This window comes from Thauera sp. 2A1, assembly GCF_009469595.2.
GTDB lineage: Bacteria > Pseudomonadota > Gammaproteobacteria > Burkholderiales > Rhodocyclaceae > Thauera.
Window position 1 is genome coordinate 1 of sequence record NZ_SSXV01000032.1, and the last position, 48,629, is coordinate 48,629.

At 67.6% G+C, this 48,629-nt stretch carries 48 protein-coding genes and 1 tRNA gene; 25 read left to right on the forward strand and 24 right to left on the reverse strand.

The window, feature by feature from the left end; all coding sequences use genetic code 11:
• Positions 1–142: 142 nt before the first annotated feature.
• From GH664_RS20620 to GH664_RS20665, 10 genes are all read right to left on the reverse strand, one after another.
• Positions 143–589 (reverse strand): CBS domain-containing protein, encoded by a 447-nt coding sequence (locus GH664_RS20620; protein ID WP_153170000.1) that lies wholly within the window; start codon positions 587–589, stop codon positions 143–145.
• Between the two features lie 110 nt (positions 590–699).
• Positions 700–1,527 carry a pantoate--beta-alanine ligase gene (panC, locus tag GH664_RS20625; protein WP_153170001.1) on the reverse strand — a complete coding sequence of 276 codons (828 nt, stop codon included), beginning with the start codon at positions 1,525–1,527 and terminating at the stop codon, positions 700–702.
• A 37-nt stretch (positions 1,528–1,564) separates the two neighbouring features.
• A complete protein-coding gene (gene panB / locus GH664_RS20630; RefSeq protein ID WP_153170002.1) occupies positions 1,565–2,380 on the reverse strand; it encodes a 3-methyl-2-oxobutanoate hydroxymethyltransferase in 816 nt (271 codons plus the stop codon).
• Positions 2,381–2,474: 94 nt separating this feature from the next.
• Complete coding sequence (locus tag GH664_RS20635) at positions 2,475–3,116, reverse strand: deoxynucleoside kinase (RefSeq protein WP_153170003.1); 642 nt, start codon at positions 3,114–3,116, stop codon at positions 2,475–2,477.
• Between the two features lie 16 nt (positions 3,117–3,132).
• On the reverse strand, positions 3,133–3,516 hold the full coding sequence (locus GH664_RS20640) for a DMT family protein (RefSeq protein WP_153170004.1): 384 nt from the start codon (positions 3,514–3,516) through the stop codon (positions 3,133–3,135).
• Between the two features lie 55 nt (positions 3,517–3,571).
• Positions 3,572–4,066 carry a 2-amino-4-hydroxy-6-hydroxymethyldihydropteridine diphosphokinase gene (gene folK / locus GH664_RS20645; RefSeq protein ID WP_153170005.1) on the reverse strand — a complete coding sequence of 165 codons (495 nt, stop codon included), beginning with the start codon at positions 4,064–4,066 and terminating at the stop codon, positions 3,572–3,574.
• Positions 4,063–5,424: a polynucleotide adenylyltransferase PcnB gene (gene pcnB / locus GH664_RS20650; RefSeq protein ID WP_153170006.1), complete on the reverse strand. Its 1,362-nt coding sequence runs from the start codon at positions 5,422–5,424 to the stop codon at positions 4,063–4,065. Before pcnB ends, folK begins: the two co-directional genes overlap by 4 nt.
• A gap of 70 nt (positions 5,425–5,494) precedes the next feature.
• Positions 5,495–6,160 (reverse strand): HAD family phosphatase, encoded by a 666-nt coding sequence (locus GH664_RS20655; protein WP_153170007.1) that lies wholly within the window; start codon positions 6,158–6,160, stop codon positions 5,495–5,497.
• Between the two features lie 109 nt (positions 6,161–6,269).
• Positions 6,270–6,974 carry a DnaA regulatory inactivator Hda gene (hda, locus tag GH664_RS20660; RefSeq protein WP_153170008.1) on the reverse strand — a complete coding sequence of 235 codons (705 nt, stop codon included), beginning with the start codon at positions 6,972–6,974 and terminating at the stop codon, positions 6,270–6,272.
• Positions 6,971–8,074, reverse strand: a complete 1,104-nt coding sequence (locus GH664_RS20665) for an AI-2E family transporter (protein ID WP_153170009.1) — start codon at positions 8,072–8,074, stop codon at positions 6,971–6,973. Before GH664_RS20665 ends, hda begins: the two co-directional genes overlap by 4 nt.
• Positions 8,075–8,228: 154 nt before the next feature.
• Between GH664_RS20665 and purM the strand changes: the two genes are divergently transcribed.
• The 5 genes from purM to GH664_RS20690 all read left to right on the forward strand — a co-directional run bounded on the left by purM (position 8,229) and on the right by GH664_RS20690 (position 16,246).
• Positions 8,229–9,272: a phosphoribosylformylglycinamidine cyclo-ligase gene (purM, locus tag GH664_RS20670; RefSeq protein WP_368857363.1), complete on the forward strand. Its 1,044-nt coding sequence runs from the start codon at positions 8,229–8,231 to the stop codon at positions 9,270–9,272.
• 54 nt (positions 9,273–9,326) lie between these two features.
• Positions 9,327–11,249: an ATP-binding protein gene (locus GH664_RS20675; RefSeq protein ID WP_153170011.1), complete on the forward strand. Its 1,923-nt coding sequence runs from the start codon at positions 9,327–9,329 to the stop codon at positions 11,247–11,249.
• Positions 11,250–11,339: 90 nt separating this feature from the next.
• On the forward strand, positions 11,340–11,840 hold the full coding sequence (locus GH664_RS20680; protein ID WP_153170012.1) for a DUF1810 domain-containing protein: 501 nt from the start codon (positions 11,340–11,342) through the stop codon (positions 11,838–11,840).
• Between the two features lie 147 nt (positions 11,841–11,987).
• A complete protein-coding gene (locus GH664_RS20685; protein WP_153170013.1) occupies positions 11,988–13,160 on the forward strand; it encodes an efflux RND transporter periplasmic adaptor subunit in 1,173 nt (390 codons plus the stop codon).
• Between the two features lie 11 nt (positions 13,161–13,171).
• On the forward strand, positions 13,172–16,246 hold the full coding sequence (locus GH664_RS20690) for an efflux RND transporter permease subunit (RefSeq protein ID WP_153170014.1): 3,075 nt from the start codon (positions 13,172–13,174) through the stop codon (positions 16,244–16,246).
• 133 nt (positions 16,247–16,379) lie between these two features.
• Here the strand turns inward: GH664_RS20690 and GH664_RS20695 are convergent, their stop codons facing one another.
• From GH664_RS20695 to miaA, 3 genes are all read right to left on the reverse strand, one after another.
• A complete protein-coding gene (locus GH664_RS20695; protein ID WP_153170015.1) occupies positions 16,380–16,604 on the reverse strand; it encodes a YdcH family protein in 225 nt (74 codons plus the stop codon).
• A 101-nt stretch (positions 16,605–16,705) separates the two neighbouring features.
• Entirely contained in the window at positions 16,706–17,251 is a 546-nt protein-coding gene (locus GH664_RS20700) for a DUF1415 domain-containing protein (RefSeq protein ID WP_153170016.1), read from the reverse strand.
• A gap of 26 nt (positions 17,252–17,277) precedes the next feature.
• The gene (gene miaA, locus GH664_RS20705; RefSeq protein WP_153170044.1) at positions 17,278–18,225 is read right to left on the reverse strand and encodes a tRNA (adenosine(37)-N6)-dimethylallyltransferase MiaA; all 948 of its coding nucleotides are present in this window, start codon (positions 18,223–18,225) and stop codon (positions 17,278–17,280) included.
• 219 nt (positions 18,226–18,444) lie between these two features.
• Here miaA and GH664_RS20710 point away from each other — a divergent pair, with 219 nt between their 5' ends.
• Together GH664_RS20710 and GH664_RS20715 are read left to right on the forward strand one after the other, a co-directional pair.
• Entirely contained in the window at positions 18,445–19,353 is a 909-nt protein-coding gene (locus tag GH664_RS20710) for a DNA ligase (protein ID WP_153170017.1), read from the forward strand.
• Positions 19,354–20,225: 872 nt separating this feature from the next.
• On the forward strand, positions 20,226–20,897 hold the full coding sequence (locus tag GH664_RS20715) for a DUF4124 domain-containing protein (RefSeq protein ID WP_153170018.1): 672 nt from the start codon (positions 20,226–20,228) through the stop codon (positions 20,895–20,897).
• A gap of 100 nt (positions 20,898–20,997) precedes the next feature.
• On the opposite strand, the gene mutL is transcribed toward GH664_RS20715, so the two are convergent.
• Complete coding sequence (gene mutL, locus GH664_RS20720) at positions 20,998–22,896, reverse strand: DNA mismatch repair endonuclease MutL (RefSeq protein WP_153170019.1); 1,899 nt, start codon at positions 22,894–22,896, stop codon at positions 20,998–21,000.
• A gap of 110 nt (positions 22,897–23,006) precedes the next feature.
• On the opposite strand from mutL, the gene GH664_RS20725 reads away from it, so the two are divergent.
• The 7 genes from GH664_RS20725 to GH664_RS20755 are packed head-to-tail and all read left to right on the forward strand — an operon-like array spanning position 23,007 to position 30,193.
• Positions 23,007–23,756 carry a hypothetical protein gene (locus GH664_RS20725; protein WP_228111647.1) on the forward strand — a complete coding sequence of 250 codons (750 nt, stop codon included), beginning with the start codon at positions 23,007–23,009 and terminating at the stop codon, positions 23,754–23,756.
• Between the two features lie 33 nt (positions 23,757–23,789).
• Positions 23,790–24,434 carry a phosphoribosylglycinamide formyltransferase gene (gene purN / locus GH664_RS20730; RefSeq protein WP_153170020.1) on the forward strand — a complete coding sequence of 215 codons (645 nt, stop codon included), beginning with the start codon at positions 23,790–23,792 and terminating at the stop codon, positions 24,432–24,434.
• 13 nt (positions 24,435–24,447) lie between these two features.
• Positions 24,448–25,635, forward strand: coding sequence for a DUF3108 domain-containing protein (locus GH664_RS20735; RefSeq protein WP_153170021.1), 1,188 nt, complete (start codon positions 24,448–24,450; stop codon positions 25,633–25,635).
• 9 nt (positions 25,636–25,644) lie between these two features.
• Positions 25,645–27,000, forward strand: coding sequence for an RsmB/NOP family class I SAM-dependent RNA methyltransferase (locus GH664_RS20740; RefSeq protein ID WP_153170022.1), 1,356 nt, complete (start codon positions 25,645–25,647; stop codon positions 26,998–27,000).
• Positions 26,993–27,568, forward strand: coding sequence for a phospholipase D family protein (locus GH664_RS20745; RefSeq protein ID WP_153170023.1), 576 nt, complete (start codon positions 26,993–26,995; stop codon positions 27,566–27,568). Before GH664_RS20740 ends, GH664_RS20745 begins: the two co-directional genes overlap by 8 nt.
• A gap of 2 nt (positions 27,569–27,570) precedes the next feature.
• Positions 27,571–28,971, forward strand: a complete 1,401-nt coding sequence (locus GH664_RS20750) for a mechanosensitive ion channel family protein (RefSeq protein WP_153170024.1) — start codon at positions 27,571–27,573, stop codon at positions 28,969–28,971.
• 52 nt (positions 28,972–29,023) lie between these two features.
• A complete protein-coding gene (locus GH664_RS20755; protein WP_153170025.1) occupies positions 29,024–30,193 on the forward strand; it encodes a fatty acid desaturase in 1,170 nt (389 codons plus the stop codon).
• 37 nt (positions 30,194–30,230) lie between these two features.
• On the opposite strand, the gene queD is transcribed toward GH664_RS20755, so the two are convergent.
• Positions 30,231–30,674, reverse strand: a complete 444-nt coding sequence (queD, locus tag GH664_RS20760; protein WP_153170026.1) for a 6-carboxytetrahydropterin synthase QueD — start codon at positions 30,672–30,674, stop codon at positions 30,231–30,233.
• Positions 30,675–30,760: 86 nt separating this feature from the next.
• Here queD and GH664_RS20765 point away from each other — a divergent pair, with 86 nt between their 5' ends.
• The gene (locus GH664_RS20765) at positions 30,761–31,651 is read left to right on the forward strand and encodes a radical SAM protein (RefSeq protein ID WP_153170027.1); all 891 of its coding nucleotides are present in this window, start codon (positions 30,761–30,763) and stop codon (positions 31,649–31,651) included.
• Between the two features lie 21 nt (positions 31,652–31,672).
• Here GH664_RS20765 and GH664_RS20770 read toward each other — a convergent pair whose 3' ends face one another.
• Entirely contained in the window at positions 31,673–31,969 is a 297-nt protein-coding gene (locus tag GH664_RS20770) for a DNA-binding transcriptional regulator (RefSeq protein ID WP_153170028.1), read from the reverse strand.
• A gap of 354 nt (positions 31,970–32,323) precedes the next feature.
• Between GH664_RS20770 and GH664_RS20775 the strand changes: the two genes are divergently transcribed.
• The 6 genes from GH664_RS20775 to aroQ all read left to right on the forward strand — a co-directional run bounded on the left by GH664_RS20775 (position 32,324) and on the right by aroQ (position 37,228).
• On the forward strand, positions 32,324–32,494 hold the full coding sequence (locus tag GH664_RS20775) for a hypothetical protein (RefSeq protein WP_153170029.1): 171 nt from the start codon (positions 32,324–32,326) through the stop codon (positions 32,492–32,494).
• A gap of 78 nt (positions 32,495–32,572) precedes the next feature.
• Positions 32,573–32,666, forward strand: a tRNA-Ser gene (locus tag GH664_RS20780).
• Between the two features lie 348 nt (positions 32,667–33,014).
• The gene (locus tag GH664_RS20785; protein WP_228111648.1) at positions 33,015–34,064 is read left to right on the forward strand and encodes an asparaginase; all 1,050 of its coding nucleotides are present in this window, start codon (positions 33,015–33,017) and stop codon (positions 34,062–34,064) included.
• 203 nt (positions 34,065–34,267) lie between these two features.
• Positions 34,268–35,596, forward strand: a complete 1,329-nt coding sequence (locus tag GH664_RS20790; RefSeq protein ID WP_153170031.1) for an NAD(P)/FAD-dependent oxidoreductase — start codon at positions 34,268–34,270, stop codon at positions 35,594–35,596.
• Between the two features lie 61 nt (positions 35,597–35,657).
• On the forward strand, positions 35,658–36,626 hold the full coding sequence (locus tag GH664_RS20795; RefSeq protein WP_228111649.1) for an AEC family transporter: 969 nt from the start codon (positions 35,658–35,660) through the stop codon (positions 36,624–36,626).
• Positions 36,627–36,790: 164 nt separating this feature from the next.
• A complete protein-coding gene (gene aroQ, locus GH664_RS20800; RefSeq protein WP_153170032.1) occupies positions 36,791–37,228 on the forward strand; it encodes a type II 3-dehydroquinate dehydratase in 438 nt (145 codons plus the stop codon).
• On the opposite strand, the gene GH664_RS20805 is transcribed toward aroQ, so the two are convergent.
• From GH664_RS20805 to GH664_RS20835, 7 genes are all read right to left on the reverse strand, one after another.
• On the reverse strand, positions 37,206–38,174 hold the full coding sequence (locus tag GH664_RS20805) for an alpha-ketoacid dehydrogenase subunit beta (protein WP_153170033.1): 969 nt from the start codon (positions 38,172–38,174) through the stop codon (positions 37,206–37,208). The two genes, aroQ and GH664_RS20805, sit on opposite strands and share 23 nt — an antisense overlap.
• A 19-nt stretch (positions 38,175–38,193) precedes the next feature.
• On the reverse strand, positions 38,194–39,201 hold the full coding sequence (locus GH664_RS20810; protein ID WP_153170034.1) for a thiamine pyrophosphate-dependent dehydrogenase E1 component subunit alpha: 1,008 nt from the start codon (positions 39,199–39,201) through the stop codon (positions 38,194–38,196).
• A gap of 181 nt (positions 39,202–39,382) precedes the next feature.
• On the reverse strand, positions 39,383–40,747 hold the full coding sequence (locus GH664_RS20815; protein ID WP_153170035.1) for a GAF domain-containing protein: 1,365 nt from the start codon (positions 40,745–40,747) through the stop codon (positions 39,383–39,385).
• On the reverse strand, positions 40,744–41,241 hold the full coding sequence (locus GH664_RS20820; protein WP_153170036.1) for a hypothetical protein: 498 nt from the start codon (positions 41,239–41,241) through the stop codon (positions 40,744–40,746). Before GH664_RS20820 ends, GH664_RS20815 begins: the two co-directional genes overlap by 4 nt.
• Positions 41,242–41,362: 121 nt before the next feature.
• Positions 41,363–41,875 carry a cytochrome C gene (locus GH664_RS20825; protein WP_153170037.1) on the reverse strand — a complete coding sequence of 171 codons (513 nt, stop codon included), beginning with the start codon at positions 41,873–41,875 and terminating at the stop codon, positions 41,363–41,365.
• Positions 41,876–42,121: 246 nt separating this feature from the next.
• The gene (locus GH664_RS20830; RefSeq protein ID WP_153170038.1) at positions 42,122–42,835 is read right to left on the reverse strand and encodes a fumarylacetoacetate hydrolase family protein; all 714 of its coding nucleotides are present in this window, start codon (positions 42,833–42,835) and stop codon (positions 42,122–42,124) included.
• Positions 42,836–42,851: 16 nt separating this feature from the next.
• Positions 42,852–43,661, reverse strand: a complete 810-nt coding sequence (locus GH664_RS20835; protein WP_153170039.1) for an outer membrane protein assembly factor BamD — start codon at positions 43,659–43,661, stop codon at positions 42,852–42,854.
• On the opposite strand from GH664_RS20835, the gene rluD reads away from it, so the two are divergent.
• Entirely contained in the window at positions 43,648–44,646 is a 999-nt protein-coding gene (gene rluD, locus GH664_RS20840; RefSeq protein ID WP_153170040.1) for a 23S rRNA pseudouridine(1911/1915/1917) synthase RluD, read from the forward strand. The two genes, GH664_RS20835 and rluD, sit on opposite strands and share 14 nt — an antisense overlap.
• Before the next feature lie 8 nt (positions 44,647–44,654).
• Positions 44,655–45,377 (forward strand): peptidoglycan editing factor PgeF, encoded by a 723-nt coding sequence (gene pgeF, locus GH664_RS20845; RefSeq protein ID WP_228111650.1) that lies wholly within the window; start codon positions 44,655–44,657, stop codon positions 45,375–45,377.
• A gap of 43 nt (positions 45,378–45,420) precedes the next feature.
• On the opposite strand, the gene GH664_RS20850 is transcribed toward pgeF, so the two are convergent.
• On the reverse strand, positions 45,421–45,636 hold the full coding sequence (locus GH664_RS20850) for a hypothetical protein (protein WP_153170042.1): 216 nt from the start codon (positions 45,634–45,636) through the stop codon (positions 45,421–45,423).
• Between the two features lie 106 nt (positions 45,637–45,742).
• On the opposite strand from GH664_RS20850, the gene GH664_RS20855 reads away from it, so the two are divergent.
• Both GH664_RS20855 and phbB read left to right on the forward strand, forming a co-directional pair.
• Positions 45,743–47,491, forward strand: coding sequence for an alpha/beta hydrolase (locus GH664_RS20855; RefSeq protein WP_228111651.1), 1,749 nt, complete (start codon positions 45,743–45,745; stop codon positions 47,489–47,491).
• A gap of 135 nt (positions 47,492–47,626) precedes the next feature.
• Positions 47,627–48,367 carry an acetoacetyl-CoA reductase gene (gene phbB / locus GH664_RS20860; RefSeq protein ID WP_153170043.1) on the forward strand — a complete coding sequence of 247 codons (741 nt, stop codon included), beginning with the start codon at positions 47,627–47,629 and terminating at the stop codon, positions 48,365–48,367.
• Positions 48,368–48,629 lie beyond the last annotated feature (262 nt).

Below are 48,629 nucleotides of genomic sequence, written 5' to 3' on the forward strand. Positions count from 1 at the left end.
TTTGGGTCTGGTGTCGCTGCTCGATACGACGCGACGGCTCCAGTGTCTTTCATGAACCGCCGTATGCGGAACCGCACGTACGGTGGTGTGAGAGGGCGACGGGGGTGACCCCGTCCCCTACTCGATAGCGCTGGCGGAGAGCTCAGTTCGTCGCCAGATCGCCCGAAATGTAGCTCGAAAGCTGGCGGATCGTCGCCTCCTGCTGGGTCACGATCGATTTCACCATGTCGCCGATCGTCACGATGCCGGCGATGTGGCCGTGATCGACCACCGGCAGGTGGCGGAAGCGGTTTTCGGTCATCGTGCGCATCACTTCGTCGACCGTGCTCGACGGCGACACGGTGCACGGGTTGGGCGTCATCAACTCGCCGATCCTCACATCCTTGGAGACCAGACCTTTCAGGACCACCTTGCGAGCGTAGTCGCGCTCGGTGAAGATCCCGAGCAAGCGATCGTTTTCGGTCACGATGACCGAGCCGATGTCGAACTCCGCCATCAGGGAAAGCGCAGTGAACACCGTGTCATCGGGATGCACCGAGACGGCTTTGCCGCCCTTCTGATCGAGAATCTGTTTGACCGTGGTCGTCATTGCTTCCAGTCCCTCCGCTTTTGCCTTGTTGTCGGTGACGTTGCACGCTGTTGCGCAACGTTTACAGCATAGATGGGAACGGCGATCGACGCCACGCTGGCGCCGCCGCGTCAGATCTCGAGGTTGTCGATCAGTCGCGTCCTGCCCAGTTTCGCCGCAGCCAGGACCACCAGCGCATCGTCCAGGTGCAGCGCCGGCTGCAGGTCGGCGCGGCGGCGCACGGCGATGTAGTCGGGCACCCAGCCGCGGGCGGCGAGCTCGGCCATCGCCTCGGTCTCGAGCTTGAGCAGATCGTGGTCGCCCGCGCGCACCGCGTCGCGCACGCGTGCCAGCACGCGATGCAGGTTCGGCGCCTCGGCGCGCTCCTCGGCACTGAGGTAGCCGTTGCGGGAAGACAGCGCGAGGCCGTCGGCAGCGCGCACCGTGTCGCCAGCAACGATCTCGACCGGCAGGGCGAGCTCGCGCACCATGTTGCTGAGGACCATCAGTTGCTGGTAATCCTTCTTGCCAAACAGTGCCACGTCCGGCTGCACGATGTTGAGCAGCTTGAGCACCACCGTCGCCACGCCGCCGAAGTGGCCGGGCCGGAACTCGCCTTCCAGGATGGAGACATGGGCAGCCGCCGGCTGCACGACGTAGCGCTGCGGCTGCGGATACATCACGGTTTCGTCCGGCGCGAACACATGGCCGACGCCGGCGGCCTCAAGCATCTCGCAATCGGCCCGAAGCGTGCGCGGATAGCGGTCGAAGTCCTCGCCCGCACCGAATTGCAGGCGGTTCACGAAGATGCTGGCGATCACCGTGTCGGCGTGCTCGCGCGCCTGCTTCATCAGGGTGATGTGGCCCTCGTGCAGGTTGCCCATGGTGGGCACGAAGGCGACCTTGCCCGCAGATGCGCGTGCCGCGCGCAGGCTCTCGATGGTGTGGTGGATCTGCATGGTCGTCAGGAGGTGGCGGATGCGAAAGCTCGTCCGCTCAGTAACAGTGTTCAGGGGCGGGGAAGCTGCCGTCCTTGACCGCGGCAACGTAGCGCGCGACGGCTTCCTCGATGCTGGCGGCGCCGTTCATGAAGTTGCGTACGAAGCGTGCGGTCTTGCCGGGGAACACGCCCAGCATGTCGTGCAGCACCAGCACTTGGCCGTCGCAATCGGGGCCGGCGCCGATGCCGATGGTGGCCATCGATTTCAGGCTGGCGGTGACGTCCTTCGCCACCGCGGCGGGCACCATCTCCATCACCATCATCGCCGCGCCGGCCTGCTCCAGCGCCAGCGCGTCGGCCTTCAGCCGTGCCGCGCCTTCCTCGCTGCGGCCCTGCACGCGGTAGCCGCCGAGCTGATGCACCGACTGTGGCGTGAGACCGATGTGGGCGCACACCGGCACGCCGCGCTCGACCAGGAAGTGGATCGTCTCCGCCATGAATTCGCCGCCTTCCAGCTTGACCATCTGCGCGCCGGCCGCCATCAGCCGCGCGGCGCTGCGCATGGCCTGCTCGCGGTTCTCGTGGTAGCTGCCGAAAGGCATGTCGGTGAGCACGAAGGCGCGGCTGTCGGCGCGGACGACGCACTCGGTGTGGTAGGCCATGTGCTCGAGCGTGACCGGCAGGGTGGACTTCTGCCCCTGCAGCACGTTGCCCAGCGAGTCGCCGATCAATGCGACGTCCACCCCGGCGCGACCGCACAGCGCGGCGAAACTGGCGTCATAGGCGGTGAGCATGGCAATCTTGCGGCCTTCGGCGCGCATCTTGCCCAGCTCGAAAAGCGTGACCGGTTTCTGATCCTGCAGGTAGCTCATGGCGTTCTCCTGTTTGGAGGGGCGGAGTTTTCACCAAAGTGCTGCAACGCACAAGGGGGCGTGGCCCGTCGGCACGCGCCGCGGCGGCAGGAATTCAGCCGGCGTAGCCGAAGAATTCGCGATAGCCGCGCATGTTGCGCAGGCGCTCGACGAGCAGCTCGAAATCCTCGTCCTTGTCCACCGGATTGAGCACGCCGGCGTCGACGATGAAGAGCGGCGCGGCGTCGTACTGGTAGAAGAAGCGCGCGTAGCGGTCGGCGACGCGCTCCAGGTAGCTCTCGGTGATGCGCCGCTCGGCGTCGTTGCCGCGGCGGCGGATGCGCTCCATCAGCGTGTCGGGCTTGGCCTGCAGGTAGATCACCAGGTCGGGCCGGGGCGGCGTGGCAGGGCGCAGGCTGTCGAAGATGCGCTTGAAGAGCGCGAACTCGTCGTCGCTGAGGTTCAGCCCGGCAAAGAGCTTGTCCTTGTCGAGGATGAAGTCCGACACCACGCGGCGATCGCCGCTCAGGTCGCCGAGCTGGGCGGCGACCTGGTCGATGCGCTGGAAGAAGAAGGACAGCTCGGTGGCCATCGCCCAGCGTTCGGGGTGCTGGTAGAAACGCGACAGGAAGGGATTGCTCTCGGCCTGCTCGAAGAGGCTTTCCGCCGGCAGGCGCTCGGCGAGGCGCCGGGCGAGCGAGGTCTTGCCCGCCCCGATCGGGCCCTCGACGACGATGTAGCGCGCTTTCTCGAGCATGGCGGCGGCCCTTGCCTCAGTTGCGGAAGATGAAATAGACCGCGCCAAGCATACACAAGCCCGCCCAGAGATAGTCAAGCTTGAGCGGCTGCTTCATGTACAGCACCGCGAAGGGCACGAAGACGAGCAGGGTGATCACCTCCTGCATGATCTTGAGCTGGCCCAGGCTCAGCGCCGTGGCGCCGATGCGGTTGGCGGGAACCTGCAGCAGGTATTCGAACAGCGCGATCGACCAGCTCACCAGCGCGGCCATGTACCACGCCTTGCCATGCATGTTGCGAAGGTGGCCGTACCAGGCGAAGGTCATGAACACGTTCGATCCGACGAGCAGCAGCGCGGCCTGCATCCAGGCGGGCGCGGCGAGCAGCGGGGCGGCGGCGGATTGCAGCCAGGCGGGCATGGGCGTTCTCCGTGGAGGCGTGGCTTGCTGCGTTGCTGTCTGCTGCCGGGGCGCGTCAGAGCCGGACGATGGCCTGGCCGCGGATGCCGGCGAGCAGGGCGAGCACCCTGCCGCGGCCGGGGATTTCGGCATCGGGCGCGATTTCGGCCAGCGGCTGCAGCACGAAGGCGCGCTCATGCATGCGCGGATGCGGCACCACCAGGCCCGGCTCGTCGATGACCGCATCGCCGTGCAGCAGGACGTCGAGATCCATGGTGCGCGGCGCAAGCTGCGCAGGCCGCGTGCGCCCGCCTTCATGCTCGATCGCCAGCAGCGCGTCCAGCAGCGCGCGCGGCGCCAGGGCAGTGTCCACCGCGATCACCGCGTTGATGTAGTCCGGGTGGTCGTCGGCCACGCCTACCGGCGCAGTGTGGTAGAGCGAGGAGCACGCTGCGACCTGCGTGGCCGGCAGCGCGGCGATGCGCTCGAGCGCCAACTGGAAGGCCTGCGCCGGCTCGCCAAGGTTCGCACCGAAGGCGATGTAGGCGCGGATTCGCGCCGGGCCGCTCACGCCGCCTCCGCTCCGGTGTCGCCGTCTGGCGTCGCGCCGTTCGGCTTGCGCTTGCGGCGCCGGCGCTTCTTCGCCGGTGCGAGCTCCGCCGGCGCCTGGTGGATCAGGGCCTCGCGCTGGTCATGGCCGGCGTGGGCGAAGCGCTCCCACCAGTCGGGGATCTCCAGCGGAATCTCGCCCGCCTGCGCGCGCAGGCGCAGGAAGTCCCAGCCGGCGCGGAAGCGCGGCTGCTCAATGAGGCGGTAGGGGGTCTTGCCGGTGCGCTTGTCGAAGCGCGGCTGCAGCGCCCAGATGTCCTTGATGTCGCCGGCGATGCGCCGCGTGATGGCGAGCTTGCCGGCCTGCAGGTCGAGCACTTCGTCCATCGCCTCGAACAGCGCCGGCTGGCTGTGTTCTCCGGCAGCCTTCTTCCGTTCCCACGTTGTCAGCACTTCCTGCCACAGCAGCGTGGCGAACAGGAAACCCGGCGACACCGACTTGTCCTGACGCACGCGCTCGTCGGTGTTCTCCAGCGCCAGCGTGACGAAGCGCTTGCCCACCGGTTGCTCGAGGATGACGTCGAGCAGCGGCAGCAGGCCGTGATGCAGGCCTTCCTCGCGCAGTTGCTGCAGGCACTTCAGCGAGTGGCCGGAGAACAGCAGCTTCATCATCTCGTCGAACAGTCGCGCCGCGGGGACGTTTTCCAGCAGCGCTGCCATGTCGCGGATGGGATGGCGCGCGGCCGGATCGATCTCCAGCCCGAGCTTGGCCGCCAGGCGCACCGCACGCAGCATGCGTACCGGATCTTCGCGGTAGCGCGTGCGCGGGTCGCCGATCATGCGCAGCGTCTTCTGCTGGACGTCGGCGACGCCATGGTGGTAGTCGACGATGGTCTCGGTGGTCGGGTCGTAGTAAAGGGCGTTGACGGTGAAGTCGCGCCGCGTGGCGTCTTCCGCCTGGCTGCCGTAGACGTTGTCGCGCAGCACGCGGCCGTGCTCGTCGGTGTCGGTGCTGTTAGCGTCCTGGCTGGCGCGGAAGGTGGAGACCTCGATCGTCTCCGGGCCGCTCATCACATGCACGATCTTGAAGCGGCGGCCGATGATGCGCGAGCGCCGGAACAGCGCACGGACTTCCTCGGGGGTGGCGCTGGTGGCGACGTCGTAGTCCTTGGGCGGATGGCCGATCAGCAGGTCGCGCACCGCGCCGCCCACGACATAAGCCTTGTAGCCTCTCTCCTGCAGCCCCGCGCACACCTTGCGCGCCGCGGGCGACAGTTGCTCGCGGCGGATGTGGTGGCGCTCGACAGGGATGAGGGCGGGTTCGTTGCGGACGGGTTGCGCAGGGCGATTGAAGACCTTGCGCAGCAGCTTGCGGATCATCGGAGGAGGAGAGGTTCTTGCATGAGCGGCGAATGATAACCGATCGACCGCCGCCGACGCGGTCGGGATGTCAGCGCAGCGAGATCACCGGCCAGCCCGCGGCCTGCGCATGGGCGCGCAGCGTGTCGTCGGGGTCGACCGCGACCGGGCTGGTCACGCGCGTCATCAGCGGCAGGTCGTTGTGCGAATCGCTGTAGAACCAAGAGCGCTCGAAGCTGCCCCAGTGCAGGCCGAGCGATTCCAGCCAGTTGTCCACGCGCTCGATCTTGCCGGCCTTGAACGCCGGCATGCCGCGCGGCTTGCCGGTGAAGGCGCCGCCTTCCTGCGCCGGGATGGTCGCGACGAGGTGGGGGATGCCGAGTTCGCCCAGCACGATGGGGCCAGTGACGAAGCTGTTGGTGGCGGTGACGACCGCCACCAGCGCACCGCCGTCGAGATGCTGGCGCACGAGGGCGCGGGCCTTGTCGGTGATCATCGGGCGGATCGTGGTTTCGACGAACTCGCGGTGCCAGGCGTCGAGCTGGGCGCGCGGGTGGCGCGCCAAGGGCGCAAGCTGGAAGTCGAGGAACTCGAAGATGTCGAGCGTGCCGGCCTTGTACTGTTCGTAGAACTGGACGTTCTTCGCTTCCTGCACTTCGCGGTCGAGCACGCCCTTTCGGATCAGGAATTGCGCCCACTCGAAATCGGAGTCGCCGGCGAGGAGGGTGTTGTCGAGGTCGAACAGAACGAGATTCACGTCAGGGATTTCCGTACAGGATCATCAGGATGGGTAGGAGGCTGGACACCAGGGGGCTGGACACCAGGGGGCTGGACACCAAGGGGCCGGGCACCAAGGGGCCGGGCACTCAGATCGCCAGCCCCTGCTGCATCATTTCGCGCAGCAGCGGGACGGTGATGGGGCGCTTGCGTTCCAGCGAGGCGGCGTCGAGTGCGTCGAGCACGGCGAGCAGGCTGCTCAGCTCGCGGCGGCCGTGGCGCAGCAGGAAGTCGACCACCTCGTCGGCCAGGCGCAGTCCGCGCCGATCGGCGAGCGCAAGCAGGATGGCGGCGCGCGAAGCGTCGTCGAGCGGCTGCACCTCGTAGATCAGGCTCTGGCCGATGCGCGTGCGCAGGTCCTCGCGCAGCTTCAGGCCCAGCGGCGCGCAGGGGCCGGCGAGCAGCAGCGACTGGCCGTTGCCGCGGGCGCGGTTGAAGGCATTGAACAGGGCGATCTGCGCCTCGGTGCCGGGCCGCTCACCGAGGTGGCCGATATCGTCGATCGCGACCAGCGCGCCGGGCGTATCGGGCAGCGCGTCGTCGATGTCCGCGGCGTTGAGGAGATGCGTCGGCCGGCCATCCTCGCGCGCGAGCGCGACGGTGGCGCGCAGCAGGTGGCTGCGGCCGCTGCCGGGCGCACCCCACAGGTACAGGTGGCGCGACGGCAGTTGCGTTGCTGTCGCCTGGCCGGCCAGCAACGCGAGCGTGGCGACCAGCTCCGCATTGGCGCCGGACACGAAGTTGTCCAGCGTCGGCGGTGCGTCGGGGCGGATGTCGAGGACGAGCTGCTTCATTGCTCATCCGGCGTCCGCGCGATCGCGGCGGCACGCTCGCCCAGGTACACCGGGCTCGCAAACCAGGCGTTTCGTACCGCGCGCAACCCCACGAGCAGCGCGGCGCTGACCGGCAGCGCCACCAGCACGCCGACGAAGCCGAACAACTGGCCGAAGGCCATCAGCGCAAAGATCACCGCCAGCGGGTGCAGGCCGATGCGCTCGCCCACCAGGTAGGGCGTCAGCAGGAAGCTCTCCACCACTTGCCCCAGGGCGTAGACGAGGGCCACGCCCGCCAGCGGCGGCCAGCCGCCGCCCTGCAGCAGCGCGGCGACGATGGCCAGGATCAGCCCGCCGCCGAAGCCCACGTAGGGGATGAACACCAGCAGGCCGGTCAGCACGCCCACCGGCAGGGCGAAGTTCAGGCCCGCCAGCCACAGGCCTGCGCTGTAGAACACTGCCAGCAGCAGCATCACCGACAACTGGCCGCGAAGGAATTCGGACATCACGCGGTCGATGTCGTTGATCATCTGCAAGGTGCGGTCCAGCCACGGCCGGGGCACGATGCGCTCGAGTTCGGCGAGGATGCGCGGCCACTCCTGCAGCAGGTAGAACATCACCAGCGGGATCAGGAACGCGTTGGCGACCAGGCCCAGCAGCGCCAGCCCGCCGGTCTTCAGGTGGCCGAGCACGATGGGCACGATGTCCTGCGCGCTGGTCCAGTTGTCGGCGATCAACTGGCGGAACTGCGCAGCATCGAGCTGCAGGTCCAGGCCGAGCCGGGCCTGCAGGATGGGCGACACCTGGGCGTTGAACATTTCCACCAGGTCGGGCAGGCGGCGCACCAGCATCACCCCTTCGCGATACACCATGGGCAGCAGGATCAGCGCCAGCGCCACCAGCAGCAGACCGAGGCCGATGATGACCAGCAGCACCGCCAGCGCGCGCGGCACGCGCCGCGCCACCATCCAGTTCACCGCCGGATCGCAGATGTAGGCGAACACCGATGCGATCACGAAGGGGGTGAGGATGGGTCCGAGCGCCCACAGCAGCGCGACCAGCGCCAGGCCGGCACCGGCCCAGACGAGCGTTTGCAGACGGTCGGCGCGGGGGGAGGTCATTTCTAGTAAAATCGCGGGCTTGAAGCGGGCGCAGACGGCCCGCAAGACCCGTAAATGTAGCCACTTGGCGTTGCGGCCTCAAGTTCGGACCGCCGCCGGGGGCCTACGCCCTGCATTCCGCCTGCCCAGAGGAACGATCTTGAGCGCATCCCACATCTCCAACAAAGCCTCCCTGTCCTACCGTGACGCCGGTGTGGACATCGACGCCGGCGACGCGCTGGTCGACCGCATCAAGCCCTTCGCCAAACGCACGATGCGTCCCGAGGTGCTCGGCGGGATCGGCGGTTTCGGGGCGCTGTTCGAACTGTCGAAGAAGTTCAAGGAACCGGTGCTGGTGTCGGGCACCGACGGCGTGGGCACCAAGCTCAAGCTCGCCTTCCAGTTGGACAAGCACGACACCGTCGGCCAGGACCTGGTGGCGATGAGTGTCAACGACATCCTGGTGCAGGGCGCCGAGCCGCTGTTCTTCCTCGACTACTTCGCCTGCGGCAAGCTCGACGTGGACACCGCCGCCGACGTGGTGAAAGGCATCGCGCAAGGCTGCGAACTGGCGGGCTGCGCGCTGATCGGCGGCGAGACCGCCGAGATGCCCGGCATGTACCCGGCGGGCGAATACGACCTCGCCGGCTTTGCCGTCGGCGCGGTGGAGAAGGCCGACATCATCGACGGCAGCCGGATCGTGCCGGGCGACGTGGTGCTGGGCCTGGCGTCCAGTGGCGCGCACTCCAACGGCTACTCGCTGATCCGCAAGATCATCGACGTCGCCAGACCCGACCTCGACGCTGACTTCCACGGCCGCAAGCTGCGCGACGTGGTGATGGAACCCACCCGCATCTACGTCAAGTCGCTGCTGGCGCTGATGCAGGCGATGCCGGGCGTGGTGAAGGGCATGGCCCACATCACCGGCGGCGGCATCACCGAGAACGTGCCGCGCATCCTGCGCGACGAACTCACCGCCCGCATCGACGCGTCGAGCTGGACACTGCCGCCGCTGTTCCGGTGGTTGCAGAAGGAAGGCAACGTCGACATGCAGGAGATGTACCGCGTGTTCAACTGCGGCATCGGCATGGCGGTGGTGGTGTCGGCCGAGGATGCCGACCTCGCTGCAGCCAAGCTCGAGGCCGCGGGCGAGACGGTTCATCGCATCGGCCGCATCGACGCACGCAAGGACGGCGAGGCGCAAACCATCGTCGGCTGATCGGGCCCGGCTGGCGAGACCAGCCGGCAGCATTTGCAGCATGGGGGAGGGCGGATGGCGATCAATGCGATACCCGTCGACCAGCGCGTGATCGATATCGATTCGCGGCGCTTCGCGTCGATCGAGAAGGCCATCGTCGAGCTCATCACCAACTGCGACGACAGCTACGGCCGGCTGGAGCGGGCCGGCGTGCCGGTCTGCGGCCGCATCGGCGTGCAGTACGAGCGCCACCGCCGTGGCGCGCTGCTCACGGTGGCTGATCAGGCCGAGGGCATGGCCTTCGACCAGGCCTGCCGCGTCCTCAGCTACGGCGGCGCTCACAGCGCGCTTGCGCAGGGCCTGGACGGCGGGCGCGGCTATTTCGGGCGCGGCCTCAAGCAGGCGATCTTCGGCCTGGGCTGCGGCTGGATCGAGACCATTCACGCCGGGCGGCTGTCGCGCATCGAACTGTTCCGCGGTGAGGATGGTGGCTACCTCTACGATGACGGCGGCCACGACCGCGAGGCGACCGCCAGCGATCGCGAGCGGCTGGGCATCGCGGCCGACGGCACGCGCGTGGCGATCGTCGTCGAAAGCCCGCAGGCCAGCATCTCGCAGTTCGGCGCGCTGGTGCAGGCGCTGGCCAACAACTTCTACCTGCGCGATCTGCTGGCGCGCAGACAGGTCGAGGTGGCGCACCTGAAGGATGGCGCGGAGGTCGAACTAAGCGGCCCGGTGCGCTTCGAGGAGCCGCCTTCGGTCTTGCTGCTGGGCCCCGAGCTCAACGGACAGTTCCAGCACGAACGGCAGACCCACGCCTTCACCCTCACCCTCAAGCGCGCGCTGGACGCGGATCTCACGCCGCGCGGTGACGAGCGCACCAACGGCCTGGTGGTGCTGTCGGGCACGGCGGTGCTGGATTGCCAGTTGTTCGACTACGAGAACCAGGTCGGCACCGAATACCTGTTCGGCACGGTGAGGTGTCCGGCGCTGGTCGAGAAACTCGCGCAGGGCGTCGCCGTCATCAGCGACGAGCGCGCCGGGCTGAACCCGAAGGAGCCTCTCGTCGCTGCCTTCTATCGCGCGGTCAGCAAGATGATCGCGCCCTGCGTGATGGCCGAGCAGGAAAAGCTCAGGCACCTTGAGCGCGCCACCACCTCGGGGCGCACCGCGCACCTGATCGAGCACCTGCTGCAGCGCATGAACCTGGCCGCGATCCACGACTTCGGCATCGTGCATCCAGCCGCAGCCCGGGCGGCCGAGCGGCGGGACGGCAACACAGACAGCGTCGATGCGGAGGACGATCGCGCTGCGTTGCGCTTCTCGACGCCTTTTTACTACCGCAGCCCGAACCACCCCTTCCACGTGCGGCTGCTGGTCGACCCGCAGCAGCTTGGCGCCGACGCGGTGCTGAGCATCGAGGCGACGACGAGCGAAGGGCTCAGCCTCGGTCCGCTGCCGAAGGAGCTGCCCGTTCGCGATCTGGGCGAAGATCCATGCGTCGAGTGGACGGCGACGGGCGCTGCGCCGGGCGACCGAGGCGAGATCGTCGTGCGCGTCGGCGGCTATCTGGCGTGGTGCCAGATCGTCATCGCCGAACACGCCGCCCATCATGCGCATCACGCGCATCACGCCCGATCCCGTGCGAGCCGGCACCACCCGCGCCGCGACCATGGCGAGGCGATGTTCACCGGCTACGAGTTCCGCTACCTCGGCAAGGAGCAGGACAGGGCGGTGTATAGCGCCGCGGAGCGGAAGATCATCATCAACACCGCGGCGCCCACCGTTCAGTTGTATGTCGACGGTCGCGGCAACTTCCGCGATTCGGCGCGGCTGCTGCTCGCCGAGCTGTTCCTCGACGTGATCGCCGACGAGCTGGCGCGCCACCGCATCGGCCGCAGCGGGCATGATGGCGACGTCGAGGCTTTTCTCGCCGCCAAGCGCGAGATCGTCTGCCGCTACGGCAGCGAGATCCACCTGTCGTTGATGGGTGGCTGAAGCGGGGGGCGCGACATGCATGCCGGGGCGGTCGTGACCCTGCAGCGGCCTCGATGCGAGGCCCGCCGCTGCCGTTGACGGAGAACCACAATGACCACTTCTTCGCACCCCGACGTCAACGAGGATCGCTTCGATCTTCGTCGCTTCGTCGAGGCACAGCAGGGTATTCATGAGCAGGCGCTGATGGAGATCCGGGCCGGGCGCAAGAGTTCGCACTGGATGTGGTTCGTCTTTCCGCAGTTCGCAGGGCTGGGCCTCAGTCCGACGGCCATGCACTACGCCATCCGCAGCCTCGCCGAGGCGCAGGCCTACCTGCGCCACCCGCTGCTGGGTCCGCGCCTGGTGGAGTGCGCGCAGGCAGTGCTGGAGGTGCAGGGGCGCTCGGCGGACGACATCTTCGGCTATCCGGATGTGCTCAAGCTGAAGTCGTCGATGACGCTGTTCGCGGTGCTGCCGCAGTCGGACCCCGTCTTCGCCGAGGTGCTGGCGCGCCATTACGGCGGCAGCCGGGACGACAGAACGCTGCAACTGCTCGGGCGCGCGACGGATGCCGCCGCGGGCGCTGAGCCGCCGTCCGCGCCAACGCAGTGACCAGACCTGCCGCGGAACCGGACAGCCGGCGCGTTTGTCCTTAAACTGCGTCATCCGCCGCGCCGGGCGGCCCCGGGGCTGACTCGAGGCCGCCGCGCCCCCTCCCGTGCCTGCACGAGCCACGCCGCTCACGTCCTTCGCGCCTTCATGTCATCCAGCCGTCATCTCGTCATCGTCTTCAGCCTGGCCGGCCTCGTCGGCCTCGGCGCCCTCGCCTGGTATGCGAATCACCGTCCCACCGGTGCGGCCGCGCCATCGGCAGCGACTCCCAGCGCGCCCGCCGCTGGCGGCACACCGGCTGCGGGCGGGCAGGCGGCGCCGGGTGGGCCGGTACAGGTTGAGGTGCGGGCGGTGGAGCAGCGGGCGATGGCCGACGATGTCACCGCGGTCGGTTCGCTGGTGTCGAACGAGTCCGTCGTGCTGCGGCCCGAGGTGGCGGGGCGGATCTCGGCGATCCGTTTCCGCGACGGAGCTGCGGTGCGGAAGGGCGACGTGCTGGTGGAACTCGACGCCGCGGTGCAGCGCGCCGAGCTGCAGCAGGCGCAGGCCAGCCTGAGGCTGGCGGACGCCAACATCCGCCGCACGGAGGATCTGTTCGCGCGCAAGTTCGTCAGCCAGAGCAGCCTGGACACGGCGCGCTCGCAGCTGGAAGTTGCGCGCGCGACCACCGCGCTGGCGCAGGCACGGCTGGAGCGCACGCAGATCCGCGCTCCCTTCGCCGGCGTTGTCGGCATCCGTGACGTGAGCCCCGGCCACTTCGTGAAGGACGGTGACGCGCTGGTCAATCTCGAGGACATCGCCACGCTGAAGGTCGATTTCCGCTTGCCCGAGCTTTACCTCGGGCGCATCCGCGCTGGCCAGACGCTGGAGGTGAGCAGCGACGTGCTGCCCGGCGAGCGCTTCCCCGCCACGGTGGATGCGATCAACCCGCTGGTGGATGCGCAGGGCCGCGCCGTCGTGCTGCGCGCCCGCCTGCAGAACGCGCAGGGACGGTTGCGCCCCGGCATGTTCGTGCGCGTGCGGCTGATCCTCGACCAGCGTGCAGATGCGTTGCTGGTGCCGGAAGAGGCGCTCGTGCCGGCACCCGGCAATGTGCAGTTCGTCTATCGGGTGGTGGACGGCAAGGCGCAGCGCACCGAGGTGAAGACCGGCATGCGCAGGGACGCGATGGTGGAGATCGTCGCCGGCTTGTTGCCCGACGCCCTGGTGGTGACCGCCGGCCAGCTCAAGCTGCGCGATGGCGTGCCGGTGCAGATCGTGCAGCGGGACGCGCGAGCCGGAGGGGCGTCGCCGGCAGCGCAGGCGACGGTCACGCGCTGAGGGAACAGGCCATGGTGCTGTCCGAGATCTGCATCAAGCGTCCGGTGTTTGCCACGGTGCTGTCGCTGCTGGTGCTGCTGGTCGGGCTGATGGCGTTCTCGCGCCTGACGGTGCGGGAGTATCCGAACATCGATGAGCCGGTGGTGACGGTGGACACCACCTATACCGGTGCCAGCGCGGAGATCATCGAGTCCCAGGTCACCAAGCCGCTGGAGGACTCGCTCGCCGGCATCGAGGGCGTGGACGTGCTGTCGTCGATCAGCCGCCAGGAGCGCAGCCAGATCACCGTGCGTTTCCGCATCGAGCGCAGTGCCGACAGCGCCGCCGCCGACGTGCGCGACCGTGTGTCGCGCGTGCGCAAGCGCCTGCCCAATGACATCGACGAGCCGGTGATCGCCAAGGTGGAGGCCGACGCCAACCCCATCATCTGGGTGGCGTTCTTCTCCGACCGGCACAGCCCGCTGGAGATCAGCGACTTCGCCAACCGCATCGTCAAGCCGCGCATGCAGACACTGCCGGGGGCGGCCGATGCGCGCCTGTTCGGCGAGCGCCGCTACTCGATGCGGATCTGGCTGGACCGCGACCGCCTCGCCGCCTTCAAGCTCACCGCGCAGGACGTGGAGGACGCGATCCGCCGCCAGAACGTGGAACTGCCCGCCGGCCGCATCGAAAGCGAGAAGCGCGAGTTCGCGGTGGTGGCGCGCACCGACCTGGCCGAGCCGGCGGCGTTCGAGGCGATCGTCGTGCGCAAGCCTGCCACGCCCGACGGCTATCCGGTCCGCATCCGCGACATCGGGCGGGTGGAGGTGGCAGCGCGCGACGAGCGCACCGCCGCACGCTTCATGGGCAAGCCGGCGGTGTCGATCGGGCTCATCAAGCAGTCGACCGCCAATCCGCTCGACGTCAAGCGCGCGCTCGACGACATGATGCCGCGCCTGCAGGCCGAGCTGCCCGAAGGCATGACGATGGCGATCGCCAACGACACCACGGTGTTCATCGACCGCTCGATCTCCGCGGTGTTCTCCACGATCTGGGAGGCGGTGATCCTGGTCGCGGTGGTGTGCCTGTTCTTCCTGCGCAACTGGCGCGCGATGCTGATCCCGCTGGTGACGATCCCGGTGTCGCTGGTGGGCGCGTTCACGCTGATGTTCGCCTTCGGCTTCTCCATCAACACGCTGACGCTGCTGGCGCTGGTGCTGGCGATCGGCCTGGTGGTGGACGACGCGATCGTGGTGCTGGAGAACATCTACCGCCACGTCGAGGAAGGCATGCCGCCGCTCGCCGCGGCGTTCAAGGGCGCGAAGGAGATCGGCTTCGCGGTGGTGGCGATGACGATCACGCTCGCCGCGGTGTATGCGCCGGTCGCCTTCATGACCGGGCGCACCGGCAAGCTGTTTACCGAGTTCGCACTGACGCTGGCGGGCGCGGTGATCGTGTCGGGCTTCGTCGCGCTGACGCTGTCGCCGATGATGTGCTCGAAGCTGCTGCGCCACGAGCCCAGGCATGGCCCGATCTACAACGGTATCGAGCGTTTCCTCACCTGGATGACCGAAGGTTACCGGGCCGTGCTGCAGCGTGCCTTGAATGCGCGCTGGCTGGTGATGCTGGCTTTCGTGGCGGTGGCGGGCAGTGCAGGCGTGCTGCTGGGCCAGCTCAAATCGGAGCTGGCGCCGCTGGAGGACCGCGGTCGGGTGATCGGCATCTTCAGCGGGCCGGAAGGGGCGACGATCGACTATCTCGGGCGCTACGCGAAGGAGATCGAGGACATCTACGCCGCCTTGCCCGAAGTTGATCGCTACCTGGTGATCGCAGGCAACCCGACGGTGTCGCAGGGCATCTCCTTCGTCGGCTTCAAGGACTGGAAGCAACGCAGCCGCAAGGCGAGCGAGATCGCCGCCGAGTTGCAGCCCAGGCTGCGCGCCATCCCGGGCGTGAACGCCTTCCCGGTGCAGCCGGCCTCCTTCGGCCAGAGCCCGCGCTCGCGGCCGGTGAGCTTCGTCATCACCACGTCGGAGTCTTACGACGAGCTCGCGCGTCTCACCGAGCGCATGCTGGACGAGATGCGCCGCAATCCGGGCTTCCTGTCGCCGGACACCGACCTCAAGCTGACCTTGCCCGAACTCGCGGTGGATGTGGATCGCGACCGTGCCGCCGACCTCGGCGTGCCGGTGGACGTGATCGGTCGCACGCTGGAGACCATGCTCGGCGGCCGCCAGGTGACGCGCTACAAGCAGGAGGCCGAGCAGTACGATGTGGTCGTGCAGGTGGCGGCCGACAGCCGAGTCGGCCCGCGCGACATCCGCGACATCTTCGTGCGTTCGAAGAGCGGGCAGATGGTGCCGCTCGCCAGCCTGGTGAAAGTGCATGAGTCGGTCGCGCCACGCGAGCTGAACCACTTCGGCCAGCGCCGCGCGGTGACGATCTCGGCCAACCTGGCGCCGGGCTATGCCATGGGCGAGGCACTGAAATGGATGGAGGACACCTCGGCGCGCATCCTGCCGCCCGGCTACGGGACCGATTACGACGGCCAGTCGCGCGAGTTCAGGACGAGCTCGTCCAGCCTGGCGCTGGCCTTCGTGCTCGCGCTCGCCTTCATCTACCTGGTGCTGGCGGCGCAGTTCGAGAGCTTCCGCGACCCCTTCATCATCATGCTGACCGTGCCGCTGAGCATGGCCGGCGCGCTGCTTGCGCTGTGGCTGACCGGTGGCACGCTCAACGTGTATAGCCAGATCGGCCTCGTGACGCTGGTGGGTCTGATCACCAAGCACGGCATCCTGATCGTGGAGTTCGCCAATCAGTTGCGCGATGGCGGCGGCGCCTTGCGCGATGCAGTGGTCGAAGCGGCCGTGCTGCGGCTGCGCCCCATCCTGATGACGACGGGCGCCATGGTGCTGGGCTCGGTCCCGCTCGCGCTGGCGACCGGTGCCGGTGCCGAGAGTCGGCAGCAGATCGGCTGGGTCATCGTCGGCGGCCTGCTGCTGGGTACGTTCTTTACGTTGTTCGTGGTGCCGACGGTGTATACGCTGCTCGCACGCCGTGAGCGTGAGGCCATCGACGACGCCGAGCCGTCTGCGGCGTCGGCCTGAGCCGGCGGTGGTTCACGCCGCGCCCGCAACAAGCGCAGCACCCTCAACAAAAGCGAAACCCCGCGCTCGGACAGGATCCGGGGGCGGGGCTGGGCTCGTTGCGGCGCCGAGGCCGCACTGCATGCGAAGCTGCTTACGTCGCGACTACCTGCGACTTCTTCAGGATCGCGTACATCTGATCCTTCAGCAGCAGCTTCTCTTTCTTCATCACTTCCACTTCTTCGTGCGTGGCATGCTCGATATGCGATTCGATGTTCTTGATCTGCTGGTCGAGCGCGTTGTGGCGGTCGAACAACTGCAGGAAGTGACGGTCGTTGGTCTTGAGCTGGGTGATCAGGTCGCGGTACTCAGGGAACATAGGCACACTCCGGCGAGGCGGTTAAGGAAGAAACCAGAACCTGAACTTTCGCCACCACTCTACTCCTCGGCTGGATGAGGCGCCAGCCGCCACGGCGAGCATCAGCCGAACAGGTAAGGGAACAAGCGCCTGCGCTCCTCTGCCGTCAGCGCCTCCATGCGCCGGACATTGCGCTCGGGGATGCCATCCACATCGGGGTAGTGCGCGATGACCTTCTCCAGGCTCTCCTCGCGGATGATGTGCAGCAGCGGCCAGGGTGAGCGGTTGGTGAGGTTTCCTGCGTCGTCGGGTTCGGTGTCGGCGAACTGGTAGTGCGGATGGAAACTCGCCACCTGCAGTTCGCCTTCCCAGCCGAACTGCTCCAGCCACAGATCCACCGCGTCGAGGAAGTCGTTGTAGTCGGCGAAGTCTTCGAGCATGTCGGGGATCACCAGCAGGGTGGTTTCCAGCTCGGCGGCCGGCGTGTCGGCGAGGTGCTCGAGTTCGCGCTGCAAGTCGTCGAGCAGCCCTTCAGCGGTCTGCGCATGGCTGACGACGATGCGCACGCGGTTCTCGTTGCGCGGCTTGGCGGCGAACGGGCAGAGATTGAGGCCGATGACGACGTCGTCGAGCCAGGTGCGCACGTCGTCGATGATCTGCTGGTCCATGAGCGGGGTCTTCCTTGCTTGTGAAATCAGTGGTCGAGCAGGCGCTGCGCTGCGTCGCGCACCGCCCCTGGCAGGTCGGTCCGCAGGCAATCGAGTTCCACCAGTCCAGGCCAGGTTTCGCGGAACTGGCGCTGCCACGTCAGCTGGCGCTTGGCGAGCTGGCGGGTGGCGGCGATGCCCTTGAAGCGCAGCGTGTCGCTGTCGATGTGGCCGTCGAGGAATTCCCAGGCCTGCCGGTAGCCCACGCAGCGCATCGACGGCATGCCCGGCTCGAGCCGGTATTTCGCACGGAGCGTGCGCAACTCGTCGGCGAGGCCAGCGGCGAGCATGGCGTCGAAGCGCTGCGCGATGCGCTCGTGCAGCACGCTGCGATCGGACGGCGCCAGCGCGATCGGCAGCAGCCGGCACGGCAGCGTGTCGTCTTCCTTCCTGGCGTAGCCTTCGGCGAGCGGCCGGCCGGTGACGCGCACGATCTCCAGGGCGCGCTGGATGCGCTGCGCGTCGGTCGGTTCCAGGCGCGCGGCCGCGGCCGGGTCGAGCGCGCCCAGTTCGGCATGCAGCGCCGGCCAGCCGCGCGCGGCAGCGTCTTCGTCGATGGCGCGGCGCAGGTCGGCGTCGGCTGCGGGCAGATCGGACAAGCCGTCGCGCAAGGCCTTGAAATACAGCATGGTGCCGCCCGCCAGCAACGGGATACGGCCGCGCGCATTGATCTCGCCCATCAGCCGGATGGCGTCGGTGCGGAAGCGCGCGGCGGAATAGGCTTCTTCCGGCGAGACGATGTCGATCAGGTGATGCGGGCAGCTTGCCAGCTCCTCCGCGCTGGGCTTCGCCGTGCCGATGTCCATGTCGCGATACACCAGCGCCGAATCGACGCTGACGATCTCCACCGGCAGCTCGCGCGCCAGGGCCAGCGCACACGCGGTCTTGCCGCTCGCCGTGGGGCCGAGCAGCAGCAGGGCGGGCGGCAAGCCGATATCGTCGTCGCAGGAAGCGGGCGCGGAAGCGGGCACGGAAGCGGGCGGTGCGTGGCAGAGGGGCTGGCGAGGTCGGCATTATCCGCCGGCGCAGCGCCGGTGCGCAAAGGCCGGCGCGCGGCCGCTTGCCCGCGGGCGTCCACTCCTGTCGTGCGACAATTTCCCGGAATATGCAAAAAAAATTTATGCTGTTCGTCTTCCAGACCGAGGCTGATGAACATGTTCCATCGCATCCCCGTGCTTGCGCTGCGCCTGCTCGCTGCCGCGCTGCTTTCGGCGCTACCCTTCGGCGCCAGTTCGACCACGTCCGTCGGCGGCACGCCCGCCCCGCACGATGTGGCAGCGGACGCCGCGCCGGCGCTCATGCTGGCGCAGCGCTGGGACGACGCGCTTGATCCTGCCCGGTACTGGGTCAGCGAGAAGCTTGACGGCGTGCGAGCGCACTGGGACGGCAGGCGGCTGCGATTCCGTAGCGGGTTGCCGATTCCAGCCCCGTCCTGGTTCGTCGCGGCCTTGCCTGCGCGGCCCCTCGACGGCGAGCTGTGGCTGGGCCGCGGGCAATTCGAGGCTCTGTCCGGCATCGTGCGCCGCGACGCACCCGATGATGCGCAGTGGCGCAAGGTGCGCTACATGATCTTCGACCTGCCGGGGGATGCCGGTACCTTCACCGAGCGCGTGCAGCGCATTGATGCCCTCATTGCCGAGGAGCGGAAGCACGCGCCCTGGCTGCAGGCCGTAGCGCAGTTTCGCGTACACGATCGCACCGAATTGGCCCGGCGCATGGCCGCAACCGTCGCAGCGGGCGGTGAGGGTCTGATGCTGCACCGCGCCGACGCGGCCTGGTCGCCCGGTCGTAGCGAAGCGCTGCGCAAGCTCACACCCTGGCTCGATGCCGAGGCGCGCGTCGTTGCGCATGTGCCCGGCAAGGGAAGGCTTGCCGGCAGCGTTGGCGCGCTGCTGGTTGAATCGCTCGATGGCCGGCGCTTTCGCATCGGTTCCGGGCTCAGCGATGCGGCACGGCGCAACCCGCCACAGATCGGTGCCATGGTCACCTACCGCTATCGTGAACTGACGGGGCAGGGGCTGCCGCGCTTTCCGCGCTTCCTTCGCGAGCGCGTGCTGCCTTGAAGTGCAAGCCTCATGCCACGCTGTGACGTCCTGCACAAAATTGAGGCGCTGACCGGCCCGCCTTTCGGATCATCCACTTGCCACTGTTTTCCACAGCTTTTCCCGGTGGGTGTTCACGTCGGTTGGGGAAAACGCGAAACCATCCACATCCCGGCGGCAAGGTATGACGGCGTGACGGGCGAGCGGCCTGGCTTGTGATGCCGCAAAGGGTGAGCTGCACGCCGCACATCCCCAGCGGCTGCGCAAAAAACGGGCAGTCGTTGTGAATACGTTACGCATCAGCACCTTGCGGAGCCTGCTCAAGCGCTACTCCCAAGCTTATCCACAGGGTCCGTGGATAAATGCAGGCAATGGCGCGAGCAGTTTGGGAGATGTTGATTCTATGGAGGAAGTCCCTTGAGGCAGTGGACTTTTCCGGTCAGAGGAGTAATCTGAAATCGAAGCCTGACGGATGCTTGGTCGGGCCTCCCAGCAACAACCCAACTGGAGGCTGAATGGTTGAAAGTCCGCCGCAGTTCGAAGAGATGACCGCGTAGTACCCGAACGGCAAACTGCCGATTGCCTTGGCCTGAAGTGCCAGGGTCAAAGATTCGCGAAGCCCATGTCCAGCCAACATGGGCTTCTTGCTTTGGTGCTTGCGTCATCGCGAGCGCATGGGTGCGGACCGCGCCCGCCAATCGCCGGCCGCGCTGCCCGATTTGGAGGCAGCGCCCGATTCGCCTTTCGAGTGAATGACTTGCGGCACTTGTGCACAGCTTATCCCGGGCTTCATTCACGGCGCCTGGGGAAAACGAGCCGCCCGCGGCACGACGGGTGCGGGGCGGGATGCGGCGGTATGATCATCGGGTCCGAACGCACGCGTGGAGCGTGACATGCAGTGGATGAGGCGCCTTCCGCTATCGAGACGGGCACTGCCAGCGCTGGTGGCCTGTGGGCTGGCCTGTTGCGCGCCCGCGTGGACGTTGGCCGGCGACGCGATCTATCGCTGGGTGGACCGCGACGGGCGCGTGAATTACGGCGGCCAGCCGCCGCCTGGCGTCAAGGCGGAAATGCTGGAGCGTGGTGGCGTCACGGTGGTGCCGGCGGTGCCTGCTCGCCCTGCCGAGGCGGCCGACACCACGCGTCGCATCGAGCGGCTGGAGTCGGCGCTGGAGCAGGAAAAGCGTTTGCGCCGGGAGGCCGAGGAGCGAGTGGAGGACGAGCGCGAGGCGCAGGAGCAGGCGCTCCGTGCGCGCGAGAAGGCGCGGGCGGAGTGCGAGGTGCGGTTTCGCGAGCCCTGCGACGACGAAGGGAACCCCCGTAGTACCGGGTACATCGTTGTTCCGCCGCGCACCTTCCACCCTCATCGTCCGCCGCGCGATGGGCATTCTCCACGCCACAATGGCGACGGCTACCGTGCGGCCGAGCGCCCGCCACGCCCGGGGCAGACCGCGCCGGCTTTGGGCGGGATGCCCAAGCCGGTGCTGCCGATCAATCCGGATCGATCTTTGCAGGCACCGCGCCAGCTCGAGCGCCGACTGCCCGCACGCCAGGCGGATGATTGACCCGGCCGCAAGCTCGGCCCATGTGGTGAAAACGCCGGGAAATCACGGCCGGGTCCGCTCTCATGCGGGGTGGAGCCGGCGCAGGCGGGCGGGACCTAACCTACTGTCCGCGCATGAAGAAGCGGTCAAGGTCGGCCATGGTGAGTTGGGTCCAGGTCGGGCGGCCGTGGTTGCACTGGTCGGCGCGCTCGGTGGCTTCCATGTCGCGCAGCAGCGCGTTCATCTCGGGAATGGTCAACTGGCGGTTGGCGCGCACTGCGCCGTGGCAGGCCATCGTCGCCAGCAGCTCGTTGCGGCGGGTGGTGACGACCTCCGAGGCGGGGAATTCGCGCAGCTCCTCCAGCAGCTTGCGCATCAGTTCGGCGACGGGGGCGTTGGCGAGCAGCGCCGGCACGCTGCGCACCGCCAGTTCCTGCGGGCCTGCGGCCGACACTTCGAAGCCCATGCCGGCCAGCACGTCGGCGCAGTCCTCGGCGGCGGCCATGTCCCTGGCGCTGACCGAAAACACGGCCGGAATCAGCAGCCGCTGCACCGAGGGCCGGCCGTCGAGCACGGTCTTCAGCTTCTCGTACAGGATGCGTTCGTGCGCGGCATGCATGTCCACCAGGATCAGGCCGGCGGCGTTCTGCGCCAGGATGTAGATGCCGTGCAGTTGCGCCAGCGCATAGCCCAGCGGCGGCGCGATGTCGCCGGCTGGCAGCGAGGTCGCCGACAGGGGGGCGGCGGAGCCAGCCATCGGCGTCACGCCGGTGGCCGCGCTGCGTGCGCCGGCGGCAAAGTCGAAGTACGAACGGCTGGCCGACTCCATGGCGAGGCGGCCTTGTTGTGGTGCGGGTGCGGGCCAGGGCCTCGAATTGCCGGCTGGCTGGAATGTCGCGGGGGCGAAATCGGCCGCTGCGCCGCCCGTTGCCGCCCCGCCGAGGCTGGGGGCCGGCGAGGCGCTGGCGAATGCGGCGCCTGCGATGCCGCCCGTGGCCGATGCGAAATGGGACGATGCGGAATGGTCGCCAGCCTGTGCCGCACCCGATTCGGCCAGCACCCGCTTCAGCGCGTGATACACGAACTGATGCACCGCGCGGGATTCCCGAAAGCGAACCTCGATCTTGGCGGGATGCACGTTGACATCGACGCCTGCCGGGTCGAGCTCCAGGAACAGCACATAGGCTGGATGGCGACTTCCATGCAGGATGTCGGCGTAGGCCTCACGCACCGCGTGGGCGAGCAGCTTGTCGCGCACGAAGCGACCGTTGACGAAGAAATACTGAGCGTCGCGGCTGGCGCGCGAATACGCCGGCAGCGAGGCGAAACCGGTGAGGCGCAGGATGCCGCCCTCGGCCTGCACTTCGCGCGCATGCAGCAGGAAGTCGTCGCCCATCAGCGCGCCGATGCGCGCGAAAGGCGCCCCCGGTGGCAGGCGATGAACCACGCGACCGTTGTGCGACAACTGCATGCAGACGTCGGGGCGTGCGAGCGCGACACGACGGAACACCTCGTCGCAATGGGCGTACTCGGTGCCTTCGGACTTCAGGAACTTGCGCCGCGCCGGGGTGTTGTAATAGAGATCGGCGACGTCGACCACCGTGCCCTGGTTCAGCGCTGCGGGTTCTGTCTGGCGGTCGTTGCCGTCGATGCGCCAGGCGTGCGCCTCGCCTTCTCCGCGGCTGGTGATGGTGGTGCGCGCCACCGCCGCGATCGCCGCCAGCGCCTCGCCGCGAAAGCCCATCGTGCCCACCCGCTCGAGGTCGTCGAGGCTGGCGATCTTGCTGGTGGCGTGACGCTCCAGCGCCAGCGCGAGATCCTCGCGGCCGATGCCGCAGCCGTCGTCGGCCACGCGGATTCGGCGCACGCCGCCCTGCTCGAGCTGCACCTCGATGGCGCGCGCGCCGGCATCGACGGCGTTTTCCAGCACCTCCTTCAGCACCGAGGCCGGCCGCTCGACCACCTCGCCGGCGGCAATCTGGTTGATGAGCAGGTCTGACAGGCGTTGGATGACGGTCATCGAGGCGGCGTTCCGGTTACAGGCGGTCGATTATACGGGCGCCGCCCGGGCAGACCGCCCGCCTCGCCTCCGGTATCATGGTTGTGAGACCGCGCAGAGGACGCCAGCCGATGGCACGTTCAGCAGGCAGGGGATGCGTTCCGGGCGCCCGCCGCGTCGTGCTGTGGATGCTGGCCGGCGCGATGCTCGCCTGTTCCTCGCCTGGCTCGGCGCCAAAGGCGGGCAAGCTGTCGAGCTATGCGCCACAGCATCTGCTCAAGAGCGATTTCAATCGTGTCGCGGAAGCGCACCAGCAGCAGATCTTCGCCAGCCTGAGACGGCTGGCGGTGAAGCTGTACAAGCGCAATCCGCGCGAATGGCGCAAGTCGGGCGCGGACAGCATCGATGCCGCGGTGGCGCGCATCTTCGATGCGCCGCATCACTGGCGCTTCGCGTCGCTGGGCAACCGGCGCGACCTCGATGCCCTGCGCGTGGCGCTGCACCCGGAGTTTCGCGGCGACCGTGTGCAGGCTTTCGTCGTCGGGCTGGGCAGCATGGTGCAGACGGCCTTCGGTGATCGGGACGAATTCTTCATGCTGGATGCTCTCGACGCGCAGCGCCTCTACAATGCGGCCCGCAATGTCGAGATCGCGGCGTGGAAGCTCGCGGCGGCGCGTGACGAGCGGGGCGAGTTGCTGCTGCTGTCCAATCAGCCGGGCGACGCCGTTCATCCGGGGGCCAACCTGAGCTTCGAGCGCGAGTTCGGGCGCGTCATCGGTTCGCTGGACACTCTCACCGACATCGTCGAGGAGCAGACGGAACGCACCGTCACCCGCGTGGTCCAGAACCTGGCGACAGCCGTATTCCTGCCGATACCCTGATCCGGTCGGCAAACCTTTTCCAACCCGTATTCAATGAAGTCCATCGTCATCCTCATTTCCGGTCGTGGCAGCAACATGGAAGCCATCGTGCGCGCGGCGATCCCTGGAGTGCGCGTCGCCGCGGTCGTCAGCAACCGGCCCGACGCGTCCGGCCTGGCCTTCGCCGCCGAGCACGGCATTGCCTGCGCGGTGGTCGACCACCAGCGATTCGCGGACCGTGCCGCGTTCGATGCGGCTCTGGCCGAAACCATCGACGCCTACCAGCCTGACCTCGTCGTGCTCGCCGGTTTCATGCGTGTGCTCACCGACGACTTCGTGCGTCGCTATGCCGGCCGCCTGATCAACATCCACCCGTCGCTGCTGCCCGCTTTCCCGGGGCTGCACACGCATCGGCGGGCGCTGGAGGCGGGCGTGCGGGTGCACGGCGCCACGGTGCATTTCGTGACGCCGACGCTGGATTGCGGCCCCATCGTCGTGCAGGCGGTCGTGCCGGTTCATCCGCAGGATGACGAAAGGACGCTGGCCGCGCGCGTGCTGGCGCAGGAGCACCGCATCTACCCGCAGGTGGTGCGCTGGTTCGCCGAAGGCCGCCTGAGCGTGGACGCGAATGGCCGGGTCAGGCTGCGCGACGAGCGGCCGGACGAATCCGCGTGGACGGTTCCGGCCCTCGAATGCTGAGCGACGACGAGCGATGATGCGACGCACTGCAATTGCCGCGCTGGGGATCTCCGTGCTGCTGCACGGCGTGGCGCTGGTTGGCGGCGACTTCGCCTTCGCCCCGCGCGTCGAGCCCGAGCTGCCGCCGGTGATGCAGGCGCGCCTGATCGAGCCGCCGCCCGTCGTGAGGCCACCTGCGCCAGCCCCTGAAGTGCGCCCGCAGGAGGCGCTGCGCGCGCCGCCTGCGCCGCGACCCAGGCCGATCGCAAAACCGCGTCCGCCCGCCGCACCTGCGCCGGTGGCCATGGTGGCACCGTCGGACACGAAGACCGACGCCACGCCCGATGCGCCCGCACTGCCGCCGATGACCGCCACGGCCGAGGAGGCGGTCGCGCCGGCTGCGCCGATGCAGGTTGCGGAGAAGGGCGTGCAGGCCGACGCTGTCGACAGCGAAGGCTGGCCGGATCGCGGCAGCATCGTGTTCCGCGTCTTCATGGGTGACAAGGGCTTCGAAGTTGGCCAGGCGCAGCACCACTGGTCGCACGACGAACACCACTACCGCATGGAAACCCTGCTGCAGACCACTGGTCTGATCGGCCTGATGCGCAGCCTGCACTATGTGCAGCGCAGCGAGGGCGAGCTTGGCCCGCAGGGCCTCAAGCCCTTGCGTTTCAGCGTGGAGCAGGGCGGCAAGAAGCCGGAAAGCGCCGAGTTCGACTGGGCCGCGGGCCGTGTCAGCATCCGCCGCGACGGGCGCGAGCGGCGCTCGGCCGAAGTCCGCCCGGGCGACCAGGACGTGCTGAGCCTGTGGCACCAGATCGGCATCGTCGGCGCGGCGGGCCTGCCGAAGACCATCATGGTGGTCAGCAACAAGGCCGCCAAGCCGGCCCAACTCGAGGTGGTGGGTGCCGAGAACGCGAAATTGCCGATCGGCCGGCTCGACACCCTGCGCCTGCGCGCCAGGGCCACCGATGGCAGCCTCACGATCGACATCTGGCTGGCGAAGAACTACGGCATGTTGCCGGTGCGCATCCGGCTGGTCGATGACGAGGGTGAATCGCTCGACCAGCAGGCGATCCAGTTGCGGCTGGCACCGCCGGCTGACGAAGCGGCGGTCGCGGGCCACGCGGTGGCCGCCGCGGCGGGTGAGCCCGAGATGATCGAACTCAAGGAAGAACCCCAGCAGCCTCCCGGGCTGCAGCAAGACCTTTACCGGAACTGATTCAACGATATGGAAAGACACAACAAGGGCGAGCGCCCCGCGACGAAACCGCACGGCGGCGCGGCCAAATCCGACAAGGCAGCCGCCAGCAAGGCCGAAGGCGCGGTGTCGCGCGTGCTCTTCATCCAGGCGACGCAGGCGCTGGGCGCGGTGCTGAGCTTCGAGCATCCGGCCGATGCGGTGCTGTCGCGGCATTTTCGCGACAATCGAGAACTCGGCCACCGCGACCGCGCCTTCATCGCCGAGACCGTCTACGGCGTGCTGCGCCGCCTGCGCTGGCTGCGCCGCCTGGCCGGCGACCGCGCGACGCCGCGCGAGCTGCTGCTGGCCTGGTGCGCGCGCGGCGAAGGCTGGCCGATGCGAGCCTTCGAAGGCCTGGCCTCGGCGACCGAACGCGACTGGCTGGCCGGCATCAAGGCGGCCGAGCTGGAGGAGGGCGCGCTGGCCGAGCGCGCCGACCTGCCCGACTGGCTGGTCGAGCGCCTGCTGGCCACGCATGACGAGGTCACGCTGCTGGCGCTGGCGCACAGTCTGAACCGGCCGGCGCCGCTCGATCTGCGGGTGAATGTGCTGAAGGCCGACCGTGACGCGGTGCTGGCGCGCTTGCGCGAGGACGGCATCGGCGCGGAGGCGGGCGCGCTGTCGCCGCAGGCCATCCGCCTGGCCGGCAAACCGGCCTTGCAGAAGCACCCGCTGTTCCTGGACGGCAGCTTCGAGGTGCAGGACGCGGGCAGCCAGTTGCTCGGCCTGCTGGTGCAACCGAAGCGCGGTGAACTGGTCGTCGATTTCTGCGCCGGCGCTGGCGGCAAGACCCTGCAACTGGGGGCGATGATGCGCTCCACCGGGCGCCTGTACGCCTTTGACGTGTCGGACAAGCGCCTCGCCAAGCTCAAGCCACGCATGGCGCGTGCCGGGCTGAGCAACGTGCATCCGGTGCTGATCGCGCACGAGAACGACGCCAAGGTGAAGCGCCTCGCCGGCAAGGCCGACCGCGTGCTGGTGGATGCGCCGTGCAGCGGGCTTGGCACGCTGCGTCGCAATCCGGACCTGAAGTGGCGCCAGAGCGCGGCGGCGGTCGACGAGATGGTGGCCAAGCAGGGCGCAATCCTCGCCGCTGCGGCCCGGCTGGTGCGTCCCGGCGGCCGCCTGGTGTATGCGACCTGCAGCCTGCTGGCGGAAGAGAACGACGGCGTGGTCGATGCCTTCATCGCCGCACATCCCGAATTCCGGCCGCTGTCTGCGCAGGCCGTGCTCGAGAAGCAGGGCGTGCCACTGCAGACGGGCGAGCGCCTGCGCTTGTCGCCCGCCACGCACGACACCGACGGCTTCTTCGCCGCGGTGCTGGAGCGCGTCGGCGATGCCTGATCGACGAAGATTCGCGGCGGGCGCAGCGTGCCTGCTTGCGCTCGCTGCGGCGACATCTGCGCTCGCCGGCCAGCGCTTCGAGGCGCGTGGTGAAGTGGAAGTGGCGTTCACGCCGCAAAACGATGCGGAAGGGCTCCTCATCGACGTGATCCGCGACGCGCGGCACAGTCTCCTCGTCCAGGCCTACGCCTTCACCAGCCGCAACATCGCCGACGCCATGGTGGCGGCGAAGCGGCGCGGCGTGCGGGTCGAGGTGCTGGCCGACGCAGCGATGAACCGCCGCGCCAGGGGCAACGCGCTGCCGCGGCTGCTCGAGGCCGGCATCCCGGTGGCGCTGGAAACCGACTACAACGCGGCGCACAACAAGGTGCTGATCGCCGATGCCGACGGCCCCGGCTGCACCGTGGTCACCGGTTCTTACAACTTCACCTGGTCGGCGCAGAACCGCAACGCCGAGAATCTGCTCGTGCTGCGCCGGCACTGCGCGCTGGCCGACGCCTACCGTGACAACTGGCAGCGTCATCGCGCAGCCGCCACCCCGATCAACCAGCTACCCTGGAGCCCATGACGATGGCAGGACCCGTGCAGCCGATCCCCGCAACCGCCGAAGCCGTGACGACCGAATTCGCCTCGCTGTTGAGAAACATCTGGGACGATCTCCACGACCCCTTCGTGCTGTGGCAGGTGGGCGCGCTGCTGGCCTGTCTGCTGGGCGGCTGGCTGATACAGCGCCTGGTGCGGCAACGGACCGGCGGCGCTGTCCTCGAGGACATGAACGCCGCGCTGCGTTTCGGCCGCAGTGGCCTGCGCCGGGTGGTGTTCCCGCTGTCGGCCCTGATCCTCGTGCTCGTCACGCGCGCGGTGCTGGCGCAGTACCACAAGGTGCACCTGCTCGATCTCGCCGTGCCCCTGCTGTCGTCGATGGCCGTGATCCGTATCGTCGTGTATACGGTGCGCCAGGCAGTGGGCGGTGCCTCGAGTTGGCTCGGCGGATTCGAGAAGAGCTTCGCGGCGCTGGCCTGGTCGGTGGTTGCGCTGCACATCCTGGGCTGGCTGCCCCGTGTGATCGATGCGCTGGAGACGGTGTCCTTCTCCATGGGCACGCAGAAGCTGACGCTGTGGATGCTGGTGCAGGGGTTGGCGATGGTGCTGCTGACGGTGCTCGTCGCCCTTTGGGTGGCCGGCTTGCTGGAGCGCCGCATCGTCACGGCGAGCGGGCTGGATGCCAACATGCGCACCGTGCTCACCCGCATCACCAAGGCCTTGCTGATCGTCGTCGCGGTGCTGGTGGCGCTGCCGATGGTGGGCATCGACCTGACCACCCTGTCGGTGTTCGGCGGCGCGCTGGGGGTGGGCCTCGGTTTCGGCCTGCAGAAGATCGCCGCCAACTACGTGTCGGGCTTCATCATCCTGCTCGACCGTTCCATCCGCATCGGCAACCTGATCACCGTCGGCAACGATCGCGGCGTGGTGCGCGAGATCACCACCCGCTACACGGTGGTGAAGGCCGGCAACGGCATCGAATCCATCATCCCGAACGAGACGCTGGTCGGGTCGGTGGTGCAGAACGAGACCTTCAGCGACACCAAGGTCTCGTTGCCGATCTCCATTCAGGTCGGTTACGAGGTCGACGTGGAACGTGCGCTGGCGATCCTGGTCGAAGTTGCTGGTGCGCATCCGCGCGTGCTTCCCGAACCATCGCCCAAGGGCTTTCTCGCCGGCTTCGGCGAGAGCGGGATCGACCTGCGCTTGCTGTGCTGGATCGCAGACCCCGAGGAGGGCACGCTGGGCATCACCTCCGCGATCAACCTGGAGTTGTGGCGGCGCTTCAAGCGCGAGGGCATCAGCATTCCCTTCCCGCAGCGGGAAGTGCGTGTCGTGGGCGCCGTGGTGATGAACCGCGGGGACGATCAGGATGCGCCCACAAGCGGAGCCCCGACCGGGCTCGCGCAAGCCGGCACGGCGGCGTAGGCGTCGCGTCACCAGGGCTTCAAGATCATGAATCAAAAGGATATTTAAAAGAATGTACAGCGGCTTGTTCGATCTTCCATGGTGGAGCTACGTTGTCGTTGCCCTGGCTCTCACGCATGTCACCATTGCCTCGGTGACCATCTTCCTGCACCGTCATCAGGCGCATCGGGCGCTCGACCTGCACCCCTTCGCCAGCCACTTCTTCCGCCTCTGGCTGTGGCTGACCACCGGCATGGTCACCAAGGAGTGGGCGGCCATCCATCGCAAGCACCACGCCAAGTGCGAGACCGAAGAGGATCCGCACAGCCCGCAGACGCGTGGTCTGCGCAAGGTGCTGTGGCAGGGGGCGGAGCTCTACCGTGCCGAGGCGAAGAACGCCGACACGTTGCAGCGCTACGGCCACGGCACGCCGGACGACTGGCTCGAACGTAACGTCTACCGCCATTCGGTGCTCGGCGTGTCGGTCATGATGGTCATCGACCTCGTCGCCTTCGGGCCGATCGGGCTGACGATCTGGGCGGTGCAGATGGTGTGGATCCCGTTCTGGGCGGCGGGCGTCGTCAATGGCATCGGACACTTCTGGGGTTACCGCAACTTCGACTGCACCGACGCGTCGCGCAACCTCGTACCGTGGGGCGTCCTGATCGGCGGCGAGGAACTGCACAACAACCACCACAGCTTCGCCACCTCGGCCAAGCTGTCGGCGAAGTGGTACGAATTCGACATCGGCTGGATGTACATCCGCCTGCTCGAGACGCTGGGGCTGGCCAGGGCCAAGAAAGTGATCCCCACGCCGAAGTTCGGCGAGCCCAGGCTCGCGCCGGATTTCGACATGCTGCAAGCCATCGTCACCCACCGCTACGACGTCATGACGCGCTACATGAGCTCGCTGAAGCGGGTGTGCACGGTAGAGGTCGAGCGCCTGAAGGCGAGCCACGCCGGCCGCTTCGACGTCACCGCGCTCAAGCGCTGGGTGCTGTCGGGCGAGGAGCGCCACCTGAAGGATGGCGAGAAGGAACAGTTGCGCGGCCTGGTCGCCAGCAGCCAGGCCTTGCTCACCGTGGTGACGATGCGGGAAGAGCTCAACGCCCTGTGGGCGCGTTCGAACGCGACGCGCGAACAACTGCTGGCGCAGTTGCACGACTGGGTGGCGCGTGCCGAGCAGAGTGGCATCGACCAGCTCCGCGAGTTCTCGCTGCGTCTGCGCCGCTACGCAGTTTGATCTGCGGGGAGCGGACCTGGACGCGTTTCGAGGCCCGTCAGGCGCGCACGGCGTCCGCCCAGCAGTTGGGTGTTTCGTACAGCCGCACGCGCTCGAGGCGCAGATGGTTGCCGTAGACGTCGCGGTAGGCCGGATCGAGGATGCGGAAGGCTTCGGCGGCGAGGTTCTCCGCAGTGGGCACCACATCGAGCACCACCGTCTTGTGGCCCGGCACGCTGGCGAGGAAATCAGCCACCAGCGTGTCGCCTCGATAGACCAGGAAAGCGTGGTCCCATTGGCCGACCACGAGGTCGTTGGCAACGCGCTTCACGTCGGCGAAGTCCATCACCATGCCATTGACCGGCAGACCGTCGGCCTTGATGATCTCGCCCGACAGCGTCACTTCGACCGCATAGCGGTGGCCGTGCAGATGACGGCACTGGCTGGCGTGATCGGGGATGCGGTGTCCGGCATCGAATTCGAGACGGCGGGTGATGCGCATGATGAACCTCGGTTCCAGGGGCGCGAATTATACCACCCCCGCATCCGCAGGCCGTTTGGCCGAAGTTGCAAGTGATTGAGCAAACGATGAATTCTGATTCTTCCACGGCTGCGAAGCCGCTTTCGGTGATTAATCACGACCGCGACCTCGCCGGTCTCACCTACGTCTATCCGGTGTTGTCCCGGCGTGCGGGCGGCGTGTCGGTGGGCATCAACCTCAATCCCAACAACGCCTGCAACTGGCACTGCGCCTACTGCCAGGTGCCTGGCCTGGTGCGCGGCAAGGCGCCGGTGATCGACCTGCAGGTGCTGGAGCAGGAACTGCGCTGCTTTCTGCACGAACTCGTCCATGGTGACTGGCTGCTGCGGCATGCGCCGGAAGGTGCGCGCGTGATCCGCGACATCGCGTTCTCGGGCAACGGCGAGCCGACGAGCGCGGAGGAGTTTCGCGAGGCAGTGGACCTGGTGCTGCGCCTGCGCGAGGAATTTGGCCTCGGCGGCCCTCGCAGCGAAGGAGGGCCGGGGGGCGTGCCGGTGCGCCTGATCACCAACGGCAGCCTGATGGGTCAGGCGCGTGTGCAGGAAGGCGTGCGGCGGCTGGGCGAGGCGGGGGGTGAGGTGTGGTTCAAGGTCGATGGCGGCAGCACTGCCGCCATCGAGCGCATCAACGGCGTCAACCTGACGCCCGAAGTCGTTGCCCGCAATCTGGCGCGCTGCGCTCAGCTTTGTGATACCTGGGTGCAGACCTGCATGTTCCGCTGGGATGGAATGGCGCCATCCGATGCGGATGTGGACGCCTACCTCGCCGTGCTGCGCGCGGCTGGGCTAGATCGCCTGCAGGGTGTGCTGCTGTACGGCATCGCGCGCCCGTCCATGCAACCGGAAGCCGCGCGGCTGTCACCACTTGAGCCCGACGAACTCGAGGACATCGGGGCGCGCATGAGAAAGCAGGGGCTGACGGTCCGCGTCAGCCCCTGATGGCTTCATGACCCGCCAGGCTCAGCGCTCCTTGCGCTTGGCGCGGGCTTCCTTCTTGAGCGACTTGTACAGATCGGGGTTGGTCGCCTTCAGGTATTCCGCCACGTCCACGTCGTCCTTCCTGACCTTCTCGATATCGATCTGCTCGATGTGGACCAGGCGAAGCAGGGCCTGTACCGGCCGGGGAATGTTGCGGCCGCTCTCATAGCGGGAGCCGCCGCTCTGCGTCACGCCGATCTTGGACCAGAACTGGGACTGGTTCATCCCGAGCTTGCGGCGGATTTCGCGTACGTCGATCTTGTCTGTGCTTTTGGTCATGATTTCGCCCCGTTGATGTGGACTGGACTGGCAAATGCCGTGTGTGCCGGCTTGATGCCCTGATGCCGTAACTTGATACTACTAAAGTTATATCGCATGCGAAGTATAGACCAGCTTTCCGCATAAATTCAATGTGCATTTCCATGAAATGCGGGTTAACCGTAAGTGATATTCACCTGAACCGTGAAATGTGACCGGCGTCGTGTCGGCTTGCTGCCGCGCCGTGTCACTTGCCTGTCGTGTTCGAGCTCAGTTCGCGCCCCGCCGCACTTGCCTGCGCCTGCCGATCCTCGCAACGGGCGGGCTCCGCCCGGGCAGGCCTCGTCGCCTGCACTGCGCGAGTTGGATATGTCGATGGTGCCGATAGTTCAGCATCGAGCCGCGGTGCCGGTATCGCTTTCGCGAGGCGCGGCATGGGGCCTGGCCGCAATGTCCGCACCCAAGGCGGCCGCCATCACCGAACGCGACATCGGAACCCGCATCGACAAGAAGCAGATGGAATGCGCCGCGCTTGCGCCACGGTAGAGGCGAGGGCCGTGGCCATCGAGCTGACATAGCGTTTGACCCGCGCGCGGCGACTCGCTATCATCGCGCCTTCTTTTAGGAGACGTGGCCGAGAGGTCGAAGGCACTCCCCTGCTAAGGGAGCATGCGGGCTAAAACTCGCATCGAGGGTTCGAATCCCTCCGTCTCCGCCAAGCTTCAAAATCAGTGCTTCGTTGATTGTCTGCGACGACGGTCATGCACCTGATCCCAGCAAAGCCCACCTGGAACCACCGTCTGGCGGTTCCAGGTGGGCTTTTGTTTGGGCGTTTGCTTCGGGTAGTCGAATTGCTCCCTTGATGCCGACGAAATCCTCCGGCGCTGCAGCGGAGCTTGCCGCAAGGGCCACTTGCCGCGGACGAGGGGTGACAGCCCCGGCGCCGGCCCGATGGCCGACTCACCTCGCGAGGCGTCTTCCCATACAATCGGGCCGGCTTCATCTTGTCGAGTCACGAGGGCATGCCTTCGTGCTTCGCTGCATGTCTGACCGGGCATATGTTTCCATGACTCCCACCACGACGAACTCCACGCCGCCTGCCGGCAGCCCGGCTTCTTCGCTGCCGGCTGCAGCGCGGCCGCGCATCGCGCTGCTCGGCACCGGGGGCACGATTGCGGCTTCCGCTCCCGATGCCGCCCAGCTCAATGATTACCGCGTCACGGAAGGGGTTGAGGCGATTCTCGACGCGGTGCCGCAGATCCGCGAACTGGCCGAGGTGCGCTGCGAGCAGTTGATGAACGTGGAAAGCCACGAGATCGACACCGCCGGGCTGCTGGCGATCGCGCGACGCACCCAGGCCCTGCTCGAGGATCCGGCGATCGACGGCGTGGTGATCACGCATGGCACCGACACGCTGGAGGAAACCGCCTATTTCCTCAACCTGGTGCTCGACAGCGCCAAGCCGGTGGTGGTGGTCGGGGCGATGCGGCCCGCGAGCGCGCTGAGCGCCGACGGTCCGCTGAACCTGTTGAACGCGTTCCGCCTTGCGACCTGCCCGGAGGCGGCAGGCAAGGGCGTGCTGGTGACGCTCAACGACCGTATCGGTGCGGCGCGCCATGTCACCAAGTCGCACACCATCGCGACCGATGCCTTCGTCTCGGCGGAGCAGGGCAGCCTTGGCGAGATCACTGGCGGCGTCGTGCACTTCTTCAATGCGCCCACGCGGCGGCATACCTTGCACAGCGAGTTCTCGCTCGCGGACATCACCGAACTCCCGCAGGTCGACATCATTTTCGATTACCTCGGCGCCGGCACGCATCCATATCGCGCAGCCATCGACAGCGGGGCGCGTGGCATCGTGCTTGCGGCGACCGGCAATGGCAGCCTGTCGCCATCGGCGCGACTGGGCGCCGAGGCGGCGCAGCGCCAGGGCGTGACCTTCGTGCGGGCGAGCCGGGTGGGGCAGGGCGTGGTGACCGATTCAGCGGACGATGCGGTGCTCGGCACCATCGCCGCGAATTCTCTCAACCCGCAGAAGGCGCGCATCCTGCTGATGCTGGCCTTGTGCGTGACGCGCGATAGCGAGGCCATCCGGGAGTGCTTCCGGCGCTATTGATTGCATCGGCGGGCGCGTGGCGCACACTGACGGCTGGCGTGGCGGCGGAGTCGATGCGGGGCGTGCGATGATCCTTCGCCTTGCTGGGCGCCCGTTATGCTGCAAGCTGTTGTTTTTGCGCGACGCGTGCCCTGTCTCGGCGCTTGAGTTTGCTGATATTCTCGAGATTTTATGCCCGACCGGCGCCCCCACCGAGGTCAAGAATGAACGCGCGAGTCCAAGATCAACTGCACAGAATCGTCATCGTCGGCGGCGGCGCCGGGGGGCTCGAACTCGCCACCCGGCTTGGCGACACGCTCGGACGCAAGGGCAAGGCCGATATCACCCTGATCGACCGTACGCGCACGCACATCTGGAAGCCCAAGCTGCACGAGATCGCCGCCGGCAGCATGGACATCGGCGAGCACGAAGTCGGCTACCTGGCGCAGGCGCACTGGCACCATTTCCACTTTCGCATCGGCGAGATGACGGGGCTCGATCGCACACGGCGCGAGGTCCATGTTGCGCCCTTCATGGACGACGACGGCAACGAGGTCACGCCGGCGCGATCGTTTCCTTACGACACGCTGATCATCTCGGTCGGCAGCCTCAGCAACGATTTCGGCACGCCCGGTGTGCGCGAGCATGCGCTCAAGCTCGAGACGCCGGCCGATGCACGCCGCTTCCATGTCCGCATGGTCAATGCCTGCGTGCGCGCCCATGCGCAGAAAACTCCGCTGCGGCCGGAGCAACTGCATGTGGCGATCATCGGCGCGGGTGCGACCGGCGTCGAACTCGCTGCCGAGCTGCATCACACCACGCGCGAGGTCGTCGCCTACGGCCTCGACCGATTGGATGCGGACAAGGACATCAAGCTGTCGGTCATCGAGGCGGCGCCGCGCGTGCTGCCGGCGCTGCCCGAGCGGCTTTCCAGGTCCACCGAGCATCTCTTGCGGGAACTGGGCGTCGATGTGCATACCAACGCGAAGGTGGCCGAGGTCTTGCCGGACGGCGTGCGCCTGGCGGACGGCCGCGTGCTGCCTGCCGAACTCGTCGTGTGGGCGGCAGGCGTCAAGGCGCCCGAATTCCTGACCCGGCTCGACGGACTCGAAACCAACCGCATCAACCAGCTCGCGGTGCGTCAGACGCTGCAGACCACGCTCGACGACAACATCTTCGCGTTGGGCGATTGCGCCGCCTGCCCGTGGCCGGAGAACAAGGGCTTCGTGCCGCCGCGGGCGCAGGCCGCGCACCAGCAGGCCTCGCACCTGCTCAAGCAGATTCGCCGCCGCCTCGACGGCAAGCCGCTGCAGGACTACCGCTACAAGGACTTCGGTTCGCTGGTGTCGCTGGGCAAGTTCAGCACCGTGGGCAACATGATGGGCGGGCTGGCCAAGGGCGACCTGTTCATCGAGGGCAAGTTCGCGATGCTGATGTACGCGTCGCTCTACAAGATGCACGAGCTTGCGCTGCACGGCTGGGCCAAGGTGACGCTCGACACGCTGGCGCGCATGATTACCCGGCGTACCGAGCCCCACGTCAAGCTCCACTGAAGTAGCAAACGCCGCACCGCTGCTGCCGGAGCAGGGTGCGCCCAGTCGCCACGGAGACGACGTGCTCGCGAACCTGCTCGACATCCTGGCCATCACCGGGCCGATCTACGTCCTCATCGCCATCGGCTACGGTGCCGTGCGCCTGCGCATGCTGGCGGCGGCCGAACTGCGTGCACTCGGTGTGTTCGTGATCAGCTTCGCGCTGCCGGCGCTGCTGTTCAAGGCGCTGTCGCAGCGTGCGCTGGGCGAGCTGATCGACCCGCATGCGCTGCTGGTGTATGTGCTCGCGTCCCTGCTGGTGGCAGCACTCGGCATTGCCATCACCGCTTTCGCGCAGCGTCGCGGGCTGCAGGCCGGCGCGATGAGCGCAATGGGCATGGCGGTGTCGAACAGCGCCTTCATCGGCCTGCCCATCGCCCAGCCCCTGTTCGGTGCGGCGGCGAGCGCCCATCTGGCGATCTACCTGGTGGTGGAGAGCATGATCATGCTGCCGCTGCTGATGACGATCGCGGAAATCGGCGGCAGCGGCCAGGCGCGCGCCGGCAAGGTGCTGCGCAACGTCCTCGGCAGCCTGGCGCGCAATCCGATGATCCTGGGCATCGTCGCGGGCGTGCTGTGTTCCCTGTTCGGCCTGCACATTCCGCTGCCGCTGATGCGCGCGGTGGATATGCTGGCCTCGGCTTCGGCGCCGGTGGCGCTGTTCTACATCGGCGGCACGCTGGCCGGGCTGAGCGTGCGCGGCATGGGCGCCGACATCGGCCTCATCATGGGCGGGAAGCTCGGCCTGCATGCGCTGGCGGTGTTCCTGTTGCTGATGCTGGTGCCGGGCGTCGATCCCGGGATACGTGCCGCCCTGATCCTGAACGCCTGCATGCCAATGGCGAGCATCTACCCCATCGTGGCGCAGAAATACGGCCAGCAGGATGTCGCCGCCGCGGCCCTGGTGGCAACCACGGTGATGTCCTTCCTGACGATCAGCGCGGCCGTGTGGCTGATGAAGGCGACCGGCTTGATCGGTGCGGCAGGGTAGCGCTGCGACGGCGTGCGTCGGTCGCGTCCGGCGCTTGCTTCAAGCTGTGCGCAGCGCGCACGCGAGCGGCATGCGCAGCGTTGCCGGTCGGCCGGGCTGCATTAAAGTGTCGCCGCCAGACCGCGAGATGCGCGGTCCGCCATCCACACAGGAGCATACGTCGCATGAGCAAAGTCCTCGTCATCAACGGCCCCAATCTCAACCTGCTCGGCACGCGCGAGCCGCACATCTATGGCTCGACCACGCTGGCCGACGTCGAGAACGGGTTGCGCGCGCAGGCGCAGCAGCTCGGGCTGGAACTGGAGTGTTTCCAGAGCAACCACGAAGGGGCGATCGTCGACCGCATCCATCAGGCGCGGCTCGAGGGCGTGAAGTTCGTGCTGATCAACCCCGGTGCCTATACGCACACCAGCGTGGCGATCCGCGATGCCATCGGCGGCGTGGCAATTCCCTTCGTGGAGGTGCACATCTCCAACGTGCACAAGCGCGAGGCCTTCCGCCACCACTCCTACCTGTCGGACGTCGCCGAGGCGGTCATGGCTGGCTTCGGAACCCTGGGCTACAACCTGGCGCTGCAGTTCATCGCCTCGAAGCTGCGCTGAGCTGATGCGCAGCCTCGACGACCGCGTCGACGCTCGGCACGAAGGCCTGCTCCAGCGCATAGCTCGCCGGCGGTGGCGCATCCGGGCCGGTCACGCGCCGCAATGGCGCCTTCAGGCTGTCGAAGGCGTGCTCGGCGACCAGCGCGGCGATCTCCGCGCCCACCCCGCAGGTGCGCGAGGCTTCGTGCACGACCACCACGCGTCCGGTGCGTCGGGCGGCGGCCAGCACCGTCGCCTCGTCCAGCGGCTTGATCGTGCGCAGGTCGATCACTTCGGCTGAGATGCCCTCGGCCGCGAGTGCGTCGGCGGCCTGCAGGCACACCGGCACCGTCTTGGCGTAGGAGATGAGGGTCACGTCCTGCCCGGGGCGGGCAATGGCCGCCTGCCCGAGCGGCACCAGCGTCTCGCCGTCGGGCACCTCGCCGGGCTGGTACAGCAGGCCAATGTCGACGAAGAACAGCACCGGGTTGTCGTCGCGGATCGCTGCTTTCAGCAGGCCCTTGAAGTCCGACGCATTGGAAGGCATCACCACCTTCAGCCCGGGCGCATGGGCGAACCAGGCCTCGATGTTGTGGTTGTGCTGGCTGCCGACCGCCCAGCCGGCGCCGGTCATGGCGATCGCCACCAGCGGGAATTCGAACTGCCCGCCCGACAGGTAGCGCAGCTTGCCGGCGCTGTTCACCAGCTCGTCCATCGCGTAGCACAGGAAGGGGGCGAACAGCAGGTCGATGACTGGGCGCAGGCCGGTCGCGGCGGCGCCGACGGCGGTGCCGGCAATGATGCCTTCGGCCAGCGGTGTATTGCGCACACGGGCGCTGCCGAATTCGGCAAGCAGCTCGGTGCGCTTGGTGGCGACGCCTTCGCCGAACATCAGCACGCGGGCGTCGCGGCGCATTTCCTCGGCGAGTGCCTGCGCCATCGCGTCGTAGACAGTGATCGTGGTCATGGTGGCGTCCTCGGGGCGGTCAGGCGTAGATGTCGGTGAGCAGCTCGGTGGCGTCGGGCCAGGGCGAGGCCTCGGCGAAGGCCATCGCGGCGTCGATGCGTGCGGCAACGCGGGTGCCGATGCCGTCCAGGTCGCCGGCAGTGAATCCTCCGCCCGCCAGCAGGCGGGTCTTCATGCGCTCGATCGGATCGCGCGCCTGCCACGCGGCGAGCTCGGCCGCATTCACGTAGGCCTGGTCGTCGGGTTCGAAGTGGCCGCGCAGGCGATAGGTCGACAGTTCGAGCAGGAAGGGCTTGCCGGTGTCGCGGATGGAGTCGGTCGCAGCGCGGGCGGCCGCACTCACCGCCTCGACATCGTTGCCATCGACGGTGGCGCTGGCGATGCCGTAGGGCGCCGCCCAGGCGGCGACGCTTTCGCCGACCATGGTCTCGCGCCGGTGCACGAAGGCCTGCCATTGGTTGTTCTCGCACACATAGAGGATGGGCAGCTTCCACACGGCGGCGAGATTCAGCGATTCGTGGAAGATGCCTTCGCCGGCGGCGCCGTCGCCGAAGAAGCAGGCGACGATGCCGGGCCGGCCGAGCATGGTCTGCGATAGCGCGACGCCGGTGGCGAGCGACAGCTCGCCGCCCACGATGGTGGAGGTGAGCACCACGCCGAGTTCGCGCACCGAGATGTGCAGCGAGCCACTCTTGCCCTTGCAGTAGCCGTCGCGGCGGCCCAGCACCTCGGCCATCATGCGTCCCGGGTCGGCGCCGCGGGCGAGCAGGTGGCCGGCGCTGCGGTGGTTGGTGAGGATCAGGTCGTCTGCGGTGAGCGCCGAGACGACGCCGACCGCGGCTGCTTCCTGGCCGACGGCGGTGCAGGTGCCGGGGGTGCCGCTTTGGGCGGAGTGCGTCGACAGGCGCAGTTCGTAGGCGCGGATCAGCAGCATGGCCTCGAGCAGGGCTTCCGGCTGATCGAGGCGCGGGATGACGGGGGATGACGGGGTGCTGCGGGCTGCTGCGGTGGGTGACACGGTGTTCATGAATTCGCCTCCTGTTTGCAGGGTCGGAGCGCCGCGGCGGTTGGCCGGTGCAGGTCCGACGGCTGCAATCTAGCCCTCTCGCGGGAATGCGAAAGAGGGGGCGCACCGGAATAGGGAATTCTTAGGAAGTGGCGAGTGAAGATTTAGCATGCGCTCCACGAGGAGGCGCGTGCGCGGGGTTTCAGACGCCGTGGGGTGTGTGCAGCAACGCCAGCGGCCGCTCGATGCGCAACTCGAAGCAGCCGCGGCCGGTCTTGTCGATGCGGATCGGCGCCTGATGCTCGACCAGCCGGCGGCCGAGCAGGATCAGCCGCGCTTCCAGGTTGTCGCTGATGTCCGGCAGTCGGATGCGCGGATCCAGCCTCAGTTCGCGATTGCTGAAGGCGGTGCGCCCGCTGGCGGCGAAGTCGTTGAGCAGTGCCCACAGGATGGCGCCGGCGACGCCCTTGATGAGGTAGCGGCCGTCGAGAAAGATGCTGTCGTTCTCGGCATAGTGGCGTACCTCGAGCACTGGCCCGGCCTCGGGCGCGGGGCCGGGTTTGGCCGCCGGCGAAGCAGATGCGCTGCGTTCGGCTGCGTCCACGGGTGCGTGCTGCAGCAACTGGATCGCCGCGCCGAGGCCGCCGGCGAGCGACACCAGCGCGTCCTCGTCGTCGTAGCCGAAGCGCAGATCCTGCGGGCTCTCGACGTACAGGATGCCGAGCACGCGCTGCCCGGCACGGATGGGCACGGCGAGCTGGCTGCGCGAGCCGGGCAGGCCCGGCAGCGGGATCTCGGTCTCCAGTTGCGGCGCCAGCCCGCTGCGCTGCAGGTTGTCGCGAATGGCGAGCGTGTAGCTGTATTCCGCGGCGAAATGGCCGATGCGGATCGGCGTCCCCTCGCGTGCGGCGACGCCGATCACGCCGTCGCCCAGCGCGATTTCCGAGCCGACGCCCGACTGCGTGTAGCCGCGGCTGGCGACCGTGTACAGGCGGGCATTGGGCGCATCGAGCATCAGCACCATCGCGTGGTGGACGTCGAAATGGATCTCGAGGCAGGTGAGCGTCTGCGCGAGCAGGCTGTCGAGGTCGGTGCACAAGCACAACTGCTCGGCGCTCGCCCGCAGCGCGGCGAGCAGGTGGGCACGCGGTGGCGGTGGCGGCAGCGTTTCGCCGGGCACGCGCTCGATGTCGAGCACGCGGTAGATGTCGGCACCCAGCAGCCTGAACACGCCGGCCATGCCGGTGTGCGAGGCGATGCCGGCGAGCTTGGCCTTCATCTTCTCGAACAGCGGGCCCTCCTGCTCGGTGCGCAGGTATTGCAGGCTCAGCCTGTAGTGCGCGCCGGTTTCCGGGTCGATCACGGCGACGCGCGCATGAGGGTTCGCGAGGATGTTGCGGCGGGTCGTGTTGAAGAACTGATAGGACAGCGCGACATGGCCGGCATCCACGTACTGCACCTGCGACAGGTAGGCCATGTTCGGCGTGCCGTCCGGGCTGCAGGTGGCGATGGTGCCCGGGATGGCACCGTCGAGGCAGGCGCGGATCGCATCCAGCTTGATCTTCATGCACCGCTCCGCAGCGCGTTGCCGGCATCAGGCCCCGGCGTCTGCAGGAAGCCGGCGCTCGGCGTGAAGTTGATGGCGGTGAGGTCGTCGGCGCGGCAGGCGAGCACACTCCGGATCACCTGCGTGGGATAGCCCAGCGGCGCGAGGCCCCCGGCGAAGGCGTCCACGTAGCGCTCGGCAAGCGCCTCGTCGCCGGGCTCCAGCGGCACGACGCGGGCATCGCCGCCCTTGAACTGCAGGGTGCGGTGATCCGCCGGCAGGCTGAAGACCACGGCGATCGCACCGTTGCGCCGCACGTCGTCGATGAGGCCGGCGGAGGCGGTGGCCGAGAGCAGGATGGTGATGCTGCGTTTGTCAGCGGCGACGCGGCAGCCGGTGGCCCGCGCCATGCTGGGCAGGCCGGCGCCGCGGCAGGCTGCCGCGCTGATCGATACGCCGCCGCAAATGAAGCGGGCCTGGTCTTCGTCGAGGAGGGGGGAAAGTGCCTGGGTCATGGTTTCCCAAGCATAGACAACAAGCCCAGGCGGCGGAATGCCTGCTGCGGGATGCGGTCCGCCCCTTGGGCCCGACGGCGTGCATGCGCCTGCCCGCGATCAGCGCGTCGTCGTCGGCATCCTATTTCGGCGGCTGCGGGAACAACACTGCAAGACCAGGCGCCGGCTCGCCCGGCGGCAGGTAGGCGGGCGCCGGCTCGCCGGCGACGCCGAGCGAGCGCACGAAGCGATGGATCGCACGCAGATCGTCCTCGGCCATGTCGCGCAATGCGAACCAGGGCATGGGCGGACGTGCCTCCGTGCTGCGCGCATGGCGCACCCACTCGTCCTCGCTCATCTGCGCCAGCCTGATGCGCAGGTTCGCCGCGAAGGTCGTGCCCCAGGGGCCATGCCAGCCGAGCCGGTCGCCGACCAGCCAGTCACGTTCGGCGACGCGTCCGCCGGTCTGCGCATAGTGCGGCGTGTGGCAATCGTTGCAGCCCGCAACGCGCACGATGTAGCGGCCGCGCTCGATCATCGTTGCATCGCGGCCCGTGCGCTCCTGCGCCGCGCCCCCATCCGTGCCGGCAGCGCTTCCAGCCAGCGAGGCGAGCAGGGTGGCGACGAGCGCAGCGACTGTCTTTCTGACCATCATGACGGTTCTCCTGTCGTTTTCGTTTCGCGAGGCGGGAGGGGGCCTGCCGCGAGTGATGGCCAGTGTGGTCGTGCGCGTGCCGGCGTGAAGCTAAATGCTGCTTCAACGAATGCTAAGAATTTGCTAGTCGCCCGCCGCAAAGCACACGGCCCCTGCCTCGCTGGGAGGCAGGGGCCGTCGGAGGCGCCGCTGTCAGCGGCTGCAGGCCGCAGGGTCGGGCAGGCGCTGCGTGTCGAAACCGAAAGACTACTCGGCGGCGCCGATGGTCAGCGTGATGTCGCCGACGCGGTCGATGTGACCGCTGAGGTGGTCGCCCGTCTTCACTGCGCCGACGCCCTCGGGCGTGCCGGTGTAGATCAGGTCGCCGGGCTGCAGGTGGTAGAACTGCGACAGGTCGGCGATGATCTCACGGATGTTCCAGATCAGTTGCGACAGGTCGCCCGCTTGCCGCGTCACGCCATTGACCGCGAGCGTGATGGCGCCGCGGTCGAGCACGCCGAGTTCGCCGGCGGGCACGATGGGGCTGCAGATTGCCGCGTTCTCGAAGTTCTTGCTCAGATCCCACGGACGGCCGGCATCACGCGCGATCGCCTGCAGGTCGCGGCGCGTCATGTCGAGACCTGCGGCGTAGCCATGAATCAGCTTTTCCGCATCGGCTTCGGAGACGCGGAATCCCGGCGCCCCGAGCGCGACGACCAGTTCCATCTCGTAGTGGAAATCGGCGGTGCCCGGCGGGTAGGGAATCGTCGCACCGCTTTCGACGAGCGACGACGGTGTCTTGGTGAAGTAGAAAGGGCGCGAGGTGGCCTTGACGACCCCCTTCATGCCCATCTCGATGGCGTGCGCCTGGTAGTTGCGACCCACGCAGAAGATGCGATTCACCGGATAGCGCGCAGTGCTGCCGATCACCGGAAGCGAGACGACGGCAGGCGGGTTCCACAGATACGTCGCTTGGGTCATGAGTCTGCCCTCGCGCTTACCAGAGTTGCCACCAGGGCCGTGTATCGGCCGGACCACCGGAGAAATACACGCTGTTGGGGAAATTCTTGCGCATCACCCGGTCGGAATCGTCTCGCAGCTCGGTCATGCCGAGCGCGTCGTAGCTCCTCACCAGCAGGAACAGCGCCTCCTCGTTAGCCGGTGCCTGCGGAAAGCTCGTCAGCGCGCTCTTGGCGCGATTCACTGCGGCGACATAAGCGCCACGGCGATAGTAGTAGCGGGCCACGTGCACCTCGTGCGCGGCGAGCGAGTTGACGAGGTACTGCATGCGCTTGCGCGAGTCTTCCGCGTAACGGCTCTCCGGGAAGCGGGTGATGAGCTCGCGGAAGCTCTCGAAGGCTTCGCGGGCGCCTTTCGGATCGCGCTCGGAAAGATCCTGGTTGGACAGGCCGGCGAACAGGCCGAGATCCTCGTTGAAATTCACCAGGCCCTTCAGGTAGTAGGCGTAATCGACGTTCGGGTGGTTCGGGTGCAGCTTGATGAAGCGATCGGCCGCGGCCAGCGCCATGGCCGCCTCACCTTGCTTGTAGTACGCGTAGGCCGATTCGAGTTGGGCCTGCTGCGCGTAGCGGCCGTAGGGGTAGCGCGCCTCGAGTTTTTCGAACAGCTTCACCGCGCGGTCGTAGCCGCCTTCGCCCATCGACGCCTTGGCCTCGGAGTAGAGCTTTTGCGCGTTCCACCCTGCGGTTTCATCGATCTCGTCAGGCATCAGGCCGCAGCCGCCGAGCAGCAAGGCGCCGATCAGTGCGGCATTTCCCGCTAAACTTCCCAAGGTGAACCTAGCCATCGATAACACTCGCGTGAATGAACCGCGCGATTATAGCCCAGCCGAGGACGACGACCCGTTCGAGCCGTCGTCGATGCTGCTGACCGTTTCGGCCGATCTCGCCGGCCTGCGTCTGGACCAGGCGCTGGCGCGGCTCTTTCCAGAACACTCGCGTAGCCGGCTGCAGGCCTGGCTCAAGGACGGGCGTGTGCGCCAGGATGGTGCGGCGGCCGAAGCCAAGCGCAAGGTGTGGGGCGGAGAGCGCCTCGAGGTGGATGTCGCGCCACCGCCCGAGGCGATGGCGGCGCTGCCTGAAGACATCCCGCTCGATGTCGTGTTCGAAGACGCCACGCTGATCGTGATCAACAAGCCGGCCGGCCTGGTGGTGCATCCGGGCAGCGGCAACTGGACGGGCACGCTGCTCAACGCGCTGCTGCACCACGCGCCCGAACTGGCGGGCGTGCCGCGCGCCGGCATCGTCCATCGGTTGGACAAGGAGACGAGCGGCCTGCTGGTCGTCGCCAGAACGCTCGAGGCGCAGACGGACCTGGTGCGCCAGTTGCAGGCGCGCACCGTGAAGCGCCACTACCACGCGCTGGTGCACGGCGCCATCGGCAGGGCGGGGGTGGTGACGGCGCCGATCGGCCGTCATCCGCAGCATCGCACGCGCATGGCGGTGGTGCCGGGCGGCCGTCCGGCGGTCACGCGCTACGCGGTGTGCGAGCGCCTCGCGCGCTGCACTCTGGTCGAATGCCAGCTCGAGACAGGGCGCACGCACCAGATCCGGGTGCACATGGCCCACGTGGGCCACCCGCTGGTCGGCGATCCGGTCTATGGCGTGCGCCGTTGCGGCGACGCGCTTCTCGATGCCTTTCCGCGCCAGGCGCTGCATGCCTTTCGCCTCGGCCTGATCCATCCGTCCTCCAGGGTGGAGATGGAATGGTCGGTGCCGATGGCCGCCGATTTTGCAGCCCTGCTGCGATCCCTCGGGAGTCCAAGCTGGTGACCTTGCCCTTGATTCAACCTGACTGGCCGGCGCCACCGCGCGTACGCGCCTGCGTGACGACCCGCTTTGGCGGCGTGAGCTTGCCGCCGTACGACAGCCTCAACCTGGGCGCGCATGTGGGCGACGACGAGGCCGCCGTCGCCGAGAACCGCGCCAGGCTGCGCGGCCTCGTGCCGTCGGCGCCGTTGTGGCTGAACCAGGTACATGGTGTCGCCGTTGCCGATGGCGACGATGCGAGCGGAGTGCCGACAGCGGATGCGGTGGTTGCGCGTCTTCCGCACCGGGTGTGCGCGGTGCTGACGGCCGATTGCCTGCCCGTGCTGTTCTGCGATGACGCCGGCACGGTGGTCGCTGCGGCGCACGCCGGATGGCGCGGACTGGCGGCGGGAGTGCTGGAGGCCGCCGTCACGCGCATGGGTGTGCCGGCCGGTGGGGTGATGGCCTGGCTGGGGCCCGCCATCGGTCCGCGTGCGTTCGAGGTCGGCGCCGAGGTGAGGGCGGCATTCGTGACCGACGATGCCGCTGCGGCGTCTGCCTTCACGCCGGGCCGGCGCGATGGGAAGTGGATGGCCGATCTGTTCGAGCTCGCGCGCCTGCGCCTGGCACGGATCGGTGTGCAGCGCGTGCACGGCGGCGGCGTCTGCACGCACGCCGACGTGGCGCACTTTTATTCATATCGGCGCGACGGCGTGACTGGCCGTTTTGCTTCGATGATCTGGCTCGAGCCCTGACGGCGACGGCGCGACGGCCCCGATGCCGAACGCAAGTGCCGCGCTATTGCCTGTCTTCCGAATCGGCTCTATCGTTCATGCCGGCCGCCTCGCGAGCCTTGCGGCGCTCGCGTCGTGCGGGTGCGCCGAGGAGCCACAACGTGAGTGCGAGTGGCCCCGCGCCGTAGAATAGGAAGGTCAGCACGCCGCCCACGACGGTATTTTCCGCCACGGAAGCGAGCAGGGCCACGTAGAGCCAGGCAATCGCGATCAGATACATGGCCTGGATTGTAGCGCCCACGCCCCGGCGACGGTTTGGCAGGTGCATAATCGCGGCAATCGTGGAGCCCGCTCCGGGGCCCGGGTGCATAGCCACAGGAGACGAAATGTCCGGCGCGAACGACAACAACAAATCGACCGAAGCTCTGCAGATGATGTTCCAGGCCGGCCAGGCCATGGCGCAAAATTTCTTCGACACGCTCGCGCGCAATCATGTCGCGATGCAGGATTCCACCGGCGTCGCCTCGCCCCGCGTGCCCATGCCCGAGGCCGATGCGCTTGCCAACATGCAAAAGGCCTTTGCCGAGCAGCACGCCGCGCTGTGGTCGTCGATGCTTGCGCGCAAGCCCGATGCGCCGTCGGAGCCGGTGGTGCAGCCCGAACCGGGAGACCGGCGTTTTGCCGCCCCCGAGTGGCAGCAAAGCCCGGTATTCGACTACGTGAAGCAAGCCTATCTGCTCAATTCGGGCTTCCTGACGCAGGTGGCCGACGCGCTGCCGATGGCGGACGGACGCGCGAAGTCGCGCATCAAGTTCCTGACCCGGCAGTATGTCGACGCGCTGTCGCCGAGCAACTTCGCTGCCACCAACCCCGAGTTCATCAAGGAGGCGCTCGACTCCAAGGGCGAGAGCATCACCCAGGGCTTGCGCAATCTGCTCGCCGATCTCGAGAAGGGGCGCATCTCGATGACCGACGATGCCGCCTTCGAAGTGGGGCGGAACCTGGCGGTGACGCCAGGTGCGGTGGTTTTCGAGAATGACGTGATGCAGTTGATCCAGTACGCGCCGCTGACCGAAAAGGTTGCACAGGTGCCGCTGCTGATCGTGCCGCCCTGCATCAACAAGTTCTACATCATGGACCTGCAGCCGGAAAACTCGCTGGTCCGCTTCACCGTCGAGCAGGGTTTCACCGTCTTCCTGGTTTCATGGCGCAACCCGCGCCCGGACGTTGGCGGTCACCTCACCTGGGACGACTACCTGGAAAAGGGTCCGCTTGCTGCGCTCGAGGTCGTGCGCTCCATCACCCGCGTGAAGAAGCCCAACGTGCTGGGCTTCTGCGTCGGCGGCACGATGCTGACGTCCGCGCTGGCGGTCGAGCGTGCCCGGGGCGTGGAGCCGGTTGCCAGCCTGACGCTGATGACGACCCTGCTCGACTTCGCCGACGCGGGGGAGCTCGGCTGCCTCGTCGATGAGGCGAGTGTGACCGCGCGGGAAGCGGCCATCGGCAAAGGCGGGGTGCTGAAGGGGCAGGAACTTGCCAACGTGTTTTCCTTCCTGCGTGCCAACGACCTGGTGTGGCAGTACGTGGTGGGCAACTACCTGAAGGGAAGGAAGCCACAGGCGTTCGACCTGCTTTACTGGAACGCGGACGCGACCAATCTGCCGGGTCCCTTCCTCACCTGGTACCTGCGCAACATGTATCTCGAGAACAACCTGCGCGTGCCCGGAAAGCTCAAGATGCTGGGCGAGAAGATCGACCTCTCCAAGGTCGACATGCCGGCCTACCTGATGGCGGCGCGCGAGGACCACATCGTTCCCTGGACGAGCGCCTACCTGGCCCGCAACCTGCTCGGCGGCGACACCACCTTCGTGCTCGGCGCAAGCGGTCATATTGCCGGCGCCATCAATCCGGCGTCGAAGAATCGCCGCAGCTACTGGGTTTCGGATGCCGCGGCGACCGATCCGGAGGAGTGGCTGACGGCTGCGGTCGAGCAGAAGGGCAGCTGGTGGCTGCACTGGATCGAATGGCTGCGGGGCTTCGGCGGCAAGTCGGTCGCCGCCCGCGGGCGGCTCGGCAGCACGAAGTACGAGCCGATCGAGCCGGCGCCGGGCCGTTACGTCAAGGAGCGCGCCTGAGCGCTGTTGCCGTGCGTGGCCGGCCGGGGTTGTCCCGGCTCGGCATCGGGTCATCGATGGCGGCAGCGAAAGTGGCGGGCGCTGCCGACAGAATCATTCCCGCCGTGAATGCCCATTAGGGGAGAGGAGTAAAAAATGTCGAGAGTCGCACTGGTAACGGGTGGTATGGGTGGTCTGGGCGAAGCGATCTGCATTAAGCTCGCTGCGCTTGGCTACAAGGTGGTGACCACTCATTCGCCGAGCAACACCAAGGCGGCCGAATGGCTGCAGACCATGAATAACATGGGCTACGGCTTCAAGGCCTATCCCTGCGACGTGGCCGATTTCGACTCCTGCAAGGCCTGCGTGGAGCAGGTGGTGAAGGAGGTCGGCCCGGTCGACGTGCTGGTGAACAACGCAGGCATCACGCGCGACATGACGTTCAAACGTATGACCAAGGCTGACTGGGATGCCGTGATCAGCACCAACCTCGACTCCGCCTTCAACATGTCCAAGCAGGTCGTCGACGGCATGGTGGAGCGCAAGTGGGGTCGCGTGATCAACGTATCGTCGGTGAACGGCCAGAAGGGTGCCTTCGGCCAGACCAACTACGCTGCCGCGAAGGCGGGCATGCATGGCTTCACCAAGGCCCTGGCGCTTGAAGTCGCGCGCAACGGCGTGACGGTGAACACCATCTCGCCGGGCTACATCGGTACCAAGATGGTGATGGCGATTCCGCAGGAGATCCTGGATTCCAAGATCCTGCCGCAGATTCCCGTCTCGCGCCTGGGCAAGCCGGAAGAAATCGCCGGCCTCGTCGCCTATCTGTCGTCCGAAGAGGCGGCCTTCGTGACCGGCGCCAACATCTCGATCAACGGCGGTCAGCACATGTTCTGATCTGTCCCTGGTGCCGGACAGCCACGGCGCACCCCGCGATGCGGGTGTGCGCCGTTTTTTCTTCGTGCGCCCGGCAGGGCGCACCCACTTGGAGGTGAAAGTCCTCTACTCGCCCGGCAAGGGGAAGAGTTAGCTGAACGGCAAGGGTGTCGCGGGTAACTGCGAATCTGGAGGAAGCCGAAGGCAAAGCGCTGGCCTGACGAACAGGAAGCGGATATGAGGCGGCACAGCGGGGTAAGGCGGCGAATATCGTCAAAGCCCG

Bases quoted from the DNA above. Each gene is read 5' to 3' on its own strand.
- GH664_RS20620 (WP_153170000.1), bottom strand. From the start codon at position 589: ATGACGACCACGGTCAAACAGATTCTCGATCAGAAGGGCGGCAAAGCC.
- panC (WP_153170001.1), bottom strand. From the start codon at position 1,527: ATGCAGATCCACCACACCATCGAGAGCCTGCGCGCGGCACGCGCATCT.
- panB (WP_153170002.1), bottom strand. From the start codon at position 2,380: ATGAGCTACCTGCAGGATCAGAAACCGGTCACGCTTTTCGAGCTGGGC.
- GH664_RS20635 (WP_153170003.1), bottom strand. From the start codon at position 3,116: ATGCTCGAGAAAGCGCGCTACATCGTCGTCGAGGGCCCGATCGGGGCG.
- GH664_RS20640 (WP_153170004.1), bottom strand. From the start codon at position 3,516: ATGCCCGCCTGGCTGCAATCCGCCGCCGCCCCGCTGCTCGCCGCGCCC.
- pcnB (WP_153170006.1), bottom strand. From the start codon at position 5,424: ATGATCCGCAAGCTGCTGCGCAAGGTCTTCAATCGCCCTGCGCAACCC.
- hda (WP_153170008.1), bottom strand. From the start codon at position 6,974: ATGAAGCAGCTCGTCCTCGACATCCGCCCCGACGCACCGCCGACGCTG.
- GH664_RS20665 (WP_153170009.1), bottom strand. From the start codon at position 8,074: ATGACCTCCCCCCGCGCCGACCGTCTGCAAACGCTCGTCTGGGCCGGT.
- GH664_RS20675 (WP_153170011.1), top strand. From the start codon at position 9,327: ATGGCGATCAATGCGATACCCGTCGACCAGCGCGTGATCGATATCGAT.
- GH664_RS20680 (WP_153170012.1), top strand. From the start codon at position 11,340: ATGACCACTTCTTCGCACCCCGACGTCAACGAGGATCGCTTCGATCTT.
- GH664_RS20685 (WP_153170013.1), top strand. From the start codon at position 11,988: ATGTCATCCAGCCGTCATCTCGTCATCGTCTTCAGCCTGGCCGGCCTC.
- GH664_RS20690 (WP_153170014.1), top strand. From the start codon at position 13,172: ATGGTGCTGTCCGAGATCTGCATCAAGCGTCCGGTGTTTGCCACGGTG.
- GH664_RS20695 (WP_153170015.1), bottom strand. From the start codon at position 16,604: ATGTTCCCTGAGTACCGCGACCTGATCACCCAGCTCAAGACCAACGAC.
- GH664_RS20700 (WP_153170016.1), bottom strand. From the start codon at position 17,251: ATGGACCAGCAGATCATCGACGACGTGCGCACCTGGCTCGACGACGTC.
- GH664_RS20710 (WP_153170017.1), top strand. From the start codon at position 18,445: ATGTTCCATCGCATCCCCGTGCTTGCGCTGCGCCTGCTCGCTGCCGCG.
- GH664_RS20715 (WP_153170018.1), top strand. From the start codon at position 20,226: ATGCAGTGGATGAGGCGCCTTCCGCTATCGAGACGGGCACTGCCAGCG.
- mutL (WP_153170019.1), bottom strand. From the start codon at position 22,896: ATGACCGTCATCCAACGCCTGTCAGACCTGCTCATCAACCAGATTGCC.
- GH664_RS20725 (WP_228111647.1), top strand. From the start codon at position 23,007: ATGGCACGTTCAGCAGGCAGGGGATGCGTTCCGGGCGCCCGCCGCGTC.
- purN (WP_153170020.1), top strand. From the start codon at position 23,790: ATGAAGTCCATCGTCATCCTCATTTCCGGTCGTGGCAGCAACATGGAA.
- GH664_RS20735 (WP_153170021.1), top strand. From the start codon at position 24,448: ATGATGCGACGCACTGCAATTGCCGCGCTGGGGATCTCCGTGCTGCTG.
- GH664_RS20740 (WP_153170022.1), top strand. From the start codon at position 25,645: ATGGAAAGACACAACAAGGGCGAGCGCCCCGCGACGAAACCGCACGGC.
- GH664_RS20745 (WP_153170023.1), top strand. From the start codon at position 26,993: ATGCCTGATCGACGAAGATTCGCGGCGGGCGCAGCGTGCCTGCTTGCG.
- GH664_RS20750 (WP_153170024.1), top strand. From the start codon at position 27,571: ATGGCAGGACCCGTGCAGCCGATCCCCGCAACCGCCGAAGCCGTGACG.
- GH664_RS20755 (WP_153170025.1), top strand. From the start codon at position 29,024: ATGTACAGCGGCTTGTTCGATCTTCCATGGTGGAGCTACGTTGTCGTT.
- queD (WP_153170026.1), bottom strand. From the start codon at position 30,674: ATGCGCATCACCCGCCGTCTCGAATTCGATGCCGGACACCGCATCCCC.
- GH664_RS20765 (WP_153170027.1), top strand. From the start codon at position 30,761: ATGAATTCTGATTCTTCCACGGCTGCGAAGCCGCTTTCGGTGATTAAT.
- GH664_RS20770 (WP_153170028.1), bottom strand. From the start codon at position 31,969: ATGACCAAAAGCACAGACAAGATCGACGTACGCGAAATCCGCCGCAAG.
- GH664_RS20775 (WP_153170029.1), top strand. From the start codon at position 32,324: ATGGTGCCGATAGTTCAGCATCGAGCCGCGGTGCCGGTATCGCTTTCG.
- GH664_RS20785 (WP_228111648.1), top strand. From the start codon at position 33,015: ATGACTCCCACCACGACGAACTCCACGCCGCCTGCCGGCAGCCCGGCT.
- GH664_RS20790 (WP_153170031.1), top strand. From the start codon at position 34,268: ATGAACGCGCGAGTCCAAGATCAACTGCACAGAATCGTCATCGTCGGC.
- aroQ (WP_153170032.1), top strand. From the start codon at position 36,791: ATGAGCAAAGTCCTCGTCATCAACGGCCCCAATCTCAACCTGCTCGGC.
- GH664_RS20805 (WP_153170033.1), bottom strand. From the start codon at position 38,174: ATGACCACGATCACTGTCTACGACGCGATGGCGCAGGCACTCGCCGAG.
- GH664_RS20810 (WP_153170034.1), bottom strand. From the start codon at position 39,201: ATGAACACCGTGTCACCCACCGCAGCAGCCCGCAGCACCCCGTCATCC.
- GH664_RS20815 (WP_153170035.1), bottom strand. From the start codon at position 40,747: ATGAAGATCAAGCTGGATGCGATCCGCGCCTGCCTCGACGGTGCCATC.
- GH664_RS20820 (WP_153170036.1), bottom strand. From the start codon at position 41,241: ATGACCCAGGCACTTTCCCCCCTCCTCGACGAAGACCAGGCCCGCTTC.
- GH664_RS20825 (WP_153170037.1), bottom strand. From the start codon at position 41,875: ATGATGGTCAGAAAGACAGTCGCTGCGCTCGTCGCCACCCTGCTCGCC.
- GH664_RS20830 (WP_153170038.1), bottom strand. From the start codon at position 42,835: ATGACCCAAGCGACGTATCTGTGGAACCCGCCTGCCGTCGTCTCGCTT.
- GH664_RS20835 (WP_153170039.1), bottom strand. From the start codon at position 43,661: ATGGCTAGGTTCACCTTGGGAAGTTTAGCGGGAAATGCCGCACTGATC.
- GH664_RS20850 (WP_153170042.1), bottom strand. From the start codon at position 45,636: ATGTATCTGATCGCGATTGCCTGGCTCTACGTGGCCCTGCTCGCTTCC.
- GH664_RS20855 (WP_228111651.1), top strand. From the start codon at position 45,743: ATGTCCGGCGCGAACGACAACAACAAATCGACCGAAGCTCTGCAGATG.
- phbB (WP_153170043.1), top strand. From the start codon at position 47,627: ATGTCGAGAGTCGCACTGGTAACGGGTGGTATGGGTGGTCTGGGCGAA.